48 protein-coding genes and 1 riboswitch (1 of these 49 running past the window's edge) are annotated in these 57,671 nt (G+C 65.4%); of the genes, 18 read left to right on the top strand and 30 right to left on the bottom strand.

Translation table 11 applies throughout. The features are described 5' to 3' along the window. The 7 genes from AWB81_RS16285 to cobA all read right to left on the bottom strand — a co-directional run. Positions 1–2,092 carry the 5' portion of an Hsp70 family protein gene (locus AWB81_RS16285; protein WP_062637124.1) on the bottom strand. Its footprint begins 695 nt before the window's first position, so only the first 2,092 of its 2,787 coding nucleotides appear in the window; the start codon lies at positions 2,090–2,092; its stop codon lies off the left edge, out of view. Between the two features lie 15 nt (positions 2,093–2,107). Continuing rightward, positions 2,108–3,955 carry an Hsp70 family protein gene (locus AWB81_RS16280; protein WP_062637123.1) on the bottom strand — a complete coding sequence of 616 codons (1,848 nt, stop codon included), beginning with the start codon at positions 3,953–3,955 and terminating at the stop codon, positions 2,108–2,110. After that, positions 3,952–4,521 carry a DUF2760 domain-containing protein gene (locus AWB81_RS16275; RefSeq protein WP_062637121.1) on the bottom strand — a complete coding sequence of 190 codons (570 nt, stop codon included), beginning with the start codon at positions 4,519–4,521 and terminating at the stop codon, positions 3,952–3,954. The genes AWB81_RS16280 and AWB81_RS16275 overlap by 4 nt, the downstream gene beginning before the upstream one ends. 382 nt (positions 4,522–4,903) lie before the next feature. Further along, positions 4,904–5,389, bottom strand: coding sequence for an adenosine-specific kinase (locus tag AWB81_RS16270; RefSeq protein WP_062637119.1), 486 nt, complete (start codon positions 5,387–5,389; stop codon positions 4,904–4,906). 606 nt (positions 5,390–5,995) lie between these two features. Next, positions 5,996–7,132, bottom strand: coding sequence for a CmpA/NrtA family ABC transporter substrate-binding protein (locus tag AWB81_RS16265; protein WP_062637115.1), 1,137 nt, complete (start codon positions 7,130–7,132; stop codon positions 5,996–5,998). A 10-nt stretch (positions 7,133–7,142) separates the two neighbouring features. After that, the gene (locus AWB81_RS16260; protein ID WP_062637113.1) at positions 7,143–7,718 is read right to left on the bottom strand and encodes an ANTAR domain-containing response regulator; all 576 of its coding nucleotides are present in this window, start codon (positions 7,716–7,718) and stop codon (positions 7,143–7,145) included. Between the two features lie 151 nt (positions 7,719–7,869). Beyond that, positions 7,870–8,652, bottom strand: a complete 783-nt coding sequence (gene cobA / locus AWB81_RS16255; RefSeq protein WP_062637204.1) for a uroporphyrinogen-III C-methyltransferase — start codon at positions 8,650–8,652, stop codon at positions 7,870–7,872. Between the two features lie 697 nt (positions 8,653–9,349). On the opposite strand from cobA, the gene AWB81_RS16250 reads away from it, so the two are divergent. From AWB81_RS16250 to AWB81_RS16210, 9 genes are all read left to right on the top strand, one after another. Beyond that, positions 9,350–10,678: an MFS transporter gene (locus AWB81_RS16250; RefSeq protein ID WP_062637111.1), complete on the top strand. Its 1,329-nt coding sequence runs from the start codon at positions 9,350–9,352 to the stop codon at positions 10,676–10,678. A 24-nt stretch (positions 10,679–10,702) separates the two neighbouring features. Continuing rightward, on the top strand, positions 10,703–13,249 hold the full coding sequence (nirB, locus tag AWB81_RS16245) for a nitrite reductase large subunit NirB (protein WP_062637109.1): 2,547 nt from the start codon (positions 10,703–10,705) through the stop codon (positions 13,247–13,249). Positions 13,250–13,295: 46 nt separating this feature from the next. Then, entirely contained in the window at positions 13,296–13,643 is a 348-nt protein-coding gene (gene nirD, locus AWB81_RS16240) for a nitrite reductase small subunit NirD (RefSeq protein WP_062637107.1), read from the top strand. Next, positions 13,640–14,920 (top strand): NAD(P)/FAD-dependent oxidoreductase, encoded by a 1,281-nt coding sequence (locus tag AWB81_RS16235; protein ID WP_062637105.1) that lies wholly within the window; start codon positions 13,640–13,642, stop codon positions 14,918–14,920. Before nirD ends, AWB81_RS16235 begins: the two co-directional genes overlap by 4 nt. Before the next feature lie 13 nt (positions 14,921–14,933). Then, on the top strand, positions 14,934–17,675 hold the full coding sequence (locus AWB81_RS16230) for a nitrate reductase (protein ID WP_062637103.1): 2,742 nt from the start codon (positions 14,934–14,936) through the stop codon (positions 17,673–17,675). Between the two features lie 629 nt (positions 17,676–18,304). Next, positions 18,305–18,652 (top strand): hypothetical protein, encoded by a 348-nt coding sequence (locus tag AWB81_RS16225; RefSeq protein WP_062637101.1) that lies wholly within the window; start codon positions 18,305–18,307, stop codon positions 18,650–18,652. A gap of 126 nt (positions 18,653–18,778) precedes the next feature. After that, entirely contained in the window at positions 18,779–19,129 is a 351-nt protein-coding gene (locus tag AWB81_RS16220; RefSeq protein ID WP_200822511.1) for a hypothetical protein, read from the top strand. A gap of 167 nt (positions 19,130–19,296) precedes the next feature. Further along, positions 19,297–20,325: a hypothetical protein gene (locus tag AWB81_RS16215; protein ID WP_062637097.1), complete on the top strand. Its 1,029-nt coding sequence runs from the start codon at positions 19,297–19,299 to the stop codon at positions 20,323–20,325. Between the two features lie 141 nt (positions 20,326–20,466). Next, a complete protein-coding gene (locus AWB81_RS16210; RefSeq protein WP_062637095.1) occupies positions 20,467–21,063 on the top strand; it encodes a hypothetical protein in 597 nt (198 codons plus the stop codon). A gap of 24 nt (positions 21,064–21,087) precedes the next feature. Here the strand turns inward: AWB81_RS16210 and AWB81_RS16205 are convergent, their stop codons facing one another. The 6 genes from AWB81_RS16205 to AWB81_RS16180 all read right to left on the bottom strand — a co-directional run bounded on the left by AWB81_RS16205 (position 21,088) and on the right by AWB81_RS16180 (position 29,882). Then, positions 21,088–22,551, bottom strand: a complete 1,464-nt coding sequence (locus tag AWB81_RS16205) for a heavy metal sensor histidine kinase (protein ID WP_062637093.1) — start codon at positions 22,549–22,551, stop codon at positions 21,088–21,090. Then, the gene (locus tag AWB81_RS16200) at positions 22,548–23,261 is read right to left on the bottom strand and encodes a heavy metal response regulator transcription factor (protein WP_062637091.1); all 714 of its coding nucleotides are present in this window, start codon (positions 23,259–23,261) and stop codon (positions 22,548–22,550) included. Before AWB81_RS16200 ends, AWB81_RS16205 begins: the two co-directional genes overlap by 4 nt. A gap of 70 nt (positions 23,262–23,331) precedes the next feature. Next, positions 23,332–24,759 (bottom strand): efflux transporter outer membrane subunit, encoded by a 1,428-nt coding sequence (locus AWB81_RS16195; protein ID WP_062637088.1) that lies wholly within the window; start codon positions 24,757–24,759, stop codon positions 23,332–23,334. Then, entirely contained in the window at positions 24,756–25,979 is a 1,224-nt protein-coding gene (locus tag AWB81_RS16190; protein ID WP_062637086.1) for an efflux RND transporter periplasmic adaptor subunit, read from the bottom strand. The genes AWB81_RS16195 and AWB81_RS16190 overlap by 4 nt, the downstream gene beginning before the upstream one ends. Before the next feature lie 24 nt (positions 25,980–26,003). Continuing rightward, complete coding sequence (locus AWB81_RS16185) at positions 26,004–29,189, bottom strand: efflux RND transporter permease subunit (protein WP_062637083.1); 3,186 nt, start codon at positions 29,187–29,189, stop codon at positions 26,004–26,006. A gap of 399 nt (positions 29,190–29,588) precedes the next feature. Then, entirely contained in the window at positions 29,589–29,882 is a 294-nt protein-coding gene (locus tag AWB81_RS16180; RefSeq protein WP_062637082.1) for a DUF4148 domain-containing protein, read from the bottom strand. A gap of 300 nt (positions 29,883–30,182) precedes the next feature. Between AWB81_RS16180 and AWB81_RS16175 the strand changes: the two genes are divergently transcribed. Next, positions 30,183–31,616, top strand: coding sequence for a sigma-54 dependent transcriptional regulator (locus AWB81_RS16175; protein WP_087135016.1), 1,434 nt, complete (start codon positions 30,183–30,185; stop codon positions 31,614–31,616). 14 nt (positions 31,617–31,630) lie between these two features. Here the strand turns inward: AWB81_RS16175 and atzF are convergent, their stop codons facing one another. The 12 genes from atzF to AWB81_RS16115 all read right to left on the bottom strand — a co-directional run bounded on the left by atzF (position 31,631) and on the right by AWB81_RS16115 (position 44,607). After that, on the bottom strand, positions 31,631–33,448 hold the full coding sequence (gene atzF / locus AWB81_RS16170) for an allophanate hydrolase (protein ID WP_062637080.1): 1,818 nt from the start codon (positions 33,446–33,448) through the stop codon (positions 31,631–31,633). 13 nt (positions 33,449–33,461) lie between these two features. Beyond that, positions 33,462–37,058, bottom strand: coding sequence for an urea carboxylase (uca, locus tag AWB81_RS16165; RefSeq protein ID WP_062637078.1), 3,597 nt, complete (start codon positions 37,056–37,058; stop codon positions 33,462–33,464). 179 nt (positions 37,059–37,237) lie between these two features. Continuing rightward, complete coding sequence (locus AWB81_RS16160) at positions 37,238–37,879, bottom strand: urea amidolyase associated protein UAAP2 (protein ID WP_062637076.1); 642 nt, start codon at positions 37,877–37,879, stop codon at positions 37,238–37,240. Positions 37,880–37,895: 16 nt separating this feature from the next. Continuing rightward, positions 37,896–38,600: an urea amidolyase associated protein UAAP1 gene (locus AWB81_RS16155; RefSeq protein ID WP_062637074.1), complete on the bottom strand. Its 705-nt coding sequence runs from the start codon at positions 38,598–38,600 to the stop codon at positions 37,896–37,898. Between the two features lie 14 nt (positions 38,601–38,614). Then, entirely contained in the window at positions 38,615–39,403 is a 789-nt protein-coding gene (locus tag AWB81_RS16150) for an ABC transporter ATP-binding protein (RefSeq protein ID WP_062637072.1), read from the bottom strand. After that, positions 39,400–40,215: an ABC transporter permease gene (locus tag AWB81_RS16145; protein WP_062637070.1), complete on the bottom strand. Its 816-nt coding sequence runs from the start codon at positions 40,213–40,215 to the stop codon at positions 39,400–39,402. The genes AWB81_RS16150 and AWB81_RS16145 overlap by 4 nt, the downstream gene beginning before the upstream one ends. A gap of 29 nt (positions 40,216–40,244) precedes the next feature. Beyond that, positions 40,245–41,318 carry a putative urea ABC transporter substrate-binding protein gene (locus tag AWB81_RS16140; protein WP_062637068.1) on the bottom strand — a complete coding sequence of 358 codons (1,074 nt, stop codon included), beginning with the start codon at positions 41,316–41,318 and terminating at the stop codon, positions 40,245–40,247. Between the two features lie 60 nt (positions 41,319–41,378). Next, positions 41,379–41,495: riboswitch (guanidine-I (ykkC/yxkD leader) on the bottom strand. A 213-nt stretch (positions 41,496–41,708) separates the two neighbouring features. Next, the gene (locus AWB81_RS16135) at positions 41,709–42,578 is read right to left on the bottom strand and encodes an anti-sigma factor family protein (protein WP_062637066.1); all 870 of its coding nucleotides are present in this window, start codon (positions 42,576–42,578) and stop codon (positions 41,709–41,711) included. Beyond that, a complete protein-coding gene (locus tag AWB81_RS16130) occupies positions 42,575–43,093 on the bottom strand; it encodes an RNA polymerase sigma factor (RefSeq protein WP_062637064.1) in 519 nt (172 codons plus the stop codon). The genes AWB81_RS16135 and AWB81_RS16130 overlap by 4 nt, the downstream gene beginning before the upstream one ends. Before the next feature lie 43 nt (positions 43,094–43,136). Then, positions 43,137–43,796 (bottom strand): anti-sigma factor family protein, encoded by a 660-nt coding sequence (locus AWB81_RS16125; protein WP_144444135.1) that lies wholly within the window; start codon positions 43,794–43,796, stop codon positions 43,137–43,139. A gap of 89 nt (positions 43,797–43,885) precedes the next feature. Beyond that, positions 43,886–44,194: a DUF4148 domain-containing protein gene (locus AWB81_RS16120; RefSeq protein ID WP_062637060.1), complete on the bottom strand. Its 309-nt coding sequence runs from the start codon at positions 44,192–44,194 to the stop codon at positions 43,886–43,888. 92 nt (positions 44,195–44,286) lie between these two features. Then, positions 44,287–44,607, bottom strand: coding sequence for a DUF4148 domain-containing protein (locus AWB81_RS16115; RefSeq protein ID WP_087135015.1), 321 nt, complete (start codon positions 44,605–44,607; stop codon positions 44,287–44,289). 255 nt (positions 44,608–44,862) lie between these two features. On the opposite strand from AWB81_RS16115, the gene AWB81_RS16110 reads away from it, so the two are divergent. The 6 genes from AWB81_RS16110 (at position 44,863) to AWB81_RS16085 (ending at position 50,157) form a co-directional block, all read left to right on the top strand. Then, positions 44,863–45,918: a catalase family peroxidase gene (locus tag AWB81_RS16110; protein ID WP_374730494.1), complete on the top strand. Its 1,056-nt coding sequence runs from the start codon at positions 44,863–44,865 to the stop codon at positions 45,916–45,918. Beyond that, entirely contained in the window at positions 45,915–46,466 is a 552-nt protein-coding gene (locus AWB81_RS16105; RefSeq protein WP_062637054.1) for a cytochrome b, read from the top strand. Before AWB81_RS16110 ends, AWB81_RS16105 begins: the two co-directional genes overlap by 4 nt. Before the next feature lie 310 nt (positions 46,467–46,776). Continuing rightward, on the top strand, positions 46,777–48,120 hold the full coding sequence (locus AWB81_RS16100) for a sensor histidine kinase (protein ID WP_062637052.1): 1,344 nt from the start codon (positions 46,777–46,779) through the stop codon (positions 48,118–48,120). Between the two features lie 109 nt (positions 48,121–48,229). Beyond that, the gene (locus tag AWB81_RS16095; RefSeq protein WP_062637050.1) at positions 48,230–48,913 is read left to right on the top strand and encodes a response regulator transcription factor; all 684 of its coding nucleotides are present in this window, start codon (positions 48,230–48,232) and stop codon (positions 48,911–48,913) included. 100 nt (positions 48,914–49,013) lie between these two features. After that, positions 49,014–49,487 (top strand): outer membrane lipoprotein, encoded by a 474-nt coding sequence (locus AWB81_RS16090; protein ID WP_062637047.1) that lies wholly within the window; start codon positions 49,014–49,016, stop codon positions 49,485–49,487. A gap of 85 nt (positions 49,488–49,572) precedes the next feature. Beyond that, positions 49,573–50,157 carry a glutathione binding-like protein gene (locus AWB81_RS16085; protein ID WP_062637045.1) on the top strand — a complete coding sequence of 195 codons (585 nt, stop codon included), beginning with the start codon at positions 49,573–49,575 and terminating at the stop codon, positions 50,155–50,157. Positions 50,158–50,182: 25 nt separating this feature from the next. On the opposite strand, the gene AWB81_RS16080 is transcribed toward AWB81_RS16085, so the two are convergent. The 5 genes from AWB81_RS16080 to hmuQ form a co-directional block, all read right to left on the bottom strand. Continuing rightward, the gene (locus tag AWB81_RS16080; protein ID WP_062637043.1) at positions 50,183–50,836 is read right to left on the bottom strand and encodes a glutathione S-transferase family protein; all 654 of its coding nucleotides are present in this window, start codon (positions 50,834–50,836) and stop codon (positions 50,183–50,185) included. A 167-nt stretch (positions 50,837–51,003) separates the two neighbouring features. Beyond that, on the bottom strand, positions 51,004–52,587 hold the full coding sequence (locus AWB81_RS16075; protein ID WP_062637041.1) for a Na+/H+ antiporter: 1,584 nt from the start codon (positions 52,585–52,587) through the stop codon (positions 51,004–51,006). A 146-nt stretch (positions 52,588–52,733) separates the two neighbouring features. Further along, positions 52,734–53,681, bottom strand: coding sequence for a DMT family transporter (locus AWB81_RS16070; protein ID WP_087135013.1), 948 nt, complete (start codon positions 53,679–53,681; stop codon positions 52,734–52,736). A gap of 196 nt (positions 53,682–53,877) precedes the next feature. Beyond that, positions 53,878–54,258: a DUF3574 domain-containing protein gene (locus tag AWB81_RS16065; RefSeq protein WP_062637037.1), complete on the bottom strand. Its 381-nt coding sequence runs from the start codon at positions 54,256–54,258 to the stop codon at positions 53,878–53,880. 49 nt (positions 54,259–54,307) lie between these two features. Next, entirely contained in the window at positions 54,308–54,622 is a 315-nt protein-coding gene (gene hmuQ / locus AWB81_RS16060) for a heme-degrading protein HmuQ (RefSeq protein WP_062637034.1), read from the bottom strand. Between the two features lie 185 nt (positions 54,623–54,807). Between hmuQ and araD the strand changes: the two genes are divergently transcribed. Next, the gene (araD, locus tag AWB81_RS16055) at positions 54,808–56,550 is read left to right on the top strand and encodes an L-arabinonate dehydratase (RefSeq protein ID WP_062637032.1); all 1,743 of its coding nucleotides are present in this window, start codon (positions 54,808–54,810) and stop codon (positions 56,548–56,550) included. A gap of 21 nt (positions 56,551–56,571) precedes the next feature. Further along, positions 56,572–57,309, top strand: coding sequence for a ribonuclease activity regulator RraA (locus tag AWB81_RS16050; protein ID WP_062637031.1), 738 nt, complete (start codon positions 56,572–56,574; stop codon positions 57,307–57,309). The last annotated feature ends 362 nt before the right edge of the window (positions 57,310–57,671 follow it).

The raw sequence follows: 57,671 nt of genomic DNA, 5'->3' as shown, positions 1-57,671 counted from the left end.
AGCCCGGCCGGATGCCATAGCCGACGAGGTTGAGCCAGAGCCGTTCGTGATCCGCCGAGCGCCGGCGGCGGCGCGCCCGTTCGATCAGGGTGCCGTACAGTTCGCGCAGGAGCGCGATGTCCCATGTATCGCGCGGGCCGAGCAACTGTTCGAGCTGCGCGCGCAGCCGCTTGACCTCCTTCGGACCGACGTCGTGCGACTTCGCGCCGAAGGTGCGGTCGATCTGCTCGACGGCTTTCGGCAGAGCAGGATGCAGCGCGGCGTCACCGTCGCTCTCCGCCTCGTTGCCGCGCAACTGGAAGGCGAGCAGCCAGCGCTGCGACGGATCATCGGTTGCGATGCAGTGGACGTCGAGCGTGCCGACTTCGGTGAGCGTCGAAGTCAGGTGGACGGGCGTATCGCGCGGGCCGCTTGCGTCCTGCGGCGCGACCACCGTCGCGATCGGCGGCAGGCGCACGAAGTCGCCGCCGGCGGCCGACAGGTCGGCGAGGTCGCCCGGCCGACGGGCCGTATCCGCGACCGACGACACCAGGTGAAAACGCACCGGCGCGCCGAGCCGCAGCGCAAAGGTGCGGTCCGTCAGCGCGATCTCGTGGCCTTCCTCCGTGCCGCGCGGCAACAGGCAGATGCCGCGTTCGCTTTTGCCGTCCTCGTCGAGCACGAGGAAGAAGCTGCGCGGCGAGCCTCCGCCGATGCGCGGTGCCTGTCCCGCGCGCGCGAGCGAATACGCGACCGCGCCGCGCGCGACGGCCACGTCGGGGTTTGCGTTGTGCAGCAGCTTGAGCGGCGCGCCGCGCCATGCGCCGAGCGTGCTCGCGAGGCGCTCCGTCAGCGCATTCGCGCGGAAGACGCCGCCGTTGAGCAGCAGCGTGTCGGGGACGGGCAGCGGCGCCGGGCTCGCTTGCGGCTCAGTGGGCGTGTCGGCCAGACCGGGCGCCTGCCGCGACCGGGCCGCATGTTGCGCGAGAAATCCGGCGATATGCCGCGTGACCGCCGGATCGCTTGCATAGGGCAGCCCGAATTCGACGATGCCACCGCGCGTGCGCCCCGGCCGCTCGCCCGACGACACCGCCGGAAAAAAGCCGTCGACGATGATCTGCTCGACTTCCTGCCGCGATACCTGCGCCGAGCGCGATCCGCCGACGAGCTTCGAGCCCGCGCCGAGCAGCGTGATCGACGCCGACTCGGGCGCATCGGCGCCGAGCAGTTGCTCCTTCGCGGCGCGGCTGCGCTCGACGAGCTGCGAGATCTGCGCCGCCGAGAGCCGCGCGCTGCCCGTGCTCAACCGCGCTTCCGCGAGATGCGCAAGCGCGAGATCCATGTTGTCGCCGCCGAGCATCAGATGGTTGCCGACGCCGATGCGCGTCAGTTGCGGCTCGCCGTCGAGCATTTCCACTTTGATGAGCGTGAGGTCGGTGGTGCCGCCGCCGACGTCGCAGATCAGCACGAGACGCGTCTCGCCGAGTTCCGAATCGAGGTTCGCGCGATGGTGGAACAGCCAGTCGTAGAACGCCGCCTGCGGTTCTTCCAGCAGCCGCAGCTTCGGCAGCTTCGCCAAGCGCGCCGCCTCGACGGTCAGCGCCCGCGCGCCTTCGTCGAACGAGGCGGGCACCGTCAGCACGACGTCCTGATCTTCGAGCGGCGCTTTCGGAAAGCGATGGTTCCACGCCGCGCGCACGTGCGCGAGATAGCTCGCGCTCGCGGCCACGGGCGAGACCCTGGCGACGTCGTCGCTCGCGCCCCACGGCAGGATCGGCGCCACGCGATCCACCGACGCGTGCGACAGCCAGCTCTTCGCGCTCGCGACGAGCCGCCCCGGCACCTGCGCGCCGAGCGTGCGCGCGAGCCGGCCGATCACGACCTGCGTCTCTTCGTGCCCGGCGCGCTGCCAGGGAAGATGCAGGCCGCCCGCATCGAGTTCGCCGGGCGCCGCGTGATAGCGCACCGAAGGCAGGAGCGGCCGCGCGCCGACTTCGCCCAGGCCGACGAGCTGATCGACGTCGAACACGCGGATCTCGGACGAATCCGCCTCTGCATACGCGACGACCGTGTTACTCGTGCCCAGGTCGATGCCGACCGAATAGCGCTTCATCTTGCTCGAAGCGCCTTACTCGCCGTGCGCGCTGGCGCCGCCGCGGACGTCGAATTCGACCTTCCAGCGCTCGCTGCTGCCGCGCGGGACCGCTTCGAGTTCGAGCGTGCCGGCCTCGGTGATGCGCGCGTGCAGCTTCACCGGCACGACTTCGCCCGGCGTGCGGCCTTCGGTCGGCAGGGTTGCTTCGATTTCGTCGAGTTCCTGAAGTTCGTCGGGTTGCCAGTAGTCGAGCATCGTGCCGACCTGGTCCAGACGCCGTACCGACGATCCGAAGAACCTGAAGTGCACCGGCTCCCCGACGACGAGGCCGAATTCCTGCGCGGGCAGCGCGGCATCGGTGCCTTCCTCCATGCCGAACGGCGCGACGCACAGCGCCGACACGGGCGGTTCGAGCCCCGGCACCGCGGGCATCGCCGATTCGACCGCCACGTAGTACGCCTGCGCCGTGCCGCCGCGAATGCGCACGCCCTTGCCGCGCCGCACGTAGCCGTAGTAGGCCGCGCCGCGGGCGACCGCGAGATCGAGATCGGCGCCCTCGAGGAGGCGCGCGGGCGGCGCGCCTTCGTTCGCGAGCCAGCCGTTGAGCGTCGTCAGGATGCGCTCGACGAGAAGCGGCGACTTGAACACGCCGCCGTTGAATAGCACGGCGGTCGGGTGCAGGAAGCTCGCGTTTTCGTTGGCCGCGCCGCCGAGTTCCGCGAGCGCTGCGACCTGCCGCGCGAGAAACGCGGCGAGATGGCGCGTGACCGCGGCGTCCTGCGCGTAGGGCAGGCCGAGTTGCGTGAGGCCGACGCGCGCGCGGCTGACCGGCCGCGCCTTGGCTTCGACTTGCGGAAAGAAGCCTTCGAGGATCGTCTGCGTGAGTTCGGCGCGCGTGAGTTCGGTGCGGATCGAGCCGCCAATCAGCTTCGAGCCGCGGCTCGGGACGACGAGCGGCACGGCGTCGGCCGACGGGTCGGAAAGCAGCGTCTCCTTGGCCGAGCGGCACGCGTAGGTGAGCGCGCGCAGTTGCCACGGATCGGGCTGCGTGCCCTGCGAAGCGAGCTTCCTCGCGACGACGTGCGCGAGCGCGAGATCCATGTTGTCGCCGCCGAGCAGGATGTGCTCGCCGACCGCGACGCGATGCAGTTCCAGGTTGCCTTCGCGCTCGACGACCGCGATCAGCGAGAAGTCGCTCGTGCCGCCGCCGACATCGACGACGAGGATCACGTCGCCGACGCGCACCTGCTTGCGCCAGACGCCGTCGCTCTTCTGGATCCAGCTATAGAGCGCAGCCTGCGGTTCTTCGAGCAGCGTCATGCGCGCGTAGCCGGCGGCGTCGGCCGCTTCGGCGGTCAGTTCGCGCGCGGCAGGATCGAACGAGGCGGGGATCGTGACCGTGATGTCCTGGTCGGCGAAGGGCGCGTCCGGATGCGCGTGGTCCCACGCTTCGCGCAGGTGCGTCAGGTAGCGCACCGACGCATCGAGCGGCGACACGCGCTCGACTTCCTCGGGCGCGTCGTTCGGCAGGATGGCCGCGCGGCGGTCGACGCCCGGATGGCACAGCCAGCTTTTCGCGCTGGAGACGAGCCGGATCGGCGTGCCGGCGCCGCGGCTGCGCGCCATTTCGCCGACCGCGAAGCCGCGCTCGGCGGTCCACGGCAGCGAGAGATCGCCGGGCGCGAGTTCGTTCGGATGCGGCAGGTAGAGGAACGACGGCAGCAGGTCGAGCGGCTCGACGGCGCCGGGACCTGTCAGTTGCGCGACCGGCAGCACGCCTTCCACGGTCTTGTCGCCGTCGCTCGCGGCGATGTCGACCCAGGAGATTGCACAGTGCGTCGTGCCGAGATCGACGCCGATCGAATAGCGAGGATCGCTCATAGTTCCACCTCTGCGGGGGCGACGACGCGCGCGTCGTGACTGTCGGCAAGTTTCGGCAGGCGGACGTCGGCAACCTTCCAGCCGCGGTGGCTGATGCTGCCGTGAAACGGCGGCTTGCCGACGACGTTGCCCGTCACGCGGATTGCGGTGGCGTCGAAGCCGTCGGGCAGCGTGACGCGGCTGCCTTCGGCTTCGTCGCGCACCGGGCGGATGGTGAAGTGCTCGCGCAGCACCGTGCGGCAGCCTTCGTGCACGAGGCGCGCGGCGGCGCCGATGTCGGCGTCGGTGTAGTTGACGATGTCCTCTTCGACGAAATCGATGAAGCGCGCATCGCGCTGGAGCAGGCCGAGAAGCTGGAGCGCGGCGTCGGGGCTCGCTTCCTTGAGAATCACCGGAGCGGGCGCGGCGGCCCGGGCGGGCGCGGGCGCCGGCGCGGCTTCGGGCGCCACGGGCGCTTCGCGAAGGCGCTTCACGCGGCCGGCGAACTCGGCATTGCCGAGAATGCTGAAAAACGTGCCGAAGGCTATCGACATCCTGCCGAAAAACGACGGGTTCAAGTCGGTCATGACATGCTCCTGATGGCGCTGCCCGAGGACGACCCTTCCTCAGGCGACGCTGAACTGGTTTGGGCTGCCGGTGGTGCTGGAATGCCGGGCGTCGATGTGCGCCGGGAGCCGGCGCAGGTGTTTTGTCCGACGGTTGCGCCGGCGGGCGCTCTTTAGCGCCTCCACTGGCGGCGTGCCGGCGGTTGGCCTCGCGGCCCGCTGCGTGCGGCGCGGCGAGCGCTCCTGCCGGTTATACAGCATCCGCGTTTATTTCGTGACCGCACGCCAAAAACGCCGTGCCGGGGCGCCCGGCCGGGCCGGGGCCCACATTCTCGCCAATATGGGGATCAAGTCAAGATTCTTCTGGCTGACGCGAGGCGCTTCCGGGCGATCGCCGGCCGCCTCACGCCTTGTACCCCATCTTGCGCAGCAGATCGTGCCGCCACTTGACATCCTCGGCGGTTTCGATCCCGAGCGGCGCGAACCCGTCGATGACCCCCACGATCCCGCGCCCCTGCTCCGTCTCTGCGACGAGCACCTGCGTCGGGTTCGCGGTCGCGCAGAAGATGCGGCACACCTCCGGCACCGCCTTTACGGCGTTCAGCACGTTGACCGGGAAGAAGTTGTCGCACAGCACGATGATGAAGCTGTGACCGGCGCCGATCGCCATCGCGTTCTTCTCGGCGAGCTGCTGCGCGGCGGCGTCCGTCCCCGACGAGCGCACGAGCCGCTTGCCCGAGGCCTCGCAGAACGCGAGCCCGAAGCGGATGCCCGGCACCGCGCCGACGAGCGCCTCGTGCAGGTCCTCCACGGTCTTGATGAAATGCGATTGCCCGAGAATAAAGTTGAGGTCTTCGGGCTTGTCGATGTCGACGGTGAGAAGTTCCATGCGTTCCTCCGATGGGCAGGTCGGGTAGGGTAGGGTTCTTCAGGGGTGTTTACACCGTTTGATATTTTCGCGCTTCCATCGAACTTGCTTTCGCGTCGGTTTGTTTGCTCTGCCCCTGTCCGGGGCGGGACTTACTTTCTTTGCTGCTGCAAAGAAAGTAAGCAAAGAAAGCAGCCAGGAGGACCGCGGTGTTCGAAGGGCAGCTCACTTGCCATACTGACCGGCACAGCGCCTAAGTGTCGCCCTCATAAGACTAACCGGGCCTGGTGCGCGGCACGCACTGTGTCATCGCACAGTGTAGGGACTGGTACAGCATTCATCCATCCGTCCTCGCTTCGCTTCGACCTCAGGTGCTCAGGTCGCGTTGTCAAGCTCAACGGGAGTGCATACCACCATGTTCGACAACCCGGTTTGTCTTATGAGGGCGAAACTGGAGGCTGTGCCAGTGTGTGACGCAATTGTGATCAGGTTCTGACACCGCGGGCCGAATAGCCGGTTTCTTCGCCTGCTTTTCTTGCAGCACCAACAGGGCGGCGCTAATAGACCAAGTCAAAGCAAGTTTCATGGACGCCTGAGCACGTCCGCCGGTGTAAAAGCCGTCCCCAATCAAGTGCGCACATCGAATCCCTCGAGATAGGCACTCGCGTCGCCGTCCCACACGCGGCCGTCGCACAGAACGGCCGCGCGCCGTTCGTCCGGCAGCGGCACGCCCGCGATTGAAGCCGCCTCGCGATAAAGCTCGGTCTGGCTGATGGCGGCGGCAAGAGCTGCATCATCGGCCGTGACGGCACCATCGAGCATGCCCCATCGACGATATTGCGTCACGAACCACAGCCCGTCTGACGCACGCGGATAATTCACCGCGCCGCCATCGAAGAAACTGACGGCGAGCGGCCGCGGGAAGCGCGCTGGATCGTAGACGCCGCTCAGGCGCGGCTCGATCACCGCGCGCGGCACATTCACGAGATCCGGCGCGGCAAGCTGCGCCGCGATCTCCGAGCGATGCTCCGCACTGTCGACCCAGCGGCACGCTTCGAGCAGCGTCGCGACGAGCGCGCGCGACGTGTTCGGATGCAGCGCGACAAAATCGCGCCGGCTCGCGAGCGCCTTCTCGGGGTGATCCGGCCAGATGCCGCTCGTAAGCACGACCGTCCTGCCGACGCCGCGCGCTTCCGCGAGCGCGTGCCACGGCTCGCCACAGCAGAAGCCGTCAAGTTGCCCTTCGGCGAGCGCGTCGCCCATGCGCGGCGGCGGAATCACGACGCTCTCGATGTCGCGCAACGGATGCACGCCGTTCGCCGCGAGCCAGTAGTAGAGCCACATCGCGTGGGTTCCGGTCGGGAAAGTCTGCGCGAGCACGGGCTTCCTGCCGAGCGAAGCGAAAGCGTCCTTCACGCTGCCGGTGTCTCGACAGGCGTCGGCGAGCGCGTTCGAAAGCGTGATCGCGCCGCCGTTGCGGTTGAGCACCATCAGCACGGCCATGTCGGCCTGCGGCCCGCCAATGCCGAGTTGCACGCCGTATACGAGACCGTAGAGCGCATGCGCGGCATCGATTTCGCCCGACAGCAGCTTGTCGCGCACGGCGGCCCACGACGGCTGGCGGCACAGTTCGAGCGTGAGGCCGTACTTGCGGCCAAGGTCGAGCATGCGTGCGGCGGCGAGCGGCGCGGCGTCCGACAGCGCGACGAAGCCGAGCCGGATATGTGTTTTCTCGGGAGCGCCGAAAAGGGTCGAGGTATTCATAGCGTGCGGGTCACCCCAGTAGATCGGCCATCGACACGAGCTGGCGCGCCACTTCGGCGACCTTCATCCCGTGATCCATCGCCCGCTTGCGCAACGCGGCGTACGCCTCCTGCTCGGTCATCTGGCGGCGTTCCATCAGGAGACGCTTCGCCCGGTCGATGATCTTGCGCTCGGCGAGTTCGCTCTCCACTTTCTGAAGGCGCTGGCGCAACTGCTCCTCGTGCGCGAAGCGCGCGAGCGCGACTTCGAGAATCGGCGCGAGCCGCTCGGCCGCGAGCCCTTCGACGAGATACGCCGTCACGCCCGCGCCGACCGCCGCGCGGATGAACTGCTGGTCGGCGTCGCTGCTGAACATCAGCACGGGGCGCGGCGCAGCCTTGTTCATGACCGCGAGCTGTTCGAGCGTGTCGCGCGAAGGCGACTCGGTATCGATGATGACGACATCCGGCCGTTCGCGCTCGACGACTTTTGGCAGCGCGGCGGGCGTCGCGGCTTCCGGCAGCATCTCGTAGCCAAGGCGTGCGAGCGCCTGGCGCAGATCGCCGATCGGCTTGTCCGTGTCGGTGACGAGAAGGACACGCAGCATGGTCAGACGCGGGGAATATTCATTCGGGGACGGTGCGGGCGGCGTGCCTTGCTTGCGCACGCTTCTGGTTCAAGTATATCGGGGCGCGACGTCGCGCGTTCCGGCGTTCAATCCCGGCGCGATGCAGACTGCGTCGCAACGGCGGTCCGCGTCAGGCCGCATGCGCGAGGCCGTCGCGCGAATCGTAGCCGAACGCGGACGCGGGGAACGCCTTTGCTTCGCCAATTGCATCGCCGACGAGAATCACCGCCGGGCTGCCGAGCTTCGCCGCCTGCGCTTCCGTGGCGAGGCGTCCGAGCGTGGTGACGAGCCGGCGCTCGTTCGCGCCGCCTGCCCATTGCACGACGGCCGCGGGCGTCTCCGCACGAAGCGTGGCCATGAGTCCCGCGCAGATGTTCTCGATACGGCTCATGCCCATGTAGATCGCGAGCGTCGTGCCGGTGGCGGCGAGCGTCGCCCAGTCCGGTTCGCCGTGGTCCTGCATGTGCGCGGTGATGAAGGTCACGCCCTGGCAGTGCTCCCGATGCGTGAGCGAGATGCCGAGGCTCGCGGCCGCCGCGAATCCCGACGAGATGCCGTTGACGATCTCGAACGGAATGCCCGCGCGCTTGAGCGCCGCGAGTTCCTCGCCGGCGCGTCCGAAGAGCAGCGCGTCGCCGCCCTTCACGCGCACGACGTGCAGTCCCTTCGATGCATAGCGCGTCATGAGGCGCTGAATGAATGCCTGCGGTGTCGACTTGCAGCCGCCGCGCTTGCCGACGCGAATCACGCGCGCACGCGGCGCGAGCGACACGATCTCAGGATTGGCGAGATCGTCGAGGAGCACGACATCCGCTGCGGCGAGCGCCTTCGCGGCCTTGATCGTCAGGAGATCGAGGTCGCCCGGACCCGCGCTCAAAAGCGTGACCTTGCCGTTGTTGAGAGTCGTCGTCATCGTGATGTCCTTTACTGATTCGCTGTGCGTGGCTGCGATGGCCTGCCTGAAAACAAAAAACGGCGCCCGCTCGCGTGTGTGCACGAGGGGACGCCGTTGTCCTGAATCCTGCTGCTTGTCGTCCGCCTTCCGTGCTGTGCACTGAAAGAAGACCTTCGATTCTTGCTCGCCGGCGCCGTTGCCGTGAGCGATCAGCACAATGCAATAAGCAGGCCAGTCGCGTCGATGCCGCCGAAAGCCTTTGCAGACAGGGCTCTGTTAGATGGCATCTGCCACGTCGCTGCACTGCGCCTGTGCGACGAGTCTTCGTGCTGCACACGATCGGCGCGGCGCGCATCGATCGCGGGAACGCGATGCCTGAGCGTGGGTGTTCGACGGAGCTTCTCAATCAGCGTTAATGTGGTCACGCTTCGCACGCCTTCAGTGCTGCGTCGCACCATCCATGTGCTGGCGCGCATCACGATGAAACCGCCGCGAGCGGACCGTGCTCCCGCTGATTTCCCGCAAACCCGCATAAACACAGGGATTCGGGCTCGATGGCATAGGCCTTGCCTTATGTCTCGCCATCGGGTCAACGGCGATCCGCTGAATTACGCGACACACGCACCCCCCTACATACGAGCTTTTGGACAATGGCGTCCCCCGAACAGGTCATCTGCCTGCTTCGCGGGACGCCTTTTCTTTTTCTGGAAAGAAAATGGCAAACAAGGCAACCCGAATCGATCTGTTCAGCATGCGCACCGCGCCGATGCGCGCCTTCCACGTCACGTGGATGGCATTCTTCGTGTGCTTCTTCGCGTGGTTCGCATGCGCGCCGCTGATGCCGCTCATCAAGCGCGAGTTCGGCCTCTCCGTCGACCAGATCGCGAACATCAACATCGCCGCCGTCGCGGTGACGATTCTGGTGCGCCTGATCGTCGGCCCGATGTGCGACCGCTTCGGTCCGCGCAAGGTCTACGCGGGCCTCTTGCTCTCGGGTGCGGTTCCGGTGCTCGGCGCCGCGTTCTCCACCGGCTACGAGAGCTTCCTGTTCTGCCGCCTCGCAATCGGCGCGATTGGCGCGAGCTTCGTTATCACGCAGTACCACACGTCGGTGATGTTCGCGCCGAACGTCGTCGGCACCGCAAATGCGACGACTGCCGGCTGGGGCAATGCGGGCGCAGGCGCGGCGCAGGCGCTCGTGCCGATGCTGGTGGCGGCTGCGATCGCGATCGGTGCGGGCGAGCACTCGGCGTGGCGCCTGGCGCTCGTCGTGCCGGGCATCGCGATGCCGATCATGGCCTTCTTCTACTGGCGCTATACGCAGGACTGCCCGCAAGGCAACTTCGCGGACCTGCGCGCACGCGGCATCGCCATCGACGGCGGCAAGAAGGGCGGCTGGGCGAGCTTTCGCGCGGCCTGCGCCAACTATCGCGTGTGGATGCTGTTCGTGACCTATGCGGCGTGCTTCGGCGTCGAAGTGTTCATCCACAACATCGCGGCGGTCTATTACGTCGATCACTTCCAGCTCTCGCTCGCCTCCGCTGGCATGGCGGCGGGCAGCTTCGGCCTGCTCGCGCTCTTCGCCCGCGCGCTCGGCGGCTGGCTCTCCGACAAGTTCGCCGCGAAGCGCGGCCTCGATATTCGCTCGACGCTCCTGTTCGTCCTGATTGCAGGCGAAGGCATCGGCCTCTTCTGGTTCGCGCACGCGGGCAATGTGGCGCTCGCCGTGGTCGCGATGCTGGTCTTCGGCTTGTTCACGCACATGGCGTGCGGTGCGACCTACGCGCTCGTGCCGTTCATCGACCGCAAGGCGCTTGGCGGCGTGGCGGGCGTGATCGGCGCGGGCGGCAATGTGGGCGCGGTGGCGGCGGGCTTCCTGATGAAGGGCGTCGGCAACGTGCAGCAGACGCTGTCGATGCTCGGCATGCTCGTCGCGGTTTCGGCGATCTGTGCGCTGGCAGTGCGCTTCAGCCCCGAGCACAAGGCACGCGAAGCAGCGCTGCGCGAGCACGCGCTTTCGGTCAACAACGGCATCGCGAACTAAACCACCCACCTAAGGATTCCTGTCATGAAAATCGTCGTCATCGGCCACGGAATGGTGGGCCACAAGTTCCTCGAATGCCTCGCCGAATCGCCCGTGGAAGGCCTCGACATCACGGTGCTCTGCGAAGAGCCCCGCCCCGCTTACGATCGCGTGCACCTCTCCGAGTTCTTCGCGGGCAAGACGGCGGAAGACCTCTCGCTCGTCGCTCCTGGCTTCTTCGAGCGCGAGAACTTCGTGCTCCGCCTGAGTGCGAAGGCGTCTTCGATCGATCGCGCCGCGCGCACCGTCACGGTCTCGACCGGCGAGACGCTCGCCTATGACAAGCTCGTGATCGCGACCGGCTCGTATCCCTTCGTGCCGCCGCTCGCGGGTCGCGATCGCGCCGACTGCTTCGTCTATCGCACGATCGAGGATCTCGAAGCGATGCGCGAATGCGGTGCGCGCTCGAAGACGGGCACGGTGGTCGGCGGCGGCCTGCTCGGTCTCGAATGCGCGAAGGCGCTGCGCGACCTGGGGCTGGAAACGCACGTCGTCGAATTCGCGCCGCGCCTGATGGCGGTGCAGGTCGACGAAGGCGGCGGCCGCGCGCTCAGGACCAAGATCGAGGAATTGGGCGTGACGGTTCATACCGAGCGCAACACGAAGGAGATCGTAGACGGCGAAACGGGCCGCAACCGCATGCAGTTCGCCGACGGCACGCATCTCGACACCGACATGATCGTGTTCTCGGCGGGCATTCGTCCGCGTGACGAGATCGCGCGTGCGGCGCAGCTGGAAGTGGGCCCGCGCGGCGGCATCGTGATCGACGACGCATGCCGCACGAGCGACCAGAACATCTACGCGATCGGCGAATGCGCGCTGTGGAAGGGCATGGTGTTCGGCCTCGTCGCGCCGGGCTACGACATGGCGCGCGTTGCAGCGAAGCATCTGCTGGGCGAAGCCGCGGAGTTCGGCGGCGCGGACATGAGCACGAAGCTCAAGCTGATGGGCGTCGACGTGGCGAGCATCGGCGATGCGCACGGCAAGACGCCGGGCAGCCGTTCGTATCAGTACCACGACGAGCGCAAGCAGGTGTACAAGAAGCTCGTCGTCTCCGATTGCGGCAAGTTCCTGCTCGGCGGCGTGATGGTCGGTGACGCGACTGAATACGGCACGCTCCTGCAGATGATGCTGAACCGCATCGAGCTGCCGGAAGCGCCCGAATTCCTGATCCTCCCGCAATCGGATAGCAAGGCGAAGCCCGCGCTGGGCGTCGAAGCGCTGCCGGCGGGTGCTCAGATCTGCTCGTGCAACAACGTCACGAAGGCGCAGATCTGCGAAGCGGTGTGTGCGGGCGCCACGAGCATCGGCGCATTGAAGACGGCTTGCAAGGCGGGATCTTCGTGCGGCGGCTGCGTGCCGCTCGTCACGCAAGTGATGAAGGCCGAGATGAAGAAGCAGGGCATGAGCGTGAACAACCATGTCTGCGAGCACTTTCCGTTTTCGCGCCAGGAGCTTTATCACATCGTGCGCGTCGAGGGCGTGAAGACCTTTGGCGAACTGCTTGCGAAGCATGGCCGCGGTCATGGCTGCGACATCTGCAAGCCTGCGGTCGCGAACATTCTGGCTTCGTGCTGGAACGAGTTCGTGCTGAAGAAGGAGCACGCGAGCCTGCAGGATTCGAACGACTACTACCTCGCCAACATCCAGCGCGACGGCACCTACTCGGTCGTGCCTCGCATGCCGGGCGGCGAAGTGACGCCCGAAGGGCTGATCGCGGTCGGACAAGTGGCGAAGAAGTACGGTCTCTATACCAAGATCACGGGCGGTCAGCGTGTCGACCTGTTCGGCGCGCGCGTCGAGCAATTGCCGTTCATCTGGGAAGAGCTGATCGCGGCGGGCTTCGAGTCGGGTCACGCATATGGCAAGGCCCTGCGCACGGTGAAGTCGTGTGTCGGGTCGACGTGGTGCCGCTATGGCGTCGGCGATTCGGTCGGACTCGCGGTGGAAGTCGAGAACCGCTACAAGGGTCTGCGCGCGCCGCACAAGATCAAGTTCGGCGTGTCGGGCTGCACACGCGAGTGCGCTGAGGCGCAGGGCAAGGATGTCGGCATCATCGCGACCGAGAAGGGCTGGAATCTCTACGTGTGCGGCAATGGCGGCATGAAACCGCGGCATGCTGAACTGCTTGCGTCGGACCTCGATCATGCGACGCTGATTCGCTACATCGACCGCTTCCTGATGTTCTATGTGCGCACGGCAGACCGGCTGCAACGCACCAGCGTGTGGCGCGACAACCTCGAAGGCGGGCTCGATTATCTGATCGACGTGGTCGTGAACGACAAGCTCGGGCTTGGCGCGGAACTCGAAGCAGAGATGGCACAGGTGATCGACACGTACGAATGCGAGTGGAAGAAGGCCGTGACGGATCCGGAGACGCGCAAGCGGTTCCGGCACTTCGTCAATAGCGACCAGGGCGATGCCAACGTGACCTTCGTCGAGGAGCGGGGGCAGATCCGGCCCGCCACGGCCGAGGAAAAGTCCAGGCCGTTTCCGATACCGGTGGTTGCCGCCGCTGTCGAAACCGTTTGATGTTGATGCGCTTCGTCAAAGAGACATTGAAAAGGAAACCCCGACCATGAACGCCGAACGCCTCGATCAAGCGTGGACCCCGGTCTGCGACCTCTCGGAAATCGTCCCCGACACGGGCGTCTGCGCCCTGATCAACGACGCGCAGATAGCCATCTTTCACGTCGCGACCGGTGAACCCGCGGTCTACGCAATCGACAACTTCGATCCGAACTCAAAGGCTTCCGTGCTTTCACGCGGCCTGATCGGCAGCCTGGGCGAGCGCATCGTCGTCGCCTCGCCGATCTACAAGCAGCACTTCGACCTGCGCACCGGCGAGTGCCTCGAAGCGCGCGAGCATTCGGTCGCGGCATACCCGACGCGCGTATCCGGCGGCAAGGTGTGGGTCGCGGCATGAAGATCGAGCACGCAGCGGCGATCGCCAGCTCAGGCTCTAGCGCGGGCAGCACGGCGCTGCGACGCCTGCGACTCGTCGTGATCGGCAATGGCATGGCAGGCATGCGCACCGTCGAGGAACTGCTCAAGCTCGCGCCGGATCTTTATGACATCACCGTGTTCGGCGCGGAACCCTACGGCAACTACAACCGCATCCTGCTCTCGCCCGTGCTCGCGGGGGAAAAGAGCGTCGAAGACATCATTCTCAACACGCGCGACTGGTATGCGGAGAACGGCATCGAACTGCATGCAGGAGACCCCGTCGTCGGGATCGATCGCGCGCGGCGCATCGTGCGCTCGGAGAAGGGCGTCGAGGCGCGCTACGACCGCCTGCTGATCGCGACCGGCTCGAAGCCGTTCATCATCCCGGTGCCGGGACACGAGTTGCCGGGCGTGATCGCGTTTCGCGACATCCAGGACGTCGAGACGATGCTCGCCGCCGCGCGCGACCATCGCAATGCGGTGATCATCGGCGGCGGGCTGCTCGGGCTCGAAGCAGCGAACGGGCTGCAACGGCAGGGCATGTCGGTGACAGTGGTACACGTGTCCGACGCGCTGATGGACCGGCAACTCGACCGAAGCGCAGCGACGCTCCTGCAACGCTCGCTTGAAGCGAAGGGCATGCGCTTCGAACTCGCGGCGAACACGACGGAAATCGTCGGCCCGGATCGCGTGAGGGCCGTGCGTTTTGCCGATGGCCGCGAGATTCCCGCCGACCTCGTCGTGATGACCGCGGGCGTTCGGCCCAACGTGGCGCTCGCAAAAGCCTCGGGCCTGCATTGCGACCGCGCGATCGTCGTCGACGATACGCTGCAGACCTACGATCCGCGCGTCTATGCAGTGGGCGAATGCGTGCAGCATCGCTCAGCGACGTTCGGTCTCGTCGCGCCGATCTGGGATCAGGCGCGCGTCGCGGGCGCGCATCTCGCGGGCGCGGGCCATCGTCGCTATGTGCAGCGCGCGACCGCCACCAAGCTCAAGGTGACGGGCGTCGATCTATACTCAGCGGGAGAATTCATTGGCGGCCCCGGTACAGAGGACCTCGTGCTGCGCGATCCGCGACGCGGCATCTACAAGCGTCTCGTGCTCGAAAACGGCCGCGTGATCGGCGCCGTCCTGTATGGCGACGTGAAGGACGGCGGCTGGTATTTCGACCTGATCCAGAACCGCACCGACATTTCGAAGCTGCGCAGCCAGTTGCTGTTCGGCAAGACGCTTTGCGAGGCGCAGCCCGCCTGAACCGGAAAACACCGTGAGCTTTCCTGTCATCCCCATCACTTCGGCTCCTGCTCGCGCGAGCGTGAGCACGACATGCCCATACTGCGGCGTCGGCTGCGGCGTGCGCGCGACCCCGCGCGAAGATAGCCAGCCCGACATCGCGGGAGACGAAACGCATCCGTCCAATTTCGGGCGACTGTGCGTGAAAGGCTCGGCGCTCGGCGAAACCGTTGGGCTCGAAGGACGCCTCCTGGAGCCGAAGCTGCGCGATGCGCGTGACGGCGCATTGCACGCCACGTCGTGGGACGACGCGCTCGGCACGGTCGCGAATACGTTCAAGCGGATCATCGACCAGCATGGCCCCGATGCGGTCGCACTTTACGTGTCGGGCCAGTTGCTGACCGAGGACTACTACGTCGCGAACAAGCTGATGAAAGGCTATATCGGCAGCGCGAACATCGATACGAATTCGCGGCTTTGCATGTCGTCGTCGGTGGCGGGGCACAAGCGCGCGTTCGGCGAAGACATCGTGCCCGTCAACTACGAGGACCTTGAACTCGCGGACCTCGTCGTTCTGGTCGGCTCGAACACGGCATGGTGCCATCCGATTCTCTTTCAGCGCGTCGTGAAGATGAAGGAGAAGCGGCCGGAGCTGAAGATCGTCGTGATCGATCCGCGTTATACCGCGACCTGCGAAATGGCGGACCTGCACCTGCCGTTGAAAGCGGGCACCGACGTCAATCTCTTCAACGGCCTTCTCGCGTTTCTGTCGGAGCACGACACGACCGACGCCGCCTTCGTCGATGCGCACACATCCGGTTTCGACGCGGCGCTCGCGGCGACCGACGGCTTCGACCTCTCCCAGACCGCGAAGGCCTGCAAGATCGATGCGCACGACCTGCTGGAGTTCTATCGCCTGTTCGCACGCACCGAGCGCGTGGTGACGGTGTATTCGCAAGGCGTGAACCAGTCGACGGCCGGCACCGACAAGGTCAACAGCATCATCAACTGCCATCTCGTGACCGGACGCATCGGCAAGCCTGGCATGGGGCCGTTTTCGTTCACCGGACAACCCAATGCGATGGGCGGCCGCGAAGTCGGCGGCCTCGCGAACATGCTTGCCGCTCACCTTGAGCTCGATCATCCCGCGCATCGCGAACTGGTGCAGACCTTCTGGGATTCGCCCGCCATTGCCGAGCGTCCCGGGCTCAAGGCGGTCGATCTTTTCAACGCGATGGAAGAGGGTCGCGTCAAGGCCGTCTGGATCATGGGGACGAACCCGGTGGTGAGCCTGCCCGATGGCGAGCAGGCGAAGCGGGCGCTCGCGAAGTGCGAACTCGTGGTGAGCTCGGACATCACCGAAGACACCGATACCAATGCGTTCGCGCACGTGCTGCTGCCCGCGCTCGGCTGGGGCGAGAAAGACGGCACGGTCACGAACTCCGAGCGCCGCGTCTCGCGCCAGCGCGCGTTTCTGCCGGCGCCCGGCAAGGCACGCGCGGACTGGCGGATCATCTGCGATGTCGCGCGCCGGATGGGTCATGCGGGCTTCGATTTCGAAAGCGTGCACGAGATCTTCGACGAGCATGCGCGGCTCAGTGCTCATCGCAACGACGATGAAGGATTGCCGCGTGCGTTCAATCTGGGCGGACTGACGGGCATGGATCGCGAACGCTACGATTCGCTCGCGCCGATCCAGTGGCCGGTGTTCAAGCACGGCGACGCAGGCACTCCGCGTCTCTTCGAAGACAAGCGCTATCGTCATGCCGACGGCCGCGCACGCTTCATCGCGACGCCGCCGCGCGCCCCCGCCAACGCAGTCGACGACGACTATCCGCTCGTGCTCAATACGGGCCGCGTGCGCGACCAGTGGCACACGATGACACGCACGGGCAAGTCGGCGAAACTGGCAGGTCACATCGGCGAGGCGTTCATCGACATGCATCCGCAGGACGCGCTCGCATGCGGTGTGCGTGAAGGCGAACTCGCTCGTGTTTCGAGCCGCTGGGGCTCGATGGTGGCGCGCGTGCAGCACGGCGGCGGCATGTCGCGCGGCAGCGTTTTCGTGCCGATTCACTGGAACGACCAGGTTGCTTCAGACGCGCGCATCGGGGCCGTCGTGAACCCCGCAGTCGATCCGGTTTCAGGCGAGCCGGAGTTCAAGCACACGCCGGTTGCGGTGGAGAAGTTCCATGTGTCGTGGCACGGCTTCGCGTTGACCCGCACGGCACCGCTTCTCGATGACATCACCTACTGGACGCGCATCCAGGGCACGCAGCTCGTGCGCCATGAGATCGCGGGACGCCGCCACTTCGAAGGCACCGACGATCATCGCGAATGGGCGCGCACCGCGCTTCGCGTCGGCGATCCGCACGCTGACTGGCTCGAATACGAGGACCGTTCCGCGGGCGTGTACCGCGCGGTGCATGTCGTGGACGACCGCATCGAGAGTTGCGTGTTCCTTTCCGACCGCCCGGATCTGCCGGCGCGCGCGTGGCTCTCGGGGCTCTTTGGGAAGGACAAACTCGACGACGAGGACCGGATAGGCCTGCTGCTTGGCCAGCCCATCGGCAAGGGTGTCGATACCGGGCCGACGGTGTGCTCGTGCTTCGGCGTCGGTCGCAATACGATCTGCGCCGCGATTCGCGAGAAAGGACTGAAGACCGCCGCCGAGGTCACGTCGTGCCTCAAGGCCGGTGGCAATTGCGGATCGTGTGTGCCGGAGTTGAAGAAGCTGATCGTCGAAACGGAAATGGCGCGCCTGAGTACGGTCTGATTCGGCACCTCTCCCCCTCGCCCGGACAAACGCGCCGGGCGTTCTCTTTTCTTCACCGCAAAAAGCGGTCGGCAAAACCCCGCCGAATCAGCGAAAACCCTTGTTTTTAGCGGTTTTCCGCCTCATCGTGCACCACGAATGAGCGCTCCCGAACGCATCCTTACGCGAAGAAATCACATGTGAGGATTAGTGTTGGATGCCTAACGCTTGACGCGGTGCGTCTTCCGTACAGTCACCCAAAACGTAGGAACAACGCGAAAACAACGAACCTACTTGAAAGCATCGGCACCAGATGCTACGGGGATAGTGATGAAGAACGCACAGAACAACAAGAGCACCGCTGGCCTGGCCGCCACGCGCGCTTACGACGCTTCGGTCGTCGATGCAAGGCTTCGCCTCGCTGCTTACGCCATCTTTCCAGACCCCCATATAGCATCCGCGCGTCCCTGACGCGCAGCTCGTTTCAGGCTGTGCCGCCTCGTTCGGAGCATCGTTAAAGATAACGAAGCATTCCGGTCGATGGCGCCTGCACGCCCCGACGTGATCCGACGAATTTTTCGCTGTACCTGCTACATATCGGCGTCGATGTAGCTGGATAACCGTGCGCCATCAAACCAAGGAGACACACCATGAAACGCAATCTGATCGTTGCAGCCGTTCTCTCGCTCGCATCCGTCGCTGCTTTTGCAACGGGCACGAGCACGAGCTCCAGCTCGACCTCGGGCGGTTCGACTGCTGCCGGCGTGATCGGCTTCGGCCACTTCAGCGCGACCGACGCAGGCGCCGCCAACGGCCACGCCACGGCAACGGCCGGTTCGGGCTACCAGAGCACGGGCAACACGACCAACGCCACGACCGGTCACATCAACACGACGTCGGCAGGCGGCGTGGGCTTCGGCGGCGCGAAAGCGGGCGGCACCTCGGGCGCCGACGCTGCAGCGAATGCCTGGAGCAAGCTCGGTGGCGGCTGGCGCTGAGCCGCGAGGCTGCTTCCGCGCGGCTACATGGCCGATAGTGTCATGAGCCGATCGGGAGGATGAAATCGGTTTGGATGTGAGTCAATAACAGACAGATAATTTTCATATCAATAAGGAATGCAAATCATGAAACGCACGATGATCGCTGCTGCACTGTTCTCGCTCTTCTCGGTCGTAGCCGTCGCTGGCACGAGCACGAATTCGACCTCGACGTCTTCGTCGGGTGGCGAGACCTCTGCCGCCGTGAGGGGCTTCGGTTCGTTCACTGCAAGCGACTACGGCATGTCGAACGCGAACGCGCAAGCAGTGTCCGGCAACGGTTTCGGCGTGACCGGCAACGGCACCAACGCCACGACGAGCCACATCAACACGTCGAACGCGGGCGGCTTCGGTCACGGCACGTCGTCTGCGACGGGCGGTTCGGGTGCGGACGCCGCAGCCAACGCCTGGAGCTCGCTCGGCCGCGGCTGGCGCTAAAGCGCGAGGCGTCGCTTCGCCGCCGGAACGAGGCGGCAGACGGCGTGTCGATGCAACGACCGCCGCTCCGCCTCGCCGCTGAACATGAATGCTGAACCATAACAATTCCAGGCTGCACCAAGGGATCGCACGAGCGTGACGCTCCCCTTTCTTTCCGGAGAACTACAATGAACAAGACCACATTGCATATTGCATGCGCCGTGCTGTTTTGCGTCACGCAGGCGGCGCACGCGGACACGACCGCCAATTCGTCATCGGGCTCGACGTCCGGATCGTCGTCGGTGGGCGTCGGACAGGGCGGCGGATCGAGCCTGAACAACATCGGGACGTCGGCGACGTCCTCGGCCACCACCAATTCCAATTCGTCGTCGATCGGCGGCATCGGCAGCGCCAATGCATCGGGCGGCCGCTCGAACGCTACCGGTGGCACGTCGAACGTGAACATCTCGCTCACCATGCCTTCGCTGACCGCATCCAACAGCACGACCAGCAGCACGTCCAACGTCGCGGCGACGACGGGCGTGAATGGCTCGGGCACGACGGGTACGGCAGGCACGACGGGCACGACGGGCGGCACCGATGCCACGAGCAAGGCCGCGACGACGCCCGGGACGAGCCCGTATGACACGCGCGCCACCGTCGACTACAACCAGAGTTCGTACTCCGTTCGCACGACGCCGGCCATCGCCGCGCCGTCACTCACGACGACGCTCTCGGACACCTGCATGGGATCGGCGAGCTTCGGCATCTCCGTGACGGGCTTCGGCGCGACCGGTGGCACGACGATGGTCGATCAGGCCTGCGTGCGACGCCTCGATGCGCGCGAATTCCGAGCGATGGGTCTCACCGACGTGGCCCTCGCGCTTCTGTGCCAGAGCGATGCGAACCGCCGCGCGGTGGAAGCGACGGGCCACTTGTGCCCGGGCACCACCACCCCGCTCGCGAAGTCGGGCGAAGGCGCCGTCCTCTCCGACGACGAAAAGTATCGCGATCCGCTGGTTCGCGCGCGCCTCGGCCTGCCGATGACGGCGGCAAACGACCCGACGGTCTCGATGAAGACGCAGGCCGCGCCTGATGCGACGAAGGCCGCTCCGAAAGCCGATCCCGCTCCGGCCAGGCCGCAGCAGAATGAAGTGGCGGACGTGAGGGTGCTGCCGCTTGAGAGCAGCAAGATAGAAGTGTCGCTCGTCAAGTAAGAGGCCGATGTGCAAGAGAGAGGTGCAATGGCAACTTGCGCCGTGGAGAAAGGATAGCTGGTGGCGCCTTCTCCCATTTTAGGGTTGGCCGTTGTTGATGGACCGGAAAGGCCAACCCTTGTTTTCCTTTCGAGGCACCGTATGAAGAGTCGTCTGATGCTCATGCTGCTGTCGACGCTCGCAGCGGCAAGTGTGAGCGCGCAGACCGTATCCACGGGCGCGGTCACGTCGGTCACGTGGGCGGCGAATCCGGCGGGCGCGCAGCCGATGCCCAACGCGCCCCCGCTCACGCTGCTCTCGTTCAGCGGCGCCGTCCCGTTGCGAACCGCCGATGGCGGCAAGTGCCTGCTCGTCGCACGCCGTGGCACGCAGATCGTCGCGGTCGAGTTGTCGCCGGTCGTGAACGGGCCCGCCATCGTCGGATGGACGCCCCGCCAGATCGACATGAGCACGCTGACATCGAAGTGGGGCTATCACGCATCGCTGGGCAATGCCGCGGGGAGCGGGTTCGGCAATCCCGTCACCCGGTCGATGGCCGCTGCCAGCAAGCCGGCATCGTCACCGCGCATGTCCGCGTGGAGCAACACGAACGTCGATGCGCATCGCAAGGACACGATGGAGGCGCAATCGGCGCAGCCCGTCACAGTCAACCGAAAGACCTATCGCAAGTACAGCCAGTTACAGGAAGCATCGGCGACGACGCCGTCGAATGCGTCCGACGAATACTTCTGCGAATGAACGCAAGCGGCTCGCGCCCGCCGCTTATCCGACCGAACGGTGGCGCATGCCCGCACCCGCACTTGCGCCCGTCGTAGTCGCCTGCGAGGGCGATGCGGGCGGAGGTCCCGAGGGCCGCTCTTCGGCGCCGAAGCGCGCCACCGAGAACGCGAACGTATTGATGCCGCGCACGCTCGTGGCGGATACGGTGCCGCGATGCATCTCTGCGACGGCCTTCACGATCGCAAGACCCAGCCCGTGATTCTCGCGGCTGTTGGTCCGCGAACTCTCCGCGCGATAGAAGCGGTCGAAGAGATGATCGAGCATCGAAGGCTCGATCGGCTCGCCGGGATTCGACACGGCAATGCTAATGCGTCCAGGTTCGCGCGCAATCGACACCGAAATGGTCGCGCCCGGTGCGCAATGCTGAATGGCGTTCATCACGAGGTTACTGAGCGCTCGCCCGAATAGCGACGTGTTGATGAACGCGCGCGCATCGCCCTTCGATACCGCGCGTACCTGTGCTTCTTCCAGCGGTATCTCAAGGAATTCGAGCGTGCGCGTGACCTCGCCGGCGAGCGACACCTCGACGAGTCCCGTGGCCCGCTCGCCCTGATCCGCGCGCGCGAGGAACAGCATGTCGTTGATGATGGCGCGCACGCGCTCGAACTCTTCCAGATTCGATTGCAGTGTGTGGCGCAATTCGGATATGGACCGGTCGCGCGTCAGGGCAACTTCGGTTTGCCCGATCAGGATCGTGACCGGCGTGCGCAATTCGTGCGCGACGTCGGCATTGAACGATTCGAGTCGCGCGTACGCACTGTCGAGGCGTTCGAGCGCTCCATTGAACGACTTCGCCAGGTCCTCCAGTTCGTGGGGCAGGGAGCGCGTGTTCAGACGCTGCGAGCGGTTGTTGGGTCTTACGTTCGATGCGTCTTTCGTGAGCCTCGTGAGCGGCGCGAGTCCGATCCTCGCGACCGAGTAACTGAGCAGCAGCACGGTGATGGTGCCGAGGGCAGTCAGCGCCGTGAGCGCGAAGCCGAATACGCGCATCGTGCGCACGTTGGGCGAGCAGTCGATGGAGACCTGAAGCTGCAGCGGCGGTCGCTCGCCATTGGCGGGTATCGTGACCGCGGTGGTGAGCATGTCATAGGCGCGGCCGTTCGGACGAAGCCGCACGTAGCCGCCCGGAATCTGCTTGCGGACGCTGCCCGTGAGCGGCGTGCCGTATGTAAAGCGCGGATCCTCGCTCGATGCGGCGAACAGCGTGGAGCTGTCGCGCGGCGTGATGTCGGCGAGTTTTTCCTTCGCCATCTTCCACTTTTCGGGCGTCGACGCGTGCAGCACGATCAGGCGTGCGATCTCGGCGCGCGTGTCGAGCGACTCGCGCAGATGATTCTCCAGTTGTGAACGCAACACCAGAAAGAGGCCGGTGCCGACCAGCGTGAACACAAACAGCGCCACGACCGCGAACATCGCGGCAAGGCGCCGGGAGATCGAGCGTTTCATGATGGCCTCGGGTCCTCGCGCGCTTCACGCATTTCGCGTGCCTCGCGCACTTCCAGCACATAGCCCATGCCGCGCACGGTATGCAGCAGCTTGGTGCGGAACGGGCCGTCGAGTTTCGCGCGCAGCCGCTTGATCGCGGTCTCCACGACGTTCGTATGGCTTTCGAAGTCGACTTCCCACACGAGTTCGGTGATCGCCGTCTTCGAGAGGATGTCACCGTGCCGGCGTGCAAGCACCGAGAGCAGCTGGAACTCTTTTGCGGTGAGATCGAGCCGCACGCCGTCGCGGGTCGCGCGGCGGCCGATCAGGTCCACATACAGGTCGCCGACGGAAATGAGCGTGGATTCCTGCGCGCGCGTGCGTCGCGCGAGCGCATGCAGGCGCTCGACCAGTTCGAGAAAGGAAAAGGGCTTCGTAAGATAGTCGTCGGCGCCTTCGCGCAGGCCGCGCACGCGGTCGTTGATGTGATCGCGAGCGGTCAGCATGATGACGGGAGTCGACTTCTGCGTGCGCAACGCCTTCAGCACCGCGAAGCCGTCGCGCTTGGGCAGCATGACGTCGAGCACGATCACGTCGTAATCGTATTCTGTGGCGAGATGCGTGCCTTCCTCGCCGTCGAGTGCGATGTCGACGACCCAGCCTTGCTCGGTCAGGCCCGAGCGCAGGTAATCCACCACCTTGTGTTCGTCTTCCACGATCAGGACTTTCATGCCGGCCTCTTTGTCTGCTTGCTCTCGTTGACTACTATACGAGCCTTACGGAGAGCACGCTTGCGTACTTTCATCGCGATGCCTCCTCGCTCGACGTCTGCCATCCGCCACCCAGCGCCTTGACGAGCGACACCGATAGGGTCATCTGCTGTCCGCGGATCTGCACGTCCTGCCGCTCGCTCGTGAGCAGCGACTGCTGCGCGGTGATCACGTCGAGAAACGCGACGAGGCCACCCGAATAGCGGTCGTTAGCGAGCGACAGCAGCCGCTGTGCATCCGATACGGCGGCGCGCGACTCTGTCGCGGCACCGTCGAGCACCGACAGCCCGACGATGCCATCCTGCACCTGCTGGAACGCGTTGAGTACCGTCTGGCGATAATTCGCCTCGGCGGCCTTGTAGCCTTCGTCGGCGAAGTCGACGTTCGCCGCGCGCCGTCCGCCGTCGAAGATCACCTGGCTCGCCATCGTGCCGAGCGTCCACAAGAGGCTCGGCGCGGAGAGCAGGTTCGCGAACTGCGTGCTCTCCCAGCCGATGCTGCCGTTGAGCGTGACGCTCGGGAAAAAGGCGGCCTTTGCGACGCCGATCTGCGCGTTCGCCGCTGCCATCGCACGCTCGGCGGACGCGATGTCGGGGCGTCGCTGCAGAACGTCGCTCGGCACGCCAAGCGGAATGGGCGGCACCGCGTTCGCGATCACCTTCGGCTCGATCGCAAACTGCGGCGCGGGCACGCCGACGAGCGCCGCGATCGCATGCTCGAACTGTGCGCGCTGGTTGTGCAGCAAGCGTGCCTGAACGCGCGTCGTGTCGAGCAGCGACTGCTGCTGCAGCACGTCGAGCCCGGATACGGCACCGAGATCGTGCTGCGCCTTCACATAGTCGAGCGCCTTCTGCTGCAGCGCGACCGAGCGGTCCAGCACGTCGATCTCCGCATCGAGTTCGCGCATCGAAAAGTAATCGGTGGCGAGATCGGTGGTCAGCACGAGCCGTGCGTTCGCGAGATCGTCGGCCGATTGTTGCGCCGATGCCGCCGCGCCCTCCACCTGACGCCGGATGCGCCCGAACAGGTCGGTGTCGTAGTCGATGGTGGGGCCTAGGCGCAGGTCGTTCTGCACGGTCGAACTGTTCGGCACGGCGTAGTTGTTGACCGGCCGGTTGCGAGAGATCCGCGCGCGCGAAGCCTGTGCCGACAGATCGATCTCCGGGAGACGCTGTGCGGCCGTGTTCGCGAGCGTGGCCCGGGCTTGGGCGTAATGCGCGCTCGCGGCGACTAGCGTCTGGTTCTGCGCGAGCGCCTGCGTTTCCAGCCCGGCGAGTTGCGGATCGTCGAAAGCGAGCCACCAGTCGGGCGCGAGCGGCGCATGCGATGGTTCGGCGAGCCGCCAGTACGAATCGGTCTTCCACGCGGGCGGCGCGTCGGCGTGCGGCGCCGTGTAGTCGGGACCGAGCGTGCAAGCCGAAAGAAGCAGCGCGCCAAGCGCTGCACAGGTGCGCGTCATGATGCCTTCTTGCCTTTCTGCTGGGGTGCGGCGATCAGCACATGATCGCCATCCGCGATCGAATCGCTCGGATTGACGATCACCTTGTCGGTCGGCTCGATGCCGCTTTCGATTTCAAGCGACTGCCCGAGGTCCTGTGCGATGTCGATCTTGTGCAGATGCACCTCGCCGTTCGCATCGACCACCGCGAGCCGCGGGCCCTCTGCGCGGAACAGGAGCGCGTTGCCGGGGACCAGAAGCCGCGCATGCGCAGCGGCCGGCAGCGCGACCTGCACATACGCGCCGGGGCGCAGGCGGCCATCGGGATTGGGCAAGGTCACTTCGACCTGCAGCGAACGCGTCGGCACATCGATTGCGCCTGAAATATGCGTGAGCGTGCCGTGAAATTGCTGGCCCGGCAATTCCGCCTGCGTCACGACGACCTGCTGGCCCACGCTCACGTTCTGCGCATACGCCTGAGGAAGCTGCACGTAGACGCGCAACGGGTCCGACTGCGCCAACGCGAAGAGGGCGCGGCTCGCGCCGCTGCCCGCATCGATCAGGTCGCCGACATCGACATTGCGCTGCGTGACGACGCCCGCGAAAGGCGCGACGATCCGCTTGAACGATTCGAGCTGGCGCAGACGCCGCACGTTCGCATCGGCGGCGGCGAGATTGGCGACGTCCTGGTTGTAAGTGCTCTGGCGCTCGTCGAGTTCCTGCTGCGAGACGGCATCGCGCTGGCGCAACTGCTGCCAGCGTTCGAGTGAGCTCTTGGCAAGGCCGAGGCTAGAACTGGTCTGGTCGCGTTGCGCGACGGCCTGCGCGAGTTCCTGATCGATCTCGGGGGTATCGAGGTCCGCGAGCAATTGTCCCTGCTTCACGCGCGTGCCGATATCGACGTACCAGTGCAGCAGATAACCGGTCGCGCGCGCATAGATCGGCGACTCGACGAAGCCGCGCAACGTGCCGGGCAGGAGCGTTTCGCCGCCTTTGTCGGTCTGCGTCGGGGTCACCACGTTGACGAACTGTCTGGCGTTCTGCTGTGTCGTCGCGGCCACGGAGCGGCTGTGCATCATGTCCACGACGACCGTGCGCACCGCACCGAGCGCGAGCAGGACGAGCACGATCAGAAGCGCGATCTTTGCGCGCCGCCACTCGACATTGCGAGGCGGCAGCGCGTGGCCTTCGTCGGAGTCGCGCGCGGGTATCGCGAGCGATGCATGGGTTTTCTCGGTCATGTCAGTCCGTCGCAGGTTGGCGTTTCATGCGTGCTCTCTGCTTGCATCGGCACCGGCGGCGTGGCGGGCCGCTTCACGGCGCGCAAGTCGGCTATGGATGCTTGCGAAGATCACAGGCACGAAAAACAAAGTGGAAACCGTGGCGAAGAGCAGGCCGCCGATCACGGCGCGGCCGAGCGGCGCGTTCTGTTCCGCGCCTTCGCCGAGACCGAGGGCCATCGGAATCATGCCGATGATCATCGCGAACGCGGTCATCAGCACGGGCCGGATGCGGCTCGCGCCCGCTTCGAGCGCGGCGGTGAGCGGCGGCGCGCCGGCGGTCAGCCGCTGGCGCGCGAACGCGACCATCAGGATGCTGTTTGCGGTGGCGACGCCCATCGTCATGATCGCGCCCGTCAGCGCGGGCACGGAGAGATGCGTGCCCGTGAGAAAGAGCATCCAGATGATGCCGGCGAGCGCGGCCGGCAAGGCACTCACGATGATGAGCGGATCTATCCACGACTGGAAGTTCACGACGATCAGCAGATAGACGAGCACGATCGCCATCGCGACGCCGATCCCCAGTCCGAAGAAAGAACTGCGCATCGTCTGCACCTGTCCGCGCACGACGATCTGGCTGCCGCGCGGCAGGGCCTGGCGCGCGTCGTCGACGAGATGGTCGACCTGCCGTGCCACGCTGCCGAGATCGCGGCCTTCGACGCTCACGAACAGATCGATCACGGGCCTGATGTTGTAATGCGTGACCACCGCGAACTGGTTCTGCGGACTGAGGCGCACGAGGTTGCCGAGCAGTTGCGTCGGACCGTTGACGCTCGCTGAAACCGGCGTGCGCAACAGTTCGTCGATCGACGACACCTGGTACTGCGGCGTCTGCACCGCGAGGTTGTACTCGACGCCGTTCTTGCTGTTGAACCAGAAGCCGGGCGAGGTCTGCGAACTGCCGGACAGCGAGATGAGCACGTTCTGCGCGACGTTGCTCGCGCTCAGGTTGAGCTGCTGCAGGCGCGTGCGGTCCATCTGCAGGTTGATCGCGGGCTCGTCGAGCTTTTGCTGGATGTGCGTGTCGACTGTGCCCGGGATCATGCGCACCTGCTTCATCAGCTTGCTCGCCACCTGAAAGTTGGCTTGCTGGTTGGTGCCGGAAATCTGCACATCGACGGCGGCGGGCAGGCCGAAGTTGAGGATCTGCGTGACGATGTCCGCGGGCTGGAAGAAGAAGTCGACGCCCGGAAAGCGCTGCGGCAGGATTTCGCGCAGCTTGTCGATGTAGGTTTCGGTCGGCTCGTGGTCCGCGTTCAGCGCCACCTGTATCTCGCCGTCGAGCGTGCCGATCGTGCCCGCGTTGCTGTACGAAAGATTGATGCCGCTATAGGGCAGCCCGAGGTTGTCGAGGATCGTCGAGAGCTGCGTCGGCGGGACGACCTGGCGCACGACCTTCTCGACTTCGTCGGCGAGGCGCGCGGTTTCCTCTATGCGCGTGCCGGTCGGCGCGCGCATGTGCATGCGGATGTCGCCCGCATCGACGCTCGGGAAGAAGTCTTCGCCGAGCACGAAGACGAGCCCCGCCGAGAGAAGGCAGAAGCCGAGAAAGAGGCTTGCGAACACGCGGCGGCGCACGAGCAGGCTGCTCAGAATGACGATGTACGCGCCACGCATGCGCTCGAAGCCGTGATCGAAGCGCTTGTAGAGACGCGTGAAGAGACCCGCTTTGGCGTCGGCCTTTGGCTTGTGGGCGTGGCCCATCAGGAGCATTGCGAGCGTCGGCACGAGCGTGCGCGAGAGCACGTACGAGGCGAGCATCGCGAACACCACGGCCTCCGCGAGCGGCACGAACAGGAACTTCGCAACACCTGTCAGGAAGAACATCGGCACGAACACGATGCAGATGCAAAGCGTCGAGACGAGTGCCGGCACCGCGATCTCGCCCGCGCCGTCGAGAATCGCGTCATGCAGGTTGGTGCCGAGATGAAGGTGCCGCTCGATGTTCTCGATGGTCACCGTCGCGTCGTCCACGAGAATGCCGACTGCGAGCGCGAGACCGCCGAGCGTCATGATGTTGATCGTCTGCCCGAGCGCATGCAGCGCGAGCAGCGAAGAGAGAATGGAAAGCGGAATCGAGATCGCGATGATGCAGGTGCTGCGCCAGTTGCCGAGAAAGAGCAGGATCATCGCGGCCGTGAGGGCAGCGGCGATCAGCGCTTCGCGCAGGACGCCCTGCACGGCGGCTTTGACGAACACGGACTGGTCGAAGAGCGCGGTGATCGAGAGGTCCGGTGGCAAAGCGGCACGCGCGCCCGGCAACAGGTCATGCAGCGTATTGACGATCGACAGCGTCGACGCGCTGCCGTTCTTCAGGATCGAGATCAGCACGCCGCGCTGGCCGTTCTGCCGGACGATGTTGGTTTGCGGCGAGAAGCCGTCGCGCACATGGGCGACCTCGCGCAGATAGGTCGTCGCGCCGTTGAGCGTGCGCACCGGGATGTCGTTCAGGCCCGCCACGGTCGCGGGCGAGCCGTTCATGTTGATCGTGTATTCCTTCGGGCCGATCTTTGCCGTGCCGGTCGGGAGGATCAGGTTCTGCGCGTTCACCGCGCTCACCACGTCGGATGGCGTGAGTCCCTTCGCGAGAAGTGCGCGCGTATCCAGATCGACCGAGATGAGGCGCGTCTTGCCGCCATAGGGATAGGGCACGGCAGCGCCCGGGATCGTGACGAGCTGCGGGCGCAGGAAGTTGAGCGCCGTGTCGTTCAGGTCCTGCTCGGAGAGCTTCGGGCTCGACAGGCCGAGCTGGATCACCGGAATGCTCGACGCCGAATAGCTGATGACGAGCGGCGGTGTTGCCCCTGGCGGCATCTGGCGAAGCTGTGCCTGCTCGACGGCCACCGTCTGCGCGATGGCGGTCTGGATGTTGGCGGTCGGTTGCAGGAACAGCTTGATGATCGAGATGCCGGGCAGCGACTGCGACTCGATATGCTCGATGTCGTTGACGGTTGTCGTGAGGCTGCGCTCGTTCACCGACGTGATGCGGTTCGCCATGTCCTCCGCCGAAAGCCCCGTGTAGTTCCAGATGATGCTGACCACGGGGATGTTGATGTCGGGAAGCACATCGACAGGCGTCGTCAGCAAGACGAAGGGCGTCGCCAAAATGATCATGATGGCCATCACGATGAACGTGTAGGGCCGCTTCAGCGCAACGTTGACTATCCACATTGATGCGTGCTCGAGCCATCCGGCAAAAAGGGATCATCGGCGAATCGCACGAAGGCGCCTTGCCGGACGGTGATATGCGGGGACGGTCGGCGCATGGCGCGCGATCGTGGGGAGAGACGCGCCCGATCGGGTCTTGCGCGAACCAGCCTCTATGTTAGAAGGCCGGTGCCAACGCCGACATGACGCGAAAATGGCAGAACGGTCAGGTAGCGGCTGCCGCGCTCGGCGCAACGCTCATTCGACAGGCGATGCAATGGGCAACGCCCGGTTTTCTTCGAGCGCGCACGGGTCCGGCCTTGGCCGTCCGGGATCGTGCATCGTCTCGAAGCTGGGATACACAGCCGCTTCGAGCGCTATTTCAAGCTTCGAAGGGGGAACGCCTGTGGATCTCCAGGGCGCTTATTGCGAGGTGGTGGGCGTTGCCGTGCCCGAACCCGACGTGCCTTCTACCGAAGGACCATAGCTCGTCATGCCGGGCTTGGCGGAGACGTCGCCTGCCTGCACCTTGGCTTCGGCGGCCTGCAGGTTGTTCGGATAGTACGGGTCTCTCAGCGCGGGATCGTAGCCGGCCTTCTCCAGTTGCACGAGTTCGGCGCGGACCTGCGCGCGCGTCAAGGGCTGCTCCGACTGGGCGAATGTGACTAACGGCGATACGGCTAGAACAACGGCTGCGACGCGGATCAATGTCTTCATGATGAACTCCGGGGGATGAAAAGACGTGCGCGTTGCGCGATGGATGGACGCGAACGACCACGAGGCCCAAGTGTATTGCTCAGATGGTGACGAGATGCTGGCGTCGAGATGGCGCAGCGGTCACTTAAGTGAGACGAAAGGAAGCGGGCAGACGAAGCTGCGAGCGGCGTGATGGCGCCACGTAAGGTGACGCTAAGCTTGCGCGCCGGGTTTGAAGGTATCTTGCACCTCAAGAGGGCTGACGAAACCCCGACAGGAACCGAGCAGGACTGCATGCCCGTTGACCATAGGATATGAATAATGGATAACGCTCGACGGCGATTGATCTATTGGAGCAGCAAGCCGGCAAGTGTGCTATGCGCCCGCTTCGAGGCGCGCGGCTGGGATGTCGACCTGGCTGACACGCCGCTGCAGGCGAGCGGCTTCGTGTCGGCGCAGGTGCCTGGTGGCGGCCTCGTTGACTTTTCGAATCTGTCGGAAGAGGCGCCTGCAGCGCTTGAAGCATTGCTCGCATCGACCAACATTGGCTGGGTCGCGCTGACGCGTGCCGGTCAGCGCGACGACCCGACCGTGCGTCGCCTCATCCGCGACTATTGCTTCGACTACGTGACGGTGCCGTCGAGCGAGGACCGCATCGTCGACACGGTCGGTCATGCCTACGGCATGGCGTCGCTTCACGGCGAGCATCTGGACGACGACGGCGACTGGAGCGAAGCCGGCGGCATGGACGGAATCGTCGGCTCGTGCAGCGCGATGCGGCTTCTGTACCGTTCGATCCGCAAAGTCGCGACGACCGACGTGCCCGTCTTTATCGCGGGCGAATCCGGTACGGGCAAGGAGCTTACCGCGAAGGCCATCCACGCGCGTTCCGCGCGACGCGACAAGCCGTTCGTCGCCGTGAACTGCGGCGCGATTCCGCCTGAGCTGTTGCAATCGGAGCTCTTCGGCTACGAGCGCGGCGCATTCACCGGTGCGAACAAGCGCAAGATCGGACGCGTGGAAGAAGCCGACGGCGGCACGCTCTTTCTCGACGAGATCGGCGACCTGCCGCTCGAAAGCCAGAGCAACCTGCTGCGGTTCCTGCAGGAGAGGAAGATCGAGCCTCTCGGCGGCCGCGATTCGACTGACGTCGACGTGCGCATCATCGCCGCGACGCATGTCGATCTCGACGCAGCGATGCAGGAAGGCCTCTTTCGTCCCGACCTGTACTTCCGGCTTTGCGTGCTGCGCATCGACGAACCGCCGTTGCGGGTGCGCGGCAAGGATATCGAAGTGCTGGCCAATCACACGCTCGAACGCTTCAGAAGAGAAGCTAAGCGACGCGTGCACGGCTTCGCCCCCGATGCGATCGCGGCGATGTTCAACTACGGCTGGCCCGGCAACGTGCGCGAACTGATCAACCGTGTGAGGCGCGCGATCGTGATGTCCGAGAGCGCGCGCATCACGGCCGACGATCTCGAACTCGGCGAGTACGCCGCACTTCTTCCACTATCGCTTTCGCAGGCGCGCAGCCTCGCCCAGAGGCAGGCGATCGAACTGGCGCTGCTGCGCCATCGCGGACGCATCAACGATGCGGCGCGTTCGCTCGGCGTCTCGCGCGTGACGCTCTATCGCTTGCTGGTCACGCACGACCTGTATCAGGCGGACGTCAAGGATCACATCCAGGACAAGGACAAGGACGACGACGCAGGGCAGGACGACGTCGCAAGCGGCGTGGAAGCGGCGAACTCATAGGGCGCTTCTGCGCGTCAGCTTGCGCTTGCGTTTGCAGCGGCAAGCCATGCACGCCAGCCGCCGAAGCTCGTGATGTCGGTGGCACCATCGAGCCCGTATCCTTCGCAGACGAAGCCCGTTTCCCAACTGCCGTCGGCGAGTTCGACCTTGCCCAGCCCAAGCGGCGCAGGGATGCCCGCGAGGAACGAGCCCAGTTCGGCGCTCGGCAACTCCCACACTTCGACCGCGATCGCAGCGCCTTCGCGCGCGACGCGTTCCATGCCAGGACGACGCGTCTCGCCTTCATTCGCCGCGAGCGCATGCAGACGATAGTGCGGCGCGCTGGCGGTCGCTTCGACGAGGCGCCCGCCGCGTGCGCGCAACTGGCCGTTGAGCGGCAAGCCATCGAGATGCGCGCCGCACACGACGACCCGCACACGGTCGTTGCGCGCTGGTTTAATTGCTGCCGCGCCGCCGAGCGAAGCCCCGCCGGCGAGCGGCAATCCAAAGGAGCGCTGCAAGGTATCGGCGACGCTCAGCAAATACTGGTCGGTGAATGCGCGTCCGAAGACGGTGATGCCCCACGGCAATCCGTTCTTCATGAACGCGGTCGGCGCGGCAACGGCCGCGTAGTCGAGCAGGTTCATGAAGTTCGTGTAGTAGCCGAGCAGCGAATTCGGGCCGATAGGATCGCGTCCGAGTTCAGCCAGCGTCACGGGACGCGGATAGCTCGGCGTGAGCACGAAGTCGAGCTCGTCGAGCACGGCATCGCATATCTTCTTCAGTGCCTGTAGCCGATATTGCGCGCGGAATGCGTCGACGGCCGTCGTGCCTGGCGCCTTCGCGAGCACATCGCGGATCACGGGCAGAACGGCGTCCGGCTCCTTCTCCATCAGTTCGCCTGCCACGCTGTAGCGCTCCGCAACCCACGGTCCTTCGTACAGCAGCTTCGCCGCCTCGACGAAGGGCGCGAAGTCGATTTCGACGGCGGTCCCGCCCGCAGCCACGAGCGCCGCGCGGGCTTGCGCGAACAGCGCGGGGCTCTCCGCGCATCCGGCGAACTCGGGCGACGAGGGCACGCCGAAGCGAAACGGCGGCAACGTACCGAACGCGGTCGCATCATTGAACTGCGGATTGGCGCGACTATAGGCATCACGCGGATCTTCCTTCGCGGTCAACGCGAGCAGTTCGCTCGCTTCCCTCGCGGTTGCGGTGAAGTACGTCACGCAATCCAGCGTGCGGCAGGCGGGCACGACGCCGGCTGTCGAAAGCAGGCCCTTCGTTCCCTTCAGGCCGACGAGATTGTTCAATGCAGCGGGCACGCGACCCGAGCCGGCGGTATCGGTGCCGAGCGCGAAGCTCGCGACGCCCAGCGCGACCGCAAGCGCCGACCCCGCGCTCGATCCGCCCGACGGGTAGTCCGGATGCACGCTGTTCTTGCACTTGCCATAGGGCGAACGCGTTCCGTTGAGGCCCGTCGCGAACTGATCGAGGTTGGTCTTCCCGATCGGCACGGCGCCTAGCGCGATCAGTTGCGCGACTAGCGTCGCCGATTCGGCAGGCATATGGGCGAACGCGGGGCATGCGGCCGTCGTCGGGATGCCGGCGAGATCGATGTTGTCCTTGATCGCGAACGGGATGCCGTAGAGCGGCAGCGAATCGACGTCGCGTCCTTCGAGCGCGACGAGGTAGGGGGCGAGTTCGTCTTCGCTCAGCAGATGGATGAAGAGATTGAACTCGGGGTTGAGCGCGGCAGCCTTCGCACGCAATTCGCCGATGAGCTTCGCAGGCGTGGTGTCCTTCGCGCGATATGCTGCGCGCAGTGTGGAGAGACGCAGGTCGAATGAGGGCATGGGTCGGTTTTCCTTAGAGGCTGTCGATCACGGCGACGCGTTGTCCCGCTTTCACGGGCGTTCCGGGTGCCACGTGAATATCGCTGACGATGCCCGCGCATGGAGCGCAGACGGAGATTTCCATCTTCATCGATTCGATGACGAACAGCAGATCGCCCGCCGCGACCCGCTCGCCCGACTTCACGCGCACCTGCCAAAGATTACCCGCGATCTCGCTGTCGACGGCGGTCTGGCCGTCTTCGAGCACGACGGTTTCCGTATCCGCGACGACCGGTGGCTCGAAGCTATCCTGTGCCTGTCCGGCCTCGCGCCAGCGTTCGCGTTCCGCCTGAAACGCGGCTTGCTGGCGTGTGCGGAACGCGTCGATGCCGGGCGCTTCGCGTTCGAGAAACGCTTCGTAGTCGGAGAGAGACAGCTCTGTCTCCTCGATCCTGAGCGGATAGCGTCCGAGCGGAAAGTCCTCGCGGATGCGCAGCAGTTCATCGGCCTCCACTTCGTAGAAGCGTATCTGGTCGAAGAAGCGCAAGAGATACGGGCGGCCCGCGAAATCGGCGGTCGCGCGATAGCGGTTCCACATCTGCAGCGTGCGCCCGACGAACTGATAGCCGCCCGGGCCTTCCATGCCGTACACGCAGAGATACGCGCCACCGATGCCGACTGAGTTCTCCGCCGTCCACGTGCGCGCCGGGTTGTATTTCGTCGTCACGAGCCGGTGGCGCGGATCGAGCGGCGTCGCGACAGGCGCGCCGAGATAGACGTCGCCGAGGCCCATCACGAGATAGCTCGCATCGAAGACAATGCGCTTCACATCGTCGATCGAATCGAGGTCGTTGATGCGCCGGATGAACTCCAGATTGCTCGGGCACCACGGCGCATCGCGGCGCACGGTGGTCATGTATTTGTCGATGGCGAGGCGGCATGCCGGATCGTCCCACGACAGCGGGAGGTGGACAATCCGCGAAGGCGCGCGCAAGTCCTTTTGCAGCAGCACGCGCTGCCATGCTTGCTCGACGATATCGAGCAGTTGCGCGAGCGGCAGGCGTTCGGGCTGATAGTGGATCTGCAGCGAACGGATGCCGGGCGTCACGTCGATCACGCCGGGCAGTTCGAGCGCTTCGAGCGACTGCATCAGCGCATGGCCGCGAAAGCGCAGCACGAGGTCCAGTTCGGCGGGTCCGAGTTCGAGCAGCAGATGCGTATCGCCCGATAGGCGCGCGACGAGCCGGTCATGATTCGCGCCGACGTCGAGCACGATGGGCGACGTGAGCGGACCCGCGGCGTGGTGCGGCGCGGGCTGCGCTTCGAGCGCATCCAGTTCGACGATACGCGCAGCCGCCGCCGCGCGCGCCTCATCGATCTGGACCGGAACGAAGCGCACCTTGTCACCGGCCTTCAGTTGCCCGATCTGCCAGAGGTCCGCTTCGATGATCGTCACCGGGCACACGAAGCCGCCAAGACTGGGGCCATCGGGACCGAGAATCACCGGCATGTCGCCGGTGAAATCGATCGCGCCGACCGCATACGGATTGTCGTGGATGTTCGACGGATGCAGGCCTGCTTCGCCACCATCCTCGCGCGTCCATTCGGGCTTCGGGCCGATCAGGCGCACGCCGGTGCGGCTCGAATTGAAGTGGATCTCCCATTCGGTTTCGAGAAACTGTTCGATGTAGCGCGGGCTGAAGTATTCGGGCGCACCATGCGGCCCGTAGATCACACGCAGCGTGCGCACGGGTTCGAGCGCGGGTGCGAACGAAAGGCGCTCGCCGTGACTGCGATCTTCGAGCGGATGCAAATGCAGCACGTCGCCCGCGCGCAACGCGCGTCCGCCGTGGCCGCCGAACTGGCCGAGCGTGAACGTGCTGCGGCTGCCGAGATACAGCGCGACGTCGAATCCGCCGCGCACGCACAGGTACGCGCGCGCCCCCGCGCCGCGGATCGCGCCGAGGGCGAGCGTCGAGCCTGCCGCGACGAAGAGCGTGGTGTTCATCGGCTGCTCGACGCCATCGATCGTCACGTTCAGCGCTGCGCCCGTGATCGCGATCACCGCATCCGTGTTGAGGCGAAGCGTCGGGCCGCTCATCGTGATTTCGAGCGCCGAGGCGTCGTCGGCGTTGGCGAGCAGGCGATTACCGAGCCGCAGCGCGCGATCGTCCATCGGACCTGACGGCGGAATGCCGACCGCCCAGTAGCCGAGCCGGCCCGGGTGATCCTGCACGGTCGTCTGCGTGCCGCCGCTCACGATCTCCACGGTGCTCGCGCGGTAGCGCAACGCTTCGAGACAGCGCGTCCATGGCTCGCCGGAGGCGAACGGCGTGTCGTCGATGATCTGGCGCAGGTACTCGCGATTCGTTTCCACGCCGTAGATGCGCGTCGCGTTCAGTGCATCGGCGAGGGCGTGACGCGCTTCGTCCCGCGTCGGCGACCACGCGATCAGCTTCGCGAGCATCGGGTCGAAATAGGGCGGTACTTCGCATCCGGCTTCGATCCACGTGTCGATGCGCAGCGCGTGCCCATCGGCTTCGGGAAACACGACTTCGGTCAGCAGTCCGGGACTCGGCTTGAAATCACGGCCGGGATCTTCGGCATAGAGACGCGCCTGAATCGCGTGACCGCTCGGCTTGAGCGATGCACCGAGTTCCTCGAGCGGCGCAAGCGTACCTGCCGCGAGTTCGATCATCCAGCGCACCAGGTCGACGCCCCAGACCTGCTCGGTCACGCCATGCTCGACCTGAAGCCGCGTGTTCACTTCGAGGAAATAGAACTGCCCGGCGCCGCTGTCATACACGAATTCGACGGTGCCCGCCGAGCGGTAATCCACTGCTTTCGCAAGACGCAGCGCCGCTTCGCACAGCGCATCCGTCATGCCTTCGGGCAATGACGGCGCCGGCGTCTCTTCGAGCACCTTCTGATTGCGCCGCTGCACCGAGCAGTCGCGCACGCCGAGGGCGAGCGCGTTGCCGCGGCCATCGCCGAAGACCTGCACTTCGAGATGGCGCGCGCGTTCGATGTACTTCTCGATGAACACGCCCGCATCGCTGAAGTTGTTCTGGCCGAGCCGCTTCACCACGTCGAACTGTGCTGCGAGTTCGTCTGCGCTCCAGCACACGCGCATGCCGATCCCTCCGCCGCCCGCCGTGCTCTTCAGCATCACCGGGTAGCCGATTCGTGCCGCTGCGCTCAGCGCGTCATCCACATCATCCAGAAGGCCCGTGCCTTCGAGCATCGGCACGCCTTGCTCCGCCGCGATGGCGCGCGCCGTGTGCTTGAGGCCGAAGGCGCGCAACTGCGCAGGCGTCGGTCCGATGAAGGCGATGCCCGCGGCTTCGCATGCTTCGCCGAACTCCGCGTTCTCCGAGAGAAAACCGTAGCCGGGATGAATCGCCTGCACGTTCTCTCGGCGCGCGATATCGAGGATCTTCGCGACGTCGAGATAGGTTGCGGACGCCGCGCCTTCGCCGAGCGAGTGCGCAATGGGCGCTTCGCTGACGTGACGGCTGGCGAGGTCGGCTTCGCTATATACGGCAACCCCTTGGACGTCGAGCGCGCGCAGGGTGCGAAGGATGCGGCACGCAATGGCTCCGCGATTGGCAATCAGGACTTTCTCGAACATGAGAGGAGGCTGGATGCGTGGGCGGGCCGTCCCGCCACGTGAAAGATGCATGCCGGGGTCGTCCCCGGCAGAAGTCCTTTAGTGTTTCGTCCGATCAAGCTTCAGGTCGTCGCGTGCGCATGGGAAGATGCGGCCCGCTCGCACTTGCAGCACGAGGTGAAGCCATGCACGCAGGCGGCTCAGTCCCATATCAGCAACTCGGCGGGCGTCGGGTTGTATCCGTTGCAGGGGTTGTTCAACTGCGGGCAGTTCGAGATCAGCACGATCACATCCATCTCCGCGCGCAACTCGACGTACTTGCCGGGTGCCGAGATGCCGTCCTCGAACGTCAGCCCGCCAGCGGATGTCACGGGGACGTTCATGAAGAAGTTGACGTTCGGGCTGAGGTCTCGCTTGGAGAGACGCCCGTCGTGCGCGCACGCGCGCAGGAAGTTGTCGCGGCAGCTGTGCATGTAGCGCTTTTCCAGGGCGTATCGAACGGTATTGCTTTCCTGTGCGCATGCGCCGCCGAGCGTGTCGTGCCGCCCGCATGTATCGGCGACGATGGTCAGCATCGGATTGCCGAGGTTCGAATACAGCACCGTGCCGGTCGTCAGATAAAGGCTTTGTTGACGACGCAGCGTGCGTTGCGGATCGAAACGTTCGCGGGGATTGTCGAGGCCGTAGAAGAGCGTATCGACCGCCTGATTGCCTTCGATATCGCGAATGCGCAGCGTCTGCCCCGCCTTCAGTTCCTTGAGCCACGGCTCGCCGGCGGCGAGCGTCTCGCGGTGGATCGCGTCTTCGGCTTTCCGGTCGCTGGCGGTGAGGTAGGTCGTCATGGATGTCGGTCTCCGCTCAAAGATAGAAGCGATCGGTATTGATGAAGCCACGCACGTTTTCCTCGCAGGACGTGCGGCAGATTTCTGCGACTTCGCGGTCTGCCGACGCGAGCGTCAGCTTAACGGGCTGCGGCGCATAGTCCGGTTTCGGGTCGAGCGGATGCTGGATCGCGGTGAGCACGACGAGCGTGTTCATCGGCGCATAGAGTTCCACGTAGTCGCCCGCCTTCGAGTTGCCGCTGACGAATTTGAGCGCGCCTTGATCGTTCACGTCGACCCGGCTGAAGAGATTCAGCGTCATCAGGAGATCGGAAAGGCCGAGGTTCCATTTGCCCATCTCGACGAGCAGGTTGTCCGTGCCGTTGCGATGAAACGCGTTGCGCAGTTCCTGATAGCGCCCCGCGCCATACTTCTCGCTCACTTCGTCCGCGTTCGATACGCCGCCGATGCTGTCGTGCCAGCCGCATGTATCCGCGACGACGGCGGCGAGCACCCGGCCCATGTCGGAGTAGACGCAGTGGCCCGCGGTCAGCTTCGCGGTGTGCTGGCACTTGAGCGTGTCGGGCAGGTTCAGGCGCTCGCTCTTCTCGGCTGCGTTGAACATCATGATGCTGACGTTCGCGCGGCCGCGCAGGTCGGTGATGCGCAGCGACTGTCCGCGCTTGACGACGAGCGACGTGTGTCCGCCGCCGGGAATGGTTTCTTCGAGTAGCAATTCCATCTTCGTGGCTTCCTTTAAGCGGGTAGCACTTCGCGCGCGGCGCCTTCGACGGCGGCACGCGCGACGTGGATCGACGAAGCCGCATCGCGGCTGTGATCCAGCGGAATGTTGTAGGTGATGCGCGCGCCATAGGCGCCCGGCGCTTGCGGATCGACGCGCACCTTGTCGAACACGAGCACGCGGCTGCCGAGCGTGAAGCCTTCCTTCAGGTCGTGCGTGACCATGAAGATCGTCAGGCCCGACTCGCGCCAGAGCATCTTCAGCAGTTCGTGCATGTCGCGGCGGATGCCCGGGTCGAGTGCACCGAACGGCTCGTCGAGCAGCAAGATGCGCGGCTTCATCATCAGCGCCTGCGCAATGGCGAGGCGCTGCTGCATGCCGCCCGAGAGCTGATGCGGGTACTTGTCGAGCGCAGCCGCGAGGCCGACACGCTCCAGCATCTCGACCGCTTCATCCTGTGCGACCCGCCGGGCTGCGCCGAAGAGGCGTCCCATGAACTTCGACTGCCGCAGTTCGAGGCCGAGCATCACGTTGCGCAGGACGCTCAGGTGCTCGAAGACCGAGTAGCGCTGGAACACGACGCCGCGATGCGCGTCCGGCTCGCCCGGCAGCGGCTCGCCGTCGAGCAGGATCTCGCCGCGTGTCGCGCGTTCCTGGCCGAGCAGCAGGCGCAGGAACGTGGACTTGCCGCAACCCGAAGCGCCGACCATCGAACAGAACTCGCCTTCGTCGATCTTCAGGTTCAGCCGTTCGAGCACGACCTGATCGCCGTATTCCTTCCACACATTGCGGACTTCGATCATCGCGCGCCTCCGCCGTACCACGGAAAAGCCCACAGCGTGATGCGGCGCAGGCCTTCGTCGATGAGCCAGGCGAGCAGCGTGATCCACGCGACGTAAGGCAGGATGACGTCCATCGCGAGATAGCGGCGCACGAGGAAGATGCGATAGCCGAGGCCGTCGACGGAGGCGATCGCTTCGGCCGCAATCAGGAAGAGCCACGCCGAGCACAGCGCGAGCCGCAGTGCGACGAGCAGGCGCGGCATCAGCTGCGGCACGATCATCCGCAGCATCAGCGTCCAGCTTGTTGCACCAAGCGTTTGCGCCTTGACCCACAGCTCGTTCGGAATTTCGCGGGCGCGCTGCTGGAGATCGCGGATCATCATCGGCGTGATGCCGATCACGATCAGCACGACCTTGGACAACTCGTCGAGACCGAACACGATGAAGAGAATCGGCAGCACGGCGAGCGGCGGGATCATCGAGATCACGGTGATGAACGGCGAGAGCGTCGCGGTGACGAGCGGGATGCTGCCCGTCACGATGCCCGCGACGAGCGCGATCACTGCGCTCACCACGAGACCGATGCCGAGACGCTTGAGGCTCGCCGCCGTATCGGCCCACAGCAGGTACTGGCCGGTGCGCTTGTCTTCGGTGAACGCGAACTGATGAATCGCGTCGCTCATTTGCGCGGCGCTCGGCAGCACCTTGTCGTCCGGATTGTCCTTCAGACGCAGCGACGAACTGGTGAAGTACACCGCCAGCAGCACGATGAACGGCATCAGAAGCAGCATCATCGCGCCGCTCCTGCTCGGGTGTCGGTTGATGAGTCGCATCGCGCGGCCTCCTTCTGGTCTTGTGGACTTCAGAGCTTGCCTTCGGCGGCCATGCGCACGTAGGTCGGATCGAAGCGCAGCTTTACGTTGCTCTTGTTGCCGATCACGACGCCGTTGTCGAACGCCATGCCGATCGCGTCCGCGCTCGGCGCACCTTGCCCGAGCAGGCCGTGATCGAACGAGAACTTCGCGACGCGCGTCATCGTACGCGGCAGGTCGGAACTCGTCGCGAAGTCGAGCGCGGCCTTCGGCGTGTAGAAGAGCGCGGTGGTGGAGAGTTGCCCCTTGAAGCCCGCGAGATCGGTGCCCGAAGCCTTCGCCATCGCGTTCATCGCAGCCGTGTTGTCGGCGCTCGTCGCGTGCATCAGCGTCATCATCTCGAACCAGGCGCCCGTCAGCGCACGGCCAAGCGCGGGGTTCTCCTGCAGCGTCTTCGTGTTGACGACCATCATGTCCATGATCTCGCCGGGGATCTTGCTCGAATCGAAGACTTCGGTGACGTTCGGCTTCGCCTTCAGGTCGGCGAGCATCGGGTTCCAGGTGACGGCCTGCTTGACCGCCGGCGTGGCAAAGGCCGCCGAGATGTCGGCGTCCGAGGTGTTGACCACCTTGAGGTCGCGTTCGCTCATGCCGGCGGACTCCAGCGCGCGAGCGAGCAGGTAATGCGACACGGAGAACTGCACGAGGTTGATCTGCTGGCCCTTGAGGTCGGCGACCTTCTTGCCTTTGCCCTTGACGAGCACGCCGTCGTTGCCGTTGGAGTAGTCGCTGACGATGAGCGCGGTCGAATCGACGCCGCCCGCTGCCGGAATCGTCAGCGCGTCCATGTTGGTCATGGCGCAGCCGTCGAACTTGCCGGCCGTGTACTGGTTGATCGATTCGATGTAGTCGTTGAGCTGCACGACATCCACGTTGATGCCGTACTTCTTCGCCCACTTGCTGACGATGCCCTGGGTCTTCGCTTCGCCCCATGGCATCCAGCCCGCGTAGATGGTCCAGCAGACCTTGAAGTCCTGACGGCCGGCGGCGAACGACGAAGAGGAGGAAGCAAACGCGGCGAGGGAGAGGGCGGCGATGCCAAAAAGACGGGATAGCTTGCGCATGAGGTTGACCTCGAAGGGGCGGTTATCGGCGGCAGGAGCGGCGCGACTCTCGATCGCGTTCTCTCCCGGGCTTTTATCCCGCCGTGTAACCTCGCGCAGTACCTTTGAGGTCGACAACTCTCGGACCAGCATCCACGAACTCAACGCTCGCGGACCGGAACCCTAGTCGTCCATTTGCAGATTGTCTTTGCTAAACCGGATGATGCGCCGGCTCCGTGCAGGGCTTTCTATAGCGATAAGCGTGCCACGCGCGAGAGCCTTGTATTTGCGTCGACAGGCGCCGGTCATGCACGACGATGAGGCAAGCCCGGCCGCGCGTCGCGCAGTTGTGCACGAATGAGGTGCACGCGCTGCCGGGCATCGTTGCATGTGTCGAAACGGACAGGCCGCTTAGTCCGCGCTCCGTCCGCTGCCACTTTCCGTCAGTTGCTCGTACACGTCATGCGAGACGTCGAGCAGCACCTTGCGGTCGATCGCGCCCGACACCGCGTAGCCGAAGTCGCCGTCGACCCAGTAGAACACCTTGACGGAGCCGTCCTCGTAGAGCTTGAACGCGGTGACGTCGCTCTTGGGCTTGCGATGCGAGACGTTGAGCGTGATGCGCTCGCCGTTCGCGTCGTGATACATGAACTGCGCAACCGGGCCGTCCTCGCCGGGCAAAAGGCGCCCGCCCATCAGGTTGAAGCCGACGCGCGTGAGGATCGGCGCGTGCACGTCGGTGCCGAGGCGGCTCGACAGCCACCTGACGAGTTCCTGCTCCTGATCCGCGCCGACCTCGACGGGACGCGTGACCATAGGCGCATAGGTGACGTACGCGATCGCCGATTGCCGCGCGAACGATTCTTCCTTGCTCGCGCTCACGCGCCGCGTCTGCGAGTCTCCGGTCGCCGACATCAGCATCTCGCGCGCAGGCTGGCTCGTCATTCCTCCCACGCCGATTCCGATTCCGACGACGAGTGCCGCCGCGAGTCCCGCGAACTGCGGCCAGTTCGCGGCGGCGAACCAGCGCTTGCGTGCGACTGCGGCAACAGGCGCGGCAGGGTCGGGCGGCAGGAGACGCTGCGGAACGGGCTCGCTCAGCACGCGGTCGTACCGCTCGTGCAGCAGGTTGCCGAGCGCGAAGTAATCGCTCACACGCCGCGCGAGCGCGTCGTCCGTTTCGAGCAGACGCTCCACTTCCGCGCGCCGATGCTCGGCTAGCGCGCCGTCCACGTAGGCGTGGATGTCCTCTTCGCTGATCGGTTCGTGTTGTTCGTTCATCGCACCACCTTCAGTTTTGCGCCGGTCTGCGTGCCCGCCATCAGCGCGCGCAGCCGTTCGCGCCCGCGCGACAGACGCGACATGACCGTGCCGAGCGGGATGTCGAGCGCGAGCGCGACTTCTGCATAGCTGAGCTCTTCCAGCCCGACGAGCAGCACGACCTGCCGCTGATCCACCGGCAAGCGTTGCAGCGCATAGTCGAGATCGCGCACTTCGAGCGACTGCGCCTGCGTCCCCGCGACCGCGAACTCGCTTTCGGGCAGCGTGTCGTCGTCGACGGAGACGTGCACCGCCCGCGCGCCCGCGCGGCTCGCCTGGTTCGCGAACACGTTGTGCATGATGGTGAAGAGCCAGGCGCGCAGGTCGGTGCCGGACTGGAACTTGTCGGTGTGACGCAGCGCGCGTTCGAGTGTGTCCTGCACGAGATCGTCGGCAAGATCGCGGTTGCGGATCAGCGCGCGCGCATAGCGTCGCAATCGCGGCACGTGATCCATGAGCTGGTCTCGGACACTCATAGGCTTTCCTTGGCGATCGAGGCTTTCGGGTTCAACGCCGGATTCAATCCTTCGTCAGCAGGTCGGCCGCGCGCATCAGGCCGCGCGTGCCCGCGTTGCCGCCGACGATCATGCGAACACCCCCGGCGGAAGTCCATTCGAACAGGCGCGCGCTGCCGATTCTACGCGCCCGCCATGGCGCCGCGGAGCCGCCCGGTTCGCCGCGCACCGGCATGACGACGAGCGATTCCTGCTGCGCGTTGCGGTACACGTAGGCATCGGCGGTAGCGAATGCACCGAGGATGACCGTGCGCACGCCGACCGCCCGAAACCCCGCCGACGACAGATCGGGCGCGTTTGCGGAGGCGGCATGCATGGGTGCGGGCGCGAGGGCGACGATCGCGGCGCGTTCGAGCGCTGCGTCCGGCACGCGCACCGTGACGAAGACGGCCGCCGCGATCAGCGCGAGGCACGCGAACACTGCCATCGCGAGCCGGGCAAGATGCCGCTGCGTGGTCCGCAGTGGCGGCGCGCTGTCGCCGGCGTCGCGAAAGACCGACTGCATCTGCGCATTGAGCCGCGCGTAGAAAGCGACCCGGCGCGCCTCGTCGGGCCGCCGCGCCAGATACGCACGCACGCGGGCGGCGCGCTCGGGCGCCAGCAGGTCGTCGGCGAATGCCTGCATGTCGGCTTCCGACAACTGCATCTGGCAAGGCGGATTCACGGTTGGCGCGTCCACGGTCGTTGGCGAACAGGGGTTTCTATAACGTGCAAACAGGGAATGCGACCGCTTTATTCCACGCGGTCAAAAAATTACTGCCCGGAATAAGGCGAACGCGCGTCCGCATGCGCATCGCGTACGCCCGATGCAACGCTGCCTTGTGCCGGGGCGCCGTACGCGCTGCTATCGGGCGTGTTGGCAGCAGCGACGCGCGCTTCGGCGGCCTGCAGTTGGTCCGGGTAATGAGCGTCGTCTCCGCCCGGCGAATAGCCGGCTGCTTCGAGTCGGGCGAGTTCCGCCCTGACCTGTGCCCGGGTGACGGGCGCATTCGATTGTGCAAAGACGGAGGGCGTGACGAGGATGGAAGCACATGCCAGTTTGGCGACGAGAAACTTGTTCATGACGGGACTCCAGATAAGAAAAAGTACGAAGGCAGATCGGCGCCCGGACACGCTCGGCCCGGACCGCGAGATCTCGATGACCGACGCGGCGCTCAGGAGCCCGCGTAGATGTTGCAGAAGCTGACCGGGCCGACGCATGTGCCCATCGCCCGGGCTGCGCCCGATGCCGAGCCGGTCATGGCGCCGCCGTATGAGTTGACGTCCGCATCAACGCTGGCGTTCGGGCGTTGCGCGAGCTGGTTTTGATAGAAGGGGCTGACATCCGGATACGACGCATCGGTGACGAGCCGCGAGCCGTTCTGTTCGGCGGCGACCAGTTGCGCGCGGACTTCGGCGCGGGTGAGTCCTTCGGCAAAAGCGCCCGACGAAACCAGCAGCATGGCGGACAAGGCAAGGGAAGCAACGGTCTTCATTTTCGACTCCTCGAAATTAACGGGTTGGTACCTGGGATAACCCGCGCCGTCTCCGGTCTATTCCCGAATCGCGAACAAAAAATCGGGTAGCAATAAATATTCGGTGCAACGGAATAAAGACGGCTGCGGTCGTGTTCGCGTGCTGGCGTACCCCAAACAATCGATGGAGTTCGACTTGAGTAAGCTCATTGCAATCCACAGTGCTGCCGGGGAACCCGCGGCATGAGACAGCGTTCATTTTCCCTGGCAGAGGTGTTGCGTCATCCCGGCCGACATCGCGGCGAGATCGGCAAGCTCGCGGCGATCGGTGTCGTCGTGCTCGCAACAGGCGGCGCGTTCGCTTACGTCGCGGGCGTGCTCACGCCGCAGCGCCTGACGCCCGCGCGCATTATCGATACCTTCGAGACCAATGGCGGCGTCCATGCGGGCTATCGGCGCAATCACGCGAAGGGCGTTTGCTTCGCGGGCTACTTCGAGGGCAACGGCAACGCGTCGCGCATCTCGCGTGCACAGGTGTTCGACCACGTGCGCACACCGGTGACGGGACGCTTCGCGATTCCCGGAACGAACCCGGCAGCCGCCGATGCAAGCGCGCCCGTGCGAAGCATGGCGCTGCAGTTCAGGTCGGCGGACGGTGAACAATGGCGCACTGCCATGAACAACACGCCGGTGTTCATCGTGAACAACGCGAAGGGCTTCTATGAGCAACTCGTCGCATCGCGTCCCGATCCGGCGACGGGCAAGCCCGATCCGGCGAAGCTTGCCGCGTTCTTCGCCGCGCATCCGGAGACGCAGCCGTTCCGACGCTGGGTCGCGTCGCATCCGCCGTCGACGAGCTTTGGCAACGCCGCTTACTACGGCATCGATGCGTTCCGCGCAATCGATGCGTCGGGCGCGACGCGCGATGTTCGCTGGTCCGTGGTGCCCGAGTCGGAGTACATGCCGGTCGAGAAGCAGCAGACGGCGAAACACGACTTCCTCGACGACGAATTGCGGGGCCGCCTTCAGAACGGGCCGTTGCGCTGGCATCTCGTCCTGACCGTCGCGCAACCCGGCGACGTCACGAACGACGCCACCGTCGCATGGCCCGCCGACCGCGAGCGCATCGACGCCGGCACGCTGGTGGTCGAACGCGAGAGCGCGCAAAGCGATGGCGACTGCCGCGACATCAACTTCAACCCGACCGTTCTTCCCAATGGCCTGAAGATCTCCGACGACCCGCTCCTGACGGCGCGTTCGTCGGCGTATTCGGTTTCCTTCAACCGGCGCACACACGAAGAAGCGCATGCTGCTTCGCGAGGTAACGAATGACTGCTGCTACGACCCGCTTCAGCCCCATCGCACGTCTGATGCACTGGCTCATGGCGCCGCTCGTGATCGCGATGCTGTTCATCGGCATCGGCATGGTGTCGACGCTCTCGTGGTGGCACGAGGTGCTGCTCACGATCCATCGGCCGCTGGGTATCGCGATACTCGTGCTGGTGGCCGTCCGCCTCGTCGTGAGGTTCACGCACAAGACGCCCGCGCTTCCCGCCGACATGCCGCGTTGGCAGCAACAGGTCGCACATTTCTCGCACTGGCTGTTCTATGCGCTGCTGTTCGCAATGCCGCTCGTCGGGTGGGCGATGTTGTCCTCGGCTGGCTATCCGGTGCAGCTCGCAGGTCCGGTACATCTTCCGCCGATACTGCCGCAGAGCGTGCGTGCCTACGCGTTCCTGCGTTCCGCGCACACGTATCTGGCGCTGCTGCTCTTCGCGACCTTCCTCATGCATCTGGCCGCGGCGCTGTTTCATGGGCTCGTGCGTCGCGATGGCGTGTTTTCGAGCATGGCGGGCGGTGCGAACGAGCGCTCGCCTTGACCGCATCCGGCGATGCCGAACAACTGAAAGAACGCGCACGAATCTTCTGGCGGAGCGAGACCCGTTCCTCACGAAACGCTAATTCCTCGCGGCTATGCTGGATCTGTGGAGCGCGGCTCGCGGGAAGGCGTGAGCAGCCGGGGGCCGCGCCTCACTTCTTGTAACTTCCCTGTATGTTTGACGCCCGTCGCTGTCGCGCCGGCGCATTTTTTTGGCCGCGCCGGTGCGGGACGATCGCGTAAAATCCGAAGGCGCCGCGCCCCGGAATCGATTTGACGCGCATACCCGTTCATCACCACACCGCACAACAATGATCAAGTCGCTGAGGAATCAGTTGGTCGTGGCGCTCGGTTTGCTCGTGAGCATGGTCGGTGTGCTCCAGGGCCTGAGCTCTTATCAGCTATGCAGGAACGGCATGAGCGCATTGCTCGACCTGCGCATGGAACAAGTGGCCTTGCGCATGCGCGACGGCTTCGCGGAAGGCATACCGGCGATACCCGCGCGCGGATCGCAGGACGCGCGCGACATCGTGCTGACGGTATGGAAGACAGACTCGGACGAGCCGTATCGTTCGACGGAGCCCTCGCTCGCTCTGCCGAAAACGGCGCCGCACGGCTACTCGAGTGCCACCGTCAACGGCGAGGCGTGGCGCATCTTTACGATTCGGGATTCCTCGACCACGATACAGGTCGCACAGCGCCTGTCGGTGCGGCATGAACTCGAAGAGACGGCCGCGACCCGCACGCTATGGCCGCTCATCGTTCTGCTGCCGCTCGTGTGGATCGCGGTGGTGCTCGTCGTACGGCGCTCGCTGTACCAGTTGAACCGGCTCGGCAGCGAAGTGCAGGCCATCGACGCGGGGCATCTGAAGCCGCTGCAGACCGTCGGCGTGCCGACCGAGATCGAACCCTTCATTCTTTCGATCAATCGCATGATCGAGCGGCTCGCGCAGTCGATCGACGCAGAGCGCAAGTTCATCGCCGATGCCGCCCACGAACTGCGCACGCCGCTCACCGCGCTGCAATTGCAGGCTGACAACCTGCAGCGCGACATCGTCCCGGGCAATCAGGAGCGCTTCCGAGAACTGCGCAGCGGCATCGCGCGAAGCGGCAGCCTCATCACGCAACTGCTGCGGCTCGCGCGTGCCGATGCGCCCGTCAACGGCACCGCGGTAGCGCGCGTGGACCTCGCTGCCGTGGTCACGGCCGCGGTCGCCGATGTGCTGCCCATCGCGTTGCAGCGCGGGATCGATATCGGCGCGGAGAAAATGGTGAGCGCGCATGTGCGCGCGGTCGAAGCCGACGTCGGCATGGCAGTGCGCAATCTGGTCGGCAACGCGGTGCGCTATACGCCGGATGGCGGCACGATCGACCTGCACATGCGCCTTCACGACCGCATGGTGTGCGTCGAGGTGATCGATACCGGGCCGGGCATCGCCGAGGAACTGCTGCCGCGCGTGTTCGACCGCTTCTTTCGCGCGAATCCGGACATCGAAGGCAGCGGGCTCGGGCTGTCGATCGTCAAGGCGATCGTCGCGCGCTACGACGGCACGGTGACGCTCAGGAATCGCGTCGACGGCCCGTCGGGAATCGTCGCCGCCGTGTGCTTTCCGGTGGACGACGAGGAGGAAGCGAACGATCCGCAACCCGGCTGACGAGCATCCGCGCTTTTTGCCGCTCTACAATGGACGAGGGACCCGCGCCGTGCAGCGGGCGCTTAAAACGTCCAGCCGGCTGCGCGCCGGAAGCGGTGAAGGAGACACGATGCGAATCCTTCTGATCGAAGATGACGTGCAGATCGGCACGAGCCTCTTGCGGGCGCTGAAGGACGCCGACTACGCGGTCGACTGGGTGCGGGACGGCGTGGCCGGCAGCGAGGCGATGGCGGCGGCGAATTACACGGTGGTGCTGCTCGATCTCGGCCTGCCGGGCATGACGGGCATCGAACTGCTGCGGCAGGCGCGCACGCGGGGTAACACGGTGCCGGTGCTGATCCTGACCGCGCGCGACGATCTGGATATGCGCGTGCAGGGCCTCGACGTCGGCGCCGACGACTACGTGGTCAAGCCCTTCGACATCCCAGAGCTGATGGCGCGCATTCGCGCGGTGTTGCGGCGCAAGGCGGGCTACGCGGTCTCGCGTCTGGGCGACGAAACCCTCTGCCTGAACCTCGACGACCGCACGCTCACCTGCAACGGCACGGCGGGCGCGTTGTCGGCGCGCGAATTCGCGCTGATGCTGGCGCTCCTCGAACGGCCGGGCACGATCTTCTCGCGCGACCAGCTTGAAGACAAGCTCTACGGCTGGGGCAAGGAGGTCGAAAGCAACGCGGTCGACGTGATCATCCATTCCGTTCGCAAGAAGTTCGGCACGGGTGTGATCCGCAATGTGCGCGGACTCGGCTGGACGGTCGTGCTCGGACAGGCACCACGCGACGAGGCGAAGTAAAGGACGGAATTCGCTCCTCATTCGTTCCTCATTTTCGATTCCTACGATGTGCACATCGAAAGCCGCTCCCAGCGGCCTCGCACACACCGAGGAGAAGAACATGAAACGATCGATGGCCGCATGCACGCTCCTGATGGCCTGTTCCGTGGCGCTCGCCGGCTGCGCCACCACCGGCAGTTCCGCTGACATCTACACCGCATCGCAGGCCCGGCGCGAACAAACGGTTCGCATGGGCACGGTCGAAAGCGTGCGCGGCGTCACCATCGACGAGAACAACGGGCAGGCGAGCCCATTCGGCGCTATTGGCGGCGGACTGCTGGGCGCTGTCGCCGGCAGCGCGGTCGGCGGCGGGCGGGGCTCGCTCCTGACCGGCATCCTCGGGGGGCTGGCGGGCGCGGTTGCGGGCGACGATGTGCAGAATCGCCTCGCGAAGAAGCCGGGTCTCGAGATCACGGTTCGGCTCGACAACGGTGCTCTGCGCGCGATCACGCAGAGCGCGGACGGCGAAATGTTTCGCGCAGGCGAACGCGTGCGGCTTCTCTCCAGCGGCGGCATCACGCGGGTGACGCTCTAGCGCTCGTGCCGGTGGCGTCTTCGGCACGCGCCTTGCTGCCCGAACAGACCGACCACAGCCGTTCAACGGCAAGGAGGCACCCGCCATGAAACTTTTCTATTCGCCCGGAGCCTGCAGTCTCGCGGACCATATCGCGTTGCACGAAGCCGGCATGTCGTTCGACCGCGTGCGCGTCGACCTGAAGACGAAACTGACGGAAACGGGCCAGAAGTTCGACGAGATCAACCCGAAGAGCTATGTGCCGTCGCTCGAAATGGACGACGGCCGCGTGCTGACCGAGAACATCGCGATCCTTTCATGGATTGCGCAGCAAAAGCCTGCGCTTGCGCCTTCCGGCGACTCGGGCGCCCTGCAACTGCTGGAGATGCTGGCGTTCATCTCGACCGAGATCCACAAGCAGTTCGGCCGCGTATTCAAGCCGTCATCGGATGCGGAAGCTTCTGCCGCGCGCGAGAAAATCGGGCAGCGCTTCAACCTGATCGCGTCGATGATGAAGGGCGACTATCTGTTCGGCAGCGAGGTGAGCGTCGCGGATGCCTATCTCTTCACGATGCTGCTCTGGGCAGGCAAGGTCGGCATCGAGGTGCCGGAGCGCCTCGCCGCGTTTGCCGGGCGCATGCGTGCGCGTCCGGCCGTGAAGCTCGCGTTGCAGCACGAAGGGCTCGAATGACGCGCTGAACCGTGAGCGCGCCGGGTCAGTCGCGATCCGGCGCGCCGAGCGGAAAGAACCCGCGATACGGCCGCGCATCGTCAACCACCTGCGCGAACGCAGGCCGCGCGAGCAGCCGCTCCCGATACGCGCGGACATTGGCGAATTCGCGGTCGACCGGATGCGTCCAGTCCGCATAGAAGAGCGACGGCGCGGCGGCGCAATCGGCCATGCTGAACACGCCGCCGGCTGCCCATTCGCGGTCCCGCATCGTGTTGTCCAGCCAGCGATAGGCCAGATCGAGCATCGAACGCGCTTCGTCGACGCCCTGCCGGTCGCGCCGCTCCGGTTCGCGCATGCTGTCGAAGACGATCTTCTGCATCGGCGTCATGATGTAGTTGTCGAAGAAGCGGTCCATCAGGCGCACATCGAGCGCGGCGCGCGGGTCGTCGGGAACGAGGCGCACAGGCCCCGGATGATTCAGCGCCAGATATTCGATGATGATGCTCGATTCCAGCACGGTGCGCCCCTCGTCGACGAGAACGGGAAAGCGCTTGAGCGGCCAGAGGGCGGCATGTTCGGCGCGGGTCTTTTCGTCGTCGGGCGAAAGCACGCGGTACTCGAACGGTGTGTCGTTTTCCCTGAGCGCGATCAGGACCTTCTGGCAGTACGACGAAAAGGGGTGAGCGAAGAGTTGCATGGAAGCTCCTTGGTCGGATTGGCCGGCCGGCGCGGACGATGCGGTTGCGCCTGTACGTCAGCGCGCCTGCCTGTTACACGTCGTTTGAGGCGCGCCGGAATCGACACGGCAAGGCGAAAAAATCTTCGAGATTTCGCCGGCGATCGATTCAGGCCGGTACCGGCCGCTCAATCCCGCGCGTGCCGAGACGCAAGTTCCTGCAAATCCAGATCGCGTTCGAGCACGCGCAGCACTTCATCGTGGATCAGCCCTGCGCGGTGCATGCACAACAACTCGTAGCGGCCCGCCTTGATCGCGGCGAGCACCACGTCGTAGTGCGCGCTGCGTTCCTTCGACGGGTACCTGTGTGCGTGCTGGAACTGCTGCGTGAGCTTTGCGCGATATGTGTATTGCTCAAGGAGCCGCGGATGAATGACCTTGCCGTCGGCATCGTGGACGAGCGGCTGGATGGCCGCGAGTTGCGCCGCTTCCAGCCGCGCCCACGCCTGCGTCTCGGTCAGGTGATGCGAGGCCTCGCTCAGTTCAGGGGGCTTCACCCAGCGGATCAGCGGACCGATCGTCGTGCCCTGCAGCAGCACGGTGACGAGAATCACCACGAAGGCGGAGAACAGGATGAGGTCGCGGCCGGGCATCGCTTCGGGCAGCGACAGGGCGATCGCGAGCGTGACCACGCCGCGCATGCCCGCCCAGCTGACGATCGTCGCGGAACGCCAGTCGGGCGACGCGTCCCTGCGTCCCGTCAGGCGACGGAAGACGGATTTGATCGCCTCGGCGGAAAACGCCCACGCGAAGCGCGACAGCACGACCGCCGCCACCACAGCGATCACGGCAGGCGCCAGCAACGCGAACGCATTTTCGCCGCCGCCGTGCCGGATCACGACGCTGCGCAGTGACAACCCGATCAGCACGAAAACGAGCGCTTCCAGCACGAACACGACCACCTGCCAGAACGCGGTGCCGCGCGTGCGCACGGCGGCGGTGAACACTTCGTGCTGGTGCCAGCCGAGCACCATGCCGGTGGTCACCGTGGCGATCACGCCGGACACTTCCAGCATGTCCCCGGCGATGTAGCTGATCCATGCCGAAATCACGGACAGGGTGATGGCGAGATAATCGTCTTCGAGCAAGCGCAGGAGCCGCACGATCACGAGGCCCACCACGAGCCCGACCGCGATGCCGCCGATCGCGAGCGTCGTGAAGCTCATGAGCGCGTGCGGCGCACTGAACGCGCCGGTCAGCGCCGCCGCGACGGCGAAGCGGAACAGCACGAGGCCGGCCGCGTCGTTCAGGAGGCTCTCGCCTTCGAGCAGCACCATCAGCCGGCGCGGCAGCGCGACGCGTTCGAGCACCGCCTTCGCCGCGACCGCGTCGGGCGGCGAGACCACCGCGCCGAGCGCGAAGCACGCGGCCCAGGGCAGCGCCGGCGCGACCAGATGCACGACCACGCCGACCACGAAGGTCGTGAACGCGACCGCGCCGATTGCGAGCAGCAGGATGCCGGACAGGTGCCGCTTGAAGTCGGCCCAGACGAAGAAGTACGCGCCGTCCATCAGGAGCGGCGGGAGAAAGAGGATCAGCACGAGGTCGGGATCGAGATCGACGGGCGGAAGGCCCGGTGCAAACGCCATCGCCGCGCCGCCGACGAGCAGCGCCGCCGCGGGCGGCAGCCGCAGGCGTTTCGCCACCAGTTCGAGCGCGATGATGGCGATGAGCGAGATCAGCACGAGCTTGAATGCCGATACGGCGGACATGAGATGCCTCCTTGTGAACGGATAGCGAAGTATCCACTAAGGCAGGCGCGCGCCACAATTCCATGTGGCGCGGTGGGCGAGCGAGGGAGAGGGTGGTTATCGATGCGCTTCGGCTCGGTGTGCCGCGAGCCGAAGCGCCGGGTCGATCACTGCTTCGCGCAAGCGGAGGCGCGTCTCGGGCCGAAGAGCGGAATGCGCTTGACGACGCCGGTCGCGAGCGCGGTGCCGACGAGGATGATCGCGCAGGCCCGGATCATGCCCGCCGAGACATGCTCGGAGAGGAAGATCGCGCCCCAGAGGATGCCGAAGATCGGAATCACGAAGGTGACGGTGATCGCCCGCGCCGGACCGACGACCGCGATAAGCCGGTAGAACAGCATGTATGCGATGCCGGTGCAAGCCACGCCGAGCGCGGCCACCGCGCCCCAGGATTCGACCGACACCGTCGCCGCCGGCCACCAGTAGACCGCGAAGGGCAGGAGCAGCAGCGTGGCGCAGAGCATCGTTCCGGCGGCGACCGTCAGCGAATCGACGCCCATGAGGTGCTTCTTGGTATAGCTCGCCGCGACGCCGTAGAGGAGCGCCGCGCCGAGCGCGGCGGCTGTCGCGAGTGCGGTCGTCGCGGGCGAGACGGGGGCAGCCCCTGCGCCGTGCGGCGTCGCGACCTGATCCCACACGAGCGCGAGCACGCCCGCGAAGCCGATCACGAGCCCCGCGACGCGCAGGCCGCTCAGGCGGTCTTTCAGCCACAGGTACGCGACGACTGCGCCCCACAGCGGCGTCGTCGCGTTGATCACCGAGGTCACGCCGGCGGAGAGCGTCAGTTCCGCGTACGCGAAGAGGCAGAACGGCGCAGCCGAATTGAGAAAGCCGACGACGAAGAGCGGCCATGCACGCGAGCGGATCGTGCGCCACGCATCGGGTGCCTTGCCGCGCAAGGCGAGCATGATCACGAGAAAGAGCGCGCCGATGCCGACGCGCAGCGCCATCAGAGGCGCGACGCCGAAGTCGTTCACGCCGACCCGGATAAAGAGAAACGACCCGCCCCATAGAGCGGCGAGGACGAGCAACTGGGCGATGTTGAGCGGATTCATTTTGTGCCTGCACGTGGAGTCGGATTGCGAAGCCATCGTACAGCCGCCTCGGCGCAAAAAGGTTCACGCTGGAATGAAACGACAAGATCCGGGAGCTTCATCCGATGGCTGCATCGTAGGCGCGCGGCTTCTTCTCGCCAAGCGAGCGATTTTCACTGGTATGTGAGAAATATTGCGATCGAGGCCGACCGCGCCACTAGAAGGAGACACAGGCGTGGCTCTTCACGCGCAGCACGGCCTCCTGGTCGAAGCGCGACTTGTATTCGCCGATGATCGCGCGCACGGAGGTTTCGCTCGTGTCGTCGTCGGGGTGGACGAGGATCAGGACGAAAGAGGCTTCATGCACGATGGCGCCGCCGGCCGTGCGCCACTGGCCCGACGCGGGCCAGGCGGTCAGCCCCTCCGGAAAACGCGGCGTGACCGCGCTCCGCAGGAAACCGGACCACTGTGCCGACGTGATCGTGCCCGCCGCGCGTGACGTGCCGAAGTACAACACGTCGTTGACCGAGCGTTGCTCGCCTTGCGCGCAGCCAGCCTCGTGGACCGCGGCGCAGCCGGCCGCGATGAAGCCGATCACAAGGACCGTTACGCTCGCGCGAAATCGAGGCATCGCAGCGGGCGGATGCCTACTTCACCGTCTGAATCACTTCGAAACCTTCGAACTCGGGATGACCGAGATAGAGCGAGCGGCTTTCGTTGCCCGCATTGCGATGGGCGGCGCGAAAGGCGTCGGACCGGGTCCAGCCTTCGAAGGCGGCGTGGTTTGCCCAGATCGTGTGGCTCGAATAGAGCACGTGATCGTCGCGCTGCGGACCCTTGAGCAGATGGAACTCGACGAAGCCCGGCACTTCCTTCAAATGCGTGTCGCGCGAAGTCCAGAGTTCCTCGAACGCCGCCTCCGAGCCGAGGGCGACCTTGAAGCGATTCATGGCGATATACATGCTGCGGCTCCGTATCGATATGTGTATGTGTCGTTTGCTCAGGCGTGAGTCCCGATGATAAGCGCAAACCGGCGACGCAGCCGGCGCCGCCTGCGTGTGACGTGCGTATAAACCCCGAGCGACGCCAGTCGATGACAGCGTTACCATCCGCCGCGAAATGATAGCGTTACCAACCGGAGACGGAAGTGACAGCACAACGCAAAACCCCGGAAGAACTGCGCAGCTACCGCTGGTACGGCGTGAACGACCTGCGTTCCTTCGGGCACCGCTCGCGCACGGCGCAGATGGGCTACCACCCGTCGGATTACATGGGCAAGCCGGTGATCGCGGTGATCAATACGTGGAGCGAGATCAACTCGTGCCACACGCATTTCAAGCAGCGGGTCGAGGAAGTGAAGCGCGGCGTCTGGCAGGCGGGCGGCTTTCCGGTGGAAATGCCCGTGATGACGCTTGCCGAGCCGTTCCAGAAGCCGACCACGATGCTGTACCGCAACTTTCTCGCGATGGAAACCGAGGAACTGCTGCGCTCCTATCCGTTCGACGGTTGCGTGCTGATGGGCGGCTGCGACAAGACTACGCCGGGCCTCCTGATGGGCGCGATCAGCATGGACCAGCCCGCGATCTTCCTGCCCGCCGGCCCGATGCTGCGCGGCGACTGGAATGGCCGCACGCTCGGTTCGGGCTCGGACACCTGGAAATACTGGGCCGAACTGCGCGCGGGAAGGATCACGGAGGACGAGTGGAAGGGCGTCGAGAGCGGCATCGCGCGCTCGCCGGGACATTGCATGACGATGGGCACCGCCTCGACGATGACGAGCGCCACCGAGGCGATGGGGCTCACACTGCCTGGCTTTTCGTCGATACCCGCCCCCGATTCGCGCCATGCGCAGTTCGCTTCGATGACCGGCAAGCGCATCGTCGAGATGGTGTGGACCGACGTGAAGCCGTCGGACATCCTCACCACAAAGTCGTTCGACAACGCGATCACCACGGTGCTCGCGATGTCCGGCTCGACCAACGCGATCGTGCATCTGGTCGCGGTTGCGCGGCGCGCGGGCATTCCGCTCACGACGGCGCGCTTCGACGAGCTCGCGCGCGTGACCCCGGTAATCGCGAACCTGCGTCCGGCCGGGCAATACCTGATGGAAGACTTCTTCTATGCGGGCGGCTTGCGCGCGCTGCTCGCCGAACTCGGCGAACTGATCGACGGCACGCAGATGACGGTGAGCGGCGCGACGCTTGGCGAGAGCATCGCGGGCGCGGAAATCTTCAACGACGACGTGATCCGCCGCCGCGACAATCCGCTTGTCCCGAGCGACGGGCTCGCCGTGCTGACGGGGAACCTCGCGCCCGACGGCGCCGTCATCAAACCGGCCGCGATGGAAGCGCATCTGTTGAAGCATCGCGGCCCGGCGATCGTGTTCAAGGACTACGCGGACATGGCCGCGCGGATCGACGACGAAGCGCTCGACGTCAGCGCCAATTCGGTGATCGTGCTGCAGCACGCGGGACCGGTCGGCGCGCCGGGCATGCCGGAGTGGGGGCAGTTGCCGATTCCGCAGAAGCTCCTGAAGCAGGGTGTGCGCGACATGCTGCGCATCTCCGACGCGCGCATGAGCGGCACGAGCTACGGCGCATGCGTGTTGCACGTCGCGCCCGAGTCGTTCGTGGGCGGGCCGCTTGCGCTGGTGAAGGACGGCGACATCATCGTGCTGGACGTCCACGCGCGGCGCCTGCATCTCGAAGTGAGCGACGAGGAACTGGCCGCGCGCAAGGAGGCATGGACGCCGCCGAAGCGTCATTTCGAGCGCGGCTTCGGCGTCATGCATCAGCTTCACGTGACGCAGGCGAACAAGGGCTGCGACTTCGATTTCCTCGAAGAGCCGGCCGCCGTATCGTCGAAGAACGACGAACCCGAGATCCACTGAACCCATCCACGGACGATAGCCATGACATCCACCGACATCGCGGTGAGCGACGCCACCCTCGAACTGCTTCGCCAGGTCAGCACAGCAACGCTCACGACGCAACTCTTCAAGCGCGGCTTGCGCAACGTGTTCCTGCAGGGCGTGGCGCCGCTGAAGAAGCCTGCGCCGGGCGCGCCGAATCTCGTCGGTCCGGCCTTCACGCTGCGCAATATTCCGGCGCGCGAGGATCTCGATCATGTCGGCGTGTTCCAGGACCCCGATCATCCGCAACGCAAGGCGGTGGAAAGCGCGCCGGCCGGCAGCGTGCTCGTGCAGGATTGCCGCGGCGACCGCACGGTGGCATCGACGGGCTCGATTCTCACGATGCGCCTCAAGGTGCGCGGTGTCGCGGGCATGGTGTCGGACGGCTGCGTGCGCGACAGCGGCACGATCGGCGACATCGGGCTGCCGCTCTTCTGCGCGGGCGCGAGCGCGCCGCTCAATCTGGCAAAGCATCACGCGGTAGACATGAACGTGCCGATCGCGTGCGGCGGCGTGGCGGTGTATCCGGGCGATATCGTCGTCGGGGATGTGGACGGCGTCGTGATCGTGCCGCGCCATCTCGCGGAGGAAGTCGCGCGCGATGCCACGGAGCAGGAACTGATGGAAGCATTCATCATCGAGCGCGTCGAAGCGGGCGCCGTGTTGCGCGGGACCTATCCGCCTAACGAGGATACGATTGCTGCGTTCGCAGAGTGGCGCTCTGGGCGCCGCGGGTAGTGCGCTGGTCCGTCCGAGTTCATATGTTTGTTTACACCGTTTGATGTTTCTGGACTTCTATGGAACTTGCTTTCTTTGTGGTCTATTAGCTCTGCCCCTGTGCGGGGCGGCAGTCACTTTCTTTGCTGCTGCAAAGAAAGTAACCAAAGAAAGCAGCATTTCAGGCAGCGGTGTAAGGACGGCAACGCCTTTGAAGTACTGAGTGGACATACCGCCCAAGTGTCGCCCTCGAAGAACTTCAGGAGCTTGGCGCGCGGCACGCACCGTGACATCGCACAGCAAACGAGTTGGCACAGCAGTCATTCATCCGTTTTCGCTTCGCTGGACGAAAGGTACATTCGTCGCGCGGTTGAGGTTCGCGG

It is taken from the genome of Caballeronia arationis (assembly GCF_001544975.2).
In the GTDB taxonomy this organism is placed as follows: domain Bacteria; phylum Pseudomonadota; class Gammaproteobacteria; order Burkholderiales; family Burkholderiaceae; genus Caballeronia; species Caballeronia arationis.
Note: the sequence above shows the minus strand (reverse complement) of the source record. Positions and strands in the feature narration are given on the sequence as shown.

Excerpts from the sequence above, each read along its gene's own strand:
- AWB81_RS16105 (WP_062637054.1), top strand. The coding sequence starts at position 45,915 with ATGACTGCTGCTACGACCCGCTTCAGCCCCATCGCACGTCTGATGCAC.
- atzF (WP_062637080.1), bottom strand. The coding sequence starts at position 33,448 with ATGCCCTCATTCGACCTGCGTCTCTCCACACTGCGCGCAGCATATCGC.
- AWB81_RS16200 (WP_062637091.1), bottom strand. The coding sequence starts at position 23,261 with ATGAAAGTCCTGATCGTGGAAGACGAACACAAGGTGGTGGATTACCTG.
- hmuQ (WP_062637034.1), bottom strand. The coding sequence starts at position 54,622 with ATGTATATCGCCATGAATCGCTTCAAGGTCGCCCTCGGCTCGGAGGCG.
- nirB (WP_062637109.1), top strand. The coding sequence starts at position 10,703 with ATGAAAATCGTCGTCATCGGCCACGGAATGGTGGGCCACAAGTTCCTC.
- AWB81_RS16280 (WP_062637123.1), bottom strand. The coding sequence starts at position 3,955 with ATGAGCGATCCTCGCTATTCGATCGGCGTCGATCTCGGCACGACGCAC.
- AWB81_RS16145 (WP_062637070.1), bottom strand. The coding sequence starts at position 40,215 with ATGCGACTCATCAACCGACACCCGAGCAGGAGCGGCGCGATGATGCTG.
- AWB81_RS16050 (WP_062637031.1), top strand. The coding sequence starts at position 56,572 with ATGACATCCACCGACATCGCGGTGAGCGACGCCACCCTCGAACTGCTT.
- AWB81_RS16080 (WP_062637043.1), bottom strand. The coding sequence starts at position 50,836 with ATGCAACTCTTCGCTCACCCCTTTTCGTCGTACTGCCAGAAGGTCCTG.
- AWB81_RS16120 (WP_062637060.1), bottom strand. The coding sequence starts at position 44,194 with ATGAACAAGTTTCTCGTCGCCAAACTGGCATGTGCTTCCATCCTCGTC.
- AWB81_RS16250 (WP_062637111.1), top strand. The coding sequence starts at position 9,350 with ATGGCAAACAAGGCAACCCGAATCGATCTGTTCAGCATGCGCACCGCG.
- AWB81_RS16100 (WP_062637052.1), top strand. The coding sequence starts at position 46,777 with ATGATCAAGTCGCTGAGGAATCAGTTGGTCGTGGCGCTCGGTTTGCTC.
- AWB81_RS16090 (WP_062637047.1), top strand. The coding sequence starts at position 49,014 with ATGAAACGATCGATGGCCGCATGCACGCTCCTGATGGCCTGTTCCGTG.
- AWB81_RS16150 (WP_062637072.1), bottom strand. The coding sequence starts at position 39,403 with ATGATCGAAGTCCGCAATGTGTGGAAGGAATACGGCGATCAGGTCGTG.
- AWB81_RS16190 (WP_062637086.1), bottom strand. The coding sequence starts at position 25,979 with ATGACCGAGAAAACCCATGCATCGCTCGCGATACCCGCGCGCGACTCC.
- AWB81_RS16095 (WP_062637050.1), top strand. The coding sequence starts at position 48,230 with ATGCGAATCCTTCTGATCGAAGATGACGTGCAGATCGGCACGAGCCTC.
- AWB81_RS16225 (WP_062637101.1), top strand. The coding sequence starts at position 18,305 with ATGAAACGCAATCTGATCGTTGCAGCCGTTCTCTCGCTCGCATCCGTC.
- AWB81_RS16185 (WP_062637083.1), bottom strand. The coding sequence starts at position 29,189 with ATGTGGATAGTCAACGTTGCGCTGAAGCGGCCCTACACGTTCATCGTG.
- AWB81_RS16210 (WP_062637095.1), top strand. The coding sequence starts at position 20,467 with ATGAAGAGTCGTCTGATGCTCATGCTGCTGTCGACGCTCGCAGCGGCA.
- AWB81_RS16075 (WP_062637041.1), bottom strand. The coding sequence starts at position 52,587 with ATGTCCGCCGTATCGGCATTCAAGCTCGTGCTGATCTCGCTCATCGCC.
- nirD (WP_062637107.1), top strand. The coding sequence starts at position 13,296 with ATGAACGCCGAACGCCTCGATCAAGCGTGGACCCCGGTCTGCGACCTC.
- AWB81_RS16270 (WP_062637119.1), bottom strand. The coding sequence starts at position 5,389 with ATGGAACTTCTCACCGTCGACATCGACAAGCCCGAAGACCTCAACTTT.
- AWB81_RS16130 (WP_062637064.1), bottom strand. The coding sequence starts at position 43,093 with ATGAGTGTCCGAGACCAGCTCATGGATCACGTGCCGCGATTGCGACGC.
- AWB81_RS16070 (WP_087135013.1), bottom strand. The coding sequence starts at position 53,681 with ATGAATCCGCTCAACATCGCCCAGTTGCTCGTCCTCGCCGCTCTATGG.
- AWB81_RS16085 (WP_062637045.1), top strand. The coding sequence starts at position 49,573 with ATGAAACTTTTCTATTCGCCCGGAGCCTGCAGTCTCGCGGACCATATC.
- AWB81_RS16115 (WP_087135015.1), bottom strand. The coding sequence starts at position 44,607 with ATGAAGACCGTTGCTTCCCTTGCCTTGTCCGCCATGCTGCTGGTTTCG.
- AWB81_RS16275 (WP_062637121.1), bottom strand. The coding sequence starts at position 4,521 with ATGACCGACTTGAACCCGTCGTTTTTCGGCAGGATGTCGATAGCCTTC.
- AWB81_RS16195 (WP_062637088.1), bottom strand. The coding sequence starts at position 24,759 with ATGACGCGCACCTGTGCAGCGCTTGGCGCGCTGCTTCTTTCGGCTTGC.
- AWB81_RS16180 (WP_062637082.1), bottom strand. The coding sequence starts at position 29,882 with ATGAAGACATTGATCCGCGTCGCAGCCGTTGTTCTAGCCGTATCGCCG.
- AWB81_RS16235 (WP_062637105.1), top strand. The coding sequence starts at position 13,640 with ATGAAGATCGAGCACGCAGCGGCGATCGCCAGCTCAGGCTCTAGCGCG.
- AWB81_RS16160 (WP_062637076.1), bottom strand. The coding sequence starts at position 37,879 with ATGACGACCTACCTCACCGCCAGCGACCGGAAAGCCGAAGACGCGATC.
- AWB81_RS16215 (WP_062637097.1), top strand. The coding sequence starts at position 19,297 with ATGAACAAGACCACATTGCATATTGCATGCGCCGTGCTGTTTTGCGTC.
- AWB81_RS16220 (WP_200822511.1), top strand. The coding sequence starts at position 18,779 with ATGAAACGCACGATGATCGCTGCTGCACTGTTCTCGCTCTTCTCGGTC.
- AWB81_RS16265 (WP_062637115.1), bottom strand. The coding sequence starts at position 7,132 with ATGAATACCTCGACCCTTTTCGGCGCTCCCGAGAAAACACATATCCGG.
- AWB81_RS16140 (WP_062637068.1), bottom strand. The coding sequence starts at position 41,318 with ATGCGCAAGCTATCCCGTCTTTTTGGCATCGCCGCCCTCTCCCTCGCC.
- AWB81_RS16175 (WP_087135016.1), top strand. The coding sequence starts at position 30,183 with ATGGATAACGCTCGACGGCGATTGATCTATTGGAGCAGCAAGCCGGCA.
- uca (WP_062637078.1), bottom strand. The coding sequence starts at position 37,058 with ATGTTCGAGAAAGTCCTGATTGCCAATCGCGGAGCCATTGCGTGCCGC.
- cobA (WP_062637204.1), bottom strand. The coding sequence starts at position 8,652 with ATGACGACGACTCTCAACAACGGCAAGGTCACGCTTTTGAGCGCGGGT.
- AWB81_RS16260 (WP_062637113.1), bottom strand. The coding sequence starts at position 7,718 with ATGCTGCGTGTCCTTCTCGTCACCGACACGGACAAGCCGATCGGCGAT.
- AWB81_RS16155 (WP_062637074.1), bottom strand. The coding sequence starts at position 38,600 with ATGGAATTGCTACTCGAAGAAACCATTCCCGGCGGCGGACACACGTCG.
- AWB81_RS16135 (WP_062637066.1), bottom strand. The coding sequence starts at position 42,578 with ATGAACGAACAACACGAACCGATCAGCGAAGAGGACATCCACGCCTAC.
- AWB81_RS16205 (WP_062637093.1), bottom strand. The coding sequence starts at position 22,551 with ATGAAACGCTCGATCTCCCGGCGCCTTGCCGCGATGTTCGCGGTCGTG.